The sequence below is a fragment of the Pseudoduganella buxea genome, assembly GCF_009720835.1.
Classification (GTDB): domain Bacteria; phylum Pseudomonadota; class Gammaproteobacteria; order Burkholderiales; family Burkholderiaceae_D; genus Rugamonas; species Rugamonas buxea.
Map to the genome: position 1 here is coordinate 1 of NZ_WNKZ01000038.1, position 53887 is coordinate 53887.

General features: G+C 64.6%; 52 protein-coding genes, 1 other RNA gene and 1 pseudogene. 26 read left to right on the top strand and 28 right to left on the bottom strand.

Annotation, left to right across the window (positions count from 1 at the left end; translation table 11 throughout):
- Together GM672_RS28365 and GM672_RS14270 are read left to right on the top strand one after the other, a co-directional pair.
- On the top strand, window positions 1-257 hold a 257-nt coding region (locus GM672_RS28365), incomplete at its 5' end, for a hypothetical protein (protein WP_211517369.1).
- Between the two features lie 212 nt (window positions 258-469).
- Window positions 470-1279 carry a DODA-type extradiol aromatic ring-opening family dioxygenase gene (locus GM672_RS14270; protein WP_155471202.1) on the top strand — a complete coding sequence of 270 codons (810 nt, stop codon included), beginning with the start codon at window positions 470-472 and terminating at the stop codon, window positions 1277-1279.
- A 27-nt stretch (window positions 1280-1306) separates the two neighbouring features.
- Here GM672_RS14270 and ylqF read toward each other — a convergent pair whose 3' ends face one another.
- Window positions 1307-2254, bottom strand: coding sequence for a ribosome biogenesis GTPase YlqF (ylqF, locus tag GM672_RS14275; RefSeq protein WP_155471203.1), 948 nt, complete (start codon window positions 2252-2254; stop codon window positions 1307-1309).
- 119 nt (window positions 2255-2373) lie between these two features.
- Here ylqF and GM672_RS14280 point away from each other — a divergent pair, with 119 nt between their 5' ends.
- Window positions 2374-3075: a hypothetical protein gene (locus GM672_RS14280; RefSeq protein ID WP_155471204.1), complete on the top strand. Its 702-nt coding sequence runs from the start codon at window positions 2374-2376 to the stop codon at window positions 3073-3075.
- A gap of 91 nt (window positions 3076-3166) precedes the next feature.
- Here the strand turns inward: GM672_RS14280 and GM672_RS14285 are convergent, their stop codons facing one another.
- Window positions 3167-4093, bottom strand: a complete 927-nt coding sequence (locus GM672_RS14285) for a histone deacetylase family protein (RefSeq protein WP_155471205.1) — start codon at window positions 4091-4093, stop codon at window positions 3167-3169.
- A 93-nt stretch (window positions 4094-4186) separates the two neighbouring features.
- Between GM672_RS14285 and GM672_RS14290 the strand changes: the two genes are divergently transcribed.
- The 5 genes from GM672_RS14290 to GM672_RS14310 all read left to right on the top strand — a co-directional run bounded on the left by GM672_RS14290 (window position 4187) and on the right by GM672_RS14310 (window position 10100).
- Window positions 4187-5107: an AAA family ATPase gene (locus GM672_RS14290; RefSeq protein ID WP_155471206.1), complete on the top strand. Its 921-nt coding sequence runs from the start codon at window positions 4187-4189 to the stop codon at window positions 5105-5107.
- 2 nt (window positions 5108-5109) lie between these two features.
- Window positions 5110-6105, top strand: a complete 996-nt coding sequence (locus tag GM672_RS14295) for a DUF58 domain-containing protein (RefSeq protein ID WP_155471207.1) — start codon at window positions 5110-5112, stop codon at window positions 6103-6105.
- The gene (locus GM672_RS14300; RefSeq protein ID WP_229427719.1) at window positions 6102-8129 is read left to right on the top strand and encodes a transglutaminase TgpA family protein; all 2028 of its coding nucleotides are present in this window, start codon (window positions 6102-6104) and stop codon (window positions 8127-8129) included. The genes GM672_RS14295 and GM672_RS14300 overlap by 4 nt, the downstream gene beginning before the upstream one ends.
- Window positions 8130-8161: 32 nt before the next feature.
- Window positions 8162-9283, top strand: a complete 1122-nt coding sequence (gene mltB, locus GM672_RS14305) for a lytic murein transglycosylase B (RefSeq protein WP_155471208.1) — start codon at window positions 8162-8164, stop codon at window positions 9281-9283.
- Window positions 9284-9743: 460 nt separating this feature from the next.
- Window positions 9744-10100 carry a hypothetical protein gene (locus tag GM672_RS14310; protein WP_155471209.1) on the top strand — a complete coding sequence of 119 codons (357 nt, stop codon included), beginning with the start codon at window positions 9744-9746 and terminating at the stop codon, window positions 10098-10100.
- A 109-nt stretch (window positions 10101-10209) separates the two neighbouring features.
- Here GM672_RS14310 and cysM read toward each other — a convergent pair whose 3' ends face one another.
- The 3 genes from cysM to GM672_RS14325 form a co-directional block, all read right to left on the bottom strand.
- Window positions 10210-11112: a cysteine synthase CysM gene (gene cysM, locus GM672_RS14315; RefSeq protein ID WP_155471210.1), complete on the bottom strand. Its 903-nt coding sequence runs from the start codon at window positions 11110-11112 to the stop codon at window positions 10210-10212.
- Between the two features lie 33 nt (window positions 11113-11145).
- Entirely contained in the window at window positions 11146-11718 is a 573-nt protein-coding gene (locus tag GM672_RS14320; RefSeq protein ID WP_155471211.1) for a GNAT family N-acetyltransferase, read from the bottom strand.
- A gap of 273 nt (window positions 11719-11991) precedes the next feature.
- On the bottom strand, window positions 11992-13074 hold the full coding sequence (locus GM672_RS14325) for an ABC transporter ATP-binding protein (protein WP_155471212.1): 1083 nt from the start codon (window positions 13072-13074) through the stop codon (window positions 11992-11994).
- A gap of 179 nt (window positions 13075-13253) precedes the next feature.
- Here GM672_RS14325 and GM672_RS14330 point away from each other — a divergent pair, with 179 nt between their 5' ends.
- Window positions 13254-15020, top strand: coding sequence for an FAD-dependent oxidoreductase (locus tag GM672_RS14330; RefSeq protein WP_229417738.1), 1767 nt, complete (start codon window positions 13254-13256; stop codon window positions 15018-15020).
- On the opposite strand, the gene GM672_RS14335 is transcribed toward GM672_RS14330, so the two are convergent.
- The 15 genes from GM672_RS14335 to gyrA form a co-directional block, all read right to left on the bottom strand.
- The gene (locus GM672_RS14335; protein ID WP_170300068.1) at window positions 15017-15739 is read right to left on the bottom strand and encodes a PEP-CTERM sorting domain-containing protein; all 723 of its coding nucleotides are present in this window, start codon (window positions 15737-15739) and stop codon (window positions 15017-15019) included. The genes GM672_RS14330 and GM672_RS14335 overlap by 4 nt on opposite strands.
- A gap of 180 nt (window positions 15740-15919) precedes the next feature.
- On the bottom strand, window positions 15920-16258 hold the full coding sequence (locus GM672_RS14340; protein WP_155471214.1) for a ComEA family DNA-binding protein: 339 nt from the start codon (window positions 16256-16258) through the stop codon (window positions 15920-15922).
- Between the two features lie 128 nt (window positions 16259-16386).
- Window positions 16387-17334 (bottom strand): D-glycero-beta-D-manno-heptose-7-phosphate kinase, encoded by a 948-nt coding sequence (gene rfaE1, locus GM672_RS14345; RefSeq protein ID WP_155471215.1) that lies wholly within the window; start codon window positions 17332-17334, stop codon window positions 16387-16389.
- Between the two features lie 40 nt (window positions 17335-17374).
- Window positions 17375-18550, bottom strand: a complete 1176-nt coding sequence (gene lapB, locus GM672_RS14350; protein WP_155471216.1) for a lipopolysaccharide assembly protein LapB — start codon at window positions 18548-18550, stop codon at window positions 17375-17377.
- A gap of 69 nt (window positions 18551-18619) precedes the next feature.
- Window positions 18620-18919, bottom strand: coding sequence for a LapA family protein (locus GM672_RS14355; RefSeq protein ID WP_155471217.1), 300 nt, complete (start codon window positions 18917-18919; stop codon window positions 18620-18622).
- A gap of 115 nt (window positions 18920-19034) precedes the next feature.
- A complete protein-coding gene (locus GM672_RS14360; protein WP_050408958.1) occupies window positions 19035-19340 on the bottom strand; it encodes an integration host factor subunit beta in 306 nt (101 codons plus the stop codon).
- 15 nt (window positions 19341-19355) lie between these two features.
- On the bottom strand, window positions 19356-21032 hold the full coding sequence (gene rpsA / locus GM672_RS14365; RefSeq protein ID WP_155471249.1) for a 30S ribosomal protein S1: 1677 nt from the start codon (window positions 21030-21032) through the stop codon (window positions 19356-19358).
- Window positions 21033-21177: 145 nt separating this feature from the next.
- Window positions 21178-21846, bottom strand: coding sequence for a (d)CMP kinase (gene cmk / locus GM672_RS14370; protein ID WP_155471218.1), 669 nt, complete (start codon window positions 21844-21846; stop codon window positions 21178-21180).
- A 113-nt stretch (window positions 21847-21959) separates the two neighbouring features.
- Window positions 21960-23324, bottom strand: coding sequence for a 3-phosphoshikimate 1-carboxyvinyltransferase (aroA, locus tag GM672_RS14375; RefSeq protein ID WP_155471219.1), 1365 nt, complete (start codon window positions 23322-23324; stop codon window positions 21960-21962).
- Window positions 23325-23344: 20 nt separating this feature from the next.
- Window positions 23345-24244, bottom strand: coding sequence for a prephenate dehydrogenase (locus tag GM672_RS14380; RefSeq protein WP_155471250.1), 900 nt, complete (start codon window positions 24242-24244; stop codon window positions 23345-23347).
- A 10-nt stretch (window positions 24245-24254) separates the two neighbouring features.
- Complete coding sequence (hisC, locus tag GM672_RS14385) at window positions 24255-25391, bottom strand: histidinol-phosphate transaminase (protein WP_155471220.1); 1137 nt, start codon at window positions 25389-25391, stop codon at window positions 24255-24257.
- A 22-nt stretch (window positions 25392-25413) separates the two neighbouring features.
- Window positions 25414-26487: a prephenate dehydratase gene (gene pheA, locus GM672_RS14390; RefSeq protein WP_155471221.1), complete on the bottom strand. Its 1074-nt coding sequence runs from the start codon at window positions 26485-26487 to the stop codon at window positions 25414-25416.
- A gap of 137 nt (window positions 26488-26624) precedes the next feature.
- On the bottom strand, window positions 26625-27725 hold the full coding sequence (gene serC, locus GM672_RS14395; RefSeq protein ID WP_170300069.1) for a 3-phosphoserine/phosphohydroxythreonine transaminase: 1101 nt from the start codon (window positions 27723-27725) through the stop codon (window positions 26625-26627).
- 13 nt (window positions 27726-27738) lie between these two features.
- Window positions 27739-28302, bottom strand: a complete 564-nt coding sequence (locus GM672_RS14400; protein ID WP_155471222.1) for a DUF2059 domain-containing protein — start codon at window positions 28300-28302, stop codon at window positions 27739-27741.
- Window positions 28303-28383: 81 nt separating this feature from the next.
- The gene (gene gyrA / locus GM672_RS14405; protein ID WP_155471223.1) at window positions 28384-31065 is read right to left on the bottom strand and encodes a DNA gyrase subunit A; all 2682 of its coding nucleotides are present in this window, start codon (window positions 31063-31065) and stop codon (window positions 28384-28386) included.
- Between the two features lie 508 nt (window positions 31066-31573).
- Here gyrA and ompA point away from each other — a divergent pair.
- From ompA to ssrA, 5 genes are all read left to right on the top strand, one after another.
- Window positions 31574-32284, top strand: coding sequence for an outer membrane protein OmpA (gene ompA, locus GM672_RS14410; RefSeq protein WP_155471224.1), 711 nt, complete (start codon window positions 31574-31576; stop codon window positions 32282-32284).
- Between the two features lie 124 nt (window positions 32285-32408).
- On the top strand, window positions 32409-33110 hold the full coding sequence (gene ubiG, locus GM672_RS14415; protein ID WP_371867070.1) for a bifunctional 2-polyprenyl-6-hydroxyphenol methylase/3-demethylubiquinol 3-O-methyltransferase UbiG: 702 nt from the start codon (window positions 32409-32411) through the stop codon (window positions 33108-33110).
- Window positions 33111-33169: 59 nt separating this feature from the next.
- On the top strand, window positions 33170-33859 hold the full coding sequence (locus tag GM672_RS14420) for an HAD family hydrolase (protein WP_155471225.1): 690 nt from the start codon (window positions 33170-33172) through the stop codon (window positions 33857-33859).
- A gap of 113 nt (window positions 33860-33972) precedes the next feature.
- Window positions 33973-34944, top strand: coding sequence for a hypothetical protein (locus tag GM672_RS14425; RefSeq protein ID WP_155471226.1), 972 nt, complete (start codon window positions 33973-33975; stop codon window positions 34942-34944).
- Between the two features lie 67 nt (window positions 34945-35011).
- Window positions 35012-35372: a transfer-messenger RNA gene (gene ssrA, locus GM672_RS14430) on the top strand.
- Window positions 35373-36068: 696 nt separating this feature from the next.
- Here ssrA and GM672_RS14435 read toward each other — a convergent pair.
- On the bottom strand, window positions 36069-37016 hold the full coding sequence (locus tag GM672_RS14435) for a hypothetical protein (RefSeq protein ID WP_155471227.1): 948 nt from the start codon (window positions 37014-37016) through the stop codon (window positions 36069-36071).
- 1468 nt (window positions 37017-38484) lie between these two features.
- Between GM672_RS14435 and GM672_RS28370 the strand changes: the two genes are divergently transcribed.
- On the top strand, window positions 38485-39036 hold the full coding sequence (locus tag GM672_RS28370) for a PEP-CTERM sorting domain-containing protein (RefSeq protein ID WP_170300070.1): 552 nt from the start codon (window positions 38485-38487) through the stop codon (window positions 39034-39036).
- A gap of 160 nt (window positions 39037-39196) precedes the next feature.
- On the top strand, window positions 39197-39646 hold the full coding sequence (locus GM672_RS14445; RefSeq protein ID WP_155471229.1) for a hypothetical protein: 450 nt from the start codon (window positions 39197-39199) through the stop codon (window positions 39644-39646).
- Between the two features lie 6 nt (window positions 39647-39652).
- Here the strand turns inward: GM672_RS14445 and GM672_RS14450 are convergent, their stop codons facing one another.
- Window positions 39653-40219, bottom strand: a complete 567-nt coding sequence (locus GM672_RS14450) for a GNAT family N-acetyltransferase (RefSeq protein ID WP_155471230.1) — start codon at window positions 40217-40219, stop codon at window positions 39653-39655.
- A 185-nt stretch (window positions 40220-40404) separates the two neighbouring features.
- Between GM672_RS14450 and GM672_RS14455 the strand changes: the two genes are divergently transcribed.
- Window positions 40405-40707, top strand: a complete 303-nt coding sequence (locus tag GM672_RS14455) for an antibiotic biosynthesis monooxygenase family protein (RefSeq protein ID WP_155471231.1) — start codon at window positions 40405-40407, stop codon at window positions 40705-40707.
- A 97-nt stretch (window positions 40708-40804) separates the two neighbouring features.
- The gene (locus GM672_RS14460; RefSeq protein WP_155471232.1) at window positions 40805-41107 is read left to right on the top strand and encodes a hypothetical protein; all 303 of its coding nucleotides are present in this window, start codon (window positions 40805-40807) and stop codon (window positions 41105-41107) included.
- 61 nt (window positions 41108-41168) lie between these two features.
- Here the strand turns inward: GM672_RS14460 and pncB are convergent, their stop codons facing one another.
- From pncB to GM672_RS14475, 3 genes are all read right to left on the bottom strand, one after another.
- The gene (gene pncB, locus GM672_RS14465; RefSeq protein WP_155471233.1) at window positions 41169-42392 is read right to left on the bottom strand and encodes a nicotinate phosphoribosyltransferase; all 1224 of its coding nucleotides are present in this window, start codon (window positions 42390-42392) and stop codon (window positions 41169-41171) included.
- 1 nt (window position 42393) lies between these two features.
- Window positions 42394-43269: a cysteine hydrolase family protein gene (locus GM672_RS14470; RefSeq protein ID WP_155471234.1), complete on the bottom strand. Its 876-nt coding sequence runs from the start codon at window positions 43267-43269 to the stop codon at window positions 42394-42396.
- A gap of 112 nt (window positions 43270-43381) precedes the next feature.
- A complete protein-coding gene (locus GM672_RS14475) occupies window positions 43382-43996 on the bottom strand; it encodes an FMN-dependent NADH-azoreductase (protein ID WP_155471235.1) in 615 nt (204 codons plus the stop codon).
- A 99-nt stretch (window positions 43997-44095) separates the two neighbouring features.
- On the opposite strand from GM672_RS14475, the gene GM672_RS14480 reads away from it, so the two are divergent.
- A complete protein-coding gene (locus tag GM672_RS14480; RefSeq protein WP_155471236.1) occupies window positions 44096-45013 on the top strand; it encodes a LysR family transcriptional regulator in 918 nt (305 codons plus the stop codon).
- A 113-nt stretch (window positions 45014-45126) separates the two neighbouring features.
- The gene (locus GM672_RS14485) at window positions 45127-45903 is read left to right on the top strand and encodes a hypothetical protein (protein ID WP_155471237.1); all 777 of its coding nucleotides are present in this window, start codon (window positions 45127-45129) and stop codon (window positions 45901-45903) included.
- A 57-nt stretch (window positions 45904-45960) separates the two neighbouring features.
- Here the strand turns inward: GM672_RS14485 and GM672_RS14490 are convergent, their stop codons facing one another.
- A complete protein-coding gene (locus GM672_RS14490) occupies window positions 45961-46644 on the bottom strand; it encodes a beta/gamma crystallin-related protein (RefSeq protein WP_155471238.1) in 684 nt (227 codons plus the stop codon).
- Window positions 46645-46790: 146 nt separating this feature from the next.
- Between GM672_RS14490 and GM672_RS14495 the strand changes: the two genes are divergently transcribed.
- Together GM672_RS14495 and GM672_RS14500 are read left to right on the top strand one after the other, a co-directional pair.
- Complete coding sequence (locus GM672_RS14495) at window positions 46791-48185, top strand: MATE family efflux transporter (protein WP_155471239.1); 1395 nt, start codon at window positions 46791-46793, stop codon at window positions 48183-48185.
- Between the two features lie 99 nt (window positions 48186-48284).
- A complete protein-coding gene (locus GM672_RS14500) occupies window positions 48285-50495 on the top strand; it encodes a S9 family peptidase (RefSeq protein WP_155471240.1) in 2211 nt (736 codons plus the stop codon).
- A gap of 140 nt (window positions 50496-50635) precedes the next feature.
- Here the strand turns inward: GM672_RS14500 and GM672_RS14505 are convergent, their stop codons facing one another.
- Window positions 50636-50845 carry a CsbD family protein gene (locus GM672_RS14505; RefSeq protein WP_155471241.1) on the bottom strand — a complete coding sequence of 70 codons (210 nt, stop codon included), beginning with the start codon at window positions 50843-50845 and terminating at the stop codon, window positions 50636-50638.
- Window positions 50846-51165: 320 nt separating this feature from the next.
- Here GM672_RS14505 and GM672_RS14510 point away from each other — a divergent pair, with 320 nt between their 5' ends.
- From GM672_RS14510 to GM672_RS14525, 4 genes are all read left to right on the top strand, one after another.
- A complete protein-coding gene (locus GM672_RS14510; protein ID WP_155471242.1) occupies window positions 51166-51993 on the top strand; it encodes an HDOD domain-containing protein in 828 nt (275 codons plus the stop codon).
- A gap of 71 nt (window positions 51994-52064) precedes the next feature.
- Entirely contained in the window at window positions 52065-52343 is a 279-nt protein-coding gene (locus GM672_RS14515; RefSeq protein WP_155471243.1) for a hypothetical protein, read from the top strand.
- Between the two features lie 25 nt (window positions 52344-52368).
- Window positions 52369-52689, top strand: coding sequence for a hypothetical protein (locus GM672_RS14520; RefSeq protein ID WP_155471244.1), 321 nt, complete (start codon window positions 52369-52371; stop codon window positions 52687-52689).
- A gap of 186 nt (window positions 52690-52875) precedes the next feature.
- Complete coding sequence (locus GM672_RS14525) at window positions 52876-53142, top strand: flagellar protein FliT (RefSeq protein WP_155471245.1); 267 nt, start codon at window positions 52876-52878, stop codon at window positions 53140-53142.
- Window positions 53143-53310: 168 nt separating this feature from the next.
- Here GM672_RS14525 and GM672_RS14530 read toward each other — a convergent pair.
- Window positions 53311-53887: pseudogene (locus tag GM672_RS14530) on the bottom strand (hypothetical protein); the annotation flags it as partial.

Below are 53887 nucleotides of genomic sequence, written 5' to 3' on the forward strand. Positions count from 1 at the left end.
CGTCGGCCGTCGCCGGCTGGTGGCGCGGGCTGCAACTGCTGGCGCGGCGCCCCGGCCCGGTGCTGCTGGCCTATGGCCTGTTCACGGTCACGGGCCTGTTGCTGGCCGCGCTGCTGGCGCTGGGCCGGCTGCAGGTGCCGCCGCTGGGCCCCGCCGGCTTCACGGGGGCGCTGCTGCTGACGCAGCTGATCGCCCTCGTCCTCGGCTGGATGCGGGTCGCGCGGCTGTTTGCCCTGGTGCGCATCGCCGGCGCCTGATATGCGTTCGGAAGATTCGGGGACTGTCCCGGATTTTTCCGGCACATCTCGGAAGATTCGGGGACTGTCCCGGATTCTGCTGCGGCACGTCGGAATTTTCGGTATGCCGGCTGCCGGACCGCTCGAATAATCCGAACATCAGTATCGATTTTTTGGCCGTTGCCGCCGCGCGGGGCGGGGCCATATAGTCCTGGTACCGATGGAGGACTCACATGACTGCTGCAACCCTGCTGCCCACCTATTTCCTGTCGCACGGCGGCGGCCCCTGGCCGTGGATGCGCGACGAGACCGGCACGGCGTATGACGCGCTCGACGCGTCGCTGAAGGATATCCCGGGCCAGATCGGCGGCAAGCCGAAGGCCGTGCTGGCCGTGACGGCGCACTGGGAAGGCCCGGACTTCCTGCTGTCGTCAAGCAGCAGCCCCGGCATGATTTACGACTACGGCGGCTTTCCGCCCCATACCTACCAGATCCGCTACGGCGCGCCGGGTTTGCCCGAGCTGGCGGCACGCGCCCAAGCCCTGCTGCGCGAGGCCGGGTTCGGCGCGCAGCTCGACGCGGAACGGGGCTTCGACCATGGCACGTTCTCGGCGCTGTACCCCGTCTTTCCGGAAGCGGACGTGCCGGTCGTCCAATTGTCGTTGAAGGCGGGGCTGGCCCCGCTGGAACACCTGCGGGCCGGCCGCGCGCTGGCGCCGCTGCGCACCCAGGGCGTGCTGATCGTCGGCAGCGGCCTCAGTTACCATAACCTGCGGGCCTTCAATGCCCGCGGTGCCGAGGCTTCGCACGCGTTCGACGGCTGGCTGCGCGCGGCCATGGCCCTGCCGCCGCGCGAACGCACGGCCGCGTTGATGGCGTGGGAGAGTGCGCCGGCGGCGCGCCAGGCGCACCCGCGCGAGGAGCACCTGCTGCCGCTGATGGTGGCGCTGGGGGCGGCAGAGGAGGAACCAGCGTCCGTCGTGTATCACGAGGACGACTTCTTCGGGGCGCTGGCGGTGTCGAGTTTCAGGTTCGGCGCGTAGCGACGAACCGTTTGGAAACTTGGAAAATCAGGTGCCGCGCTTGCCGCGCATCTTTTCCGCTTCCTTCTCGGCGGCCTTGGCGGCGGCCTTTTCGGCCTTGATGCGCTGCTCTTCCTGGTAGGCCGCCAGCGCGGCGGCGCGGGTCTCCGGCGTTTCCAGCGAAATGCGGCCCAGCGCGCCGCTGCGGTAGTCCTGCAGCAGCATGTGCGAGGCCTTCTCGAAATCCCAGTCGCCGCCGCGGATGCGGTAGCCACGCTTCTGCGCCAGGCCTTCGATGACGGCGATGCCGTCCATGCCTTCGAGCTTGAAGCCGTAGCGCGCCACCAGCAGTTGCGGGTAGCGGCGGATCAGTTCCTCGGCCAGCCATGTCGCCACCTCGTCCTCGATCAGCGCATTGGCGCCGATGGCGTGGCTGGCGGCCAGCGCCAGCCCGTCGCTGGGCATCTCGATCTTCGGCCACAACAGGCCGGGCGTATCGATGATGGCCGTGTTCAGGTCCAGGTAGATCTTCTGCTGGGTTTTCGTGACGGCCGGCTCGTCGCCCACCTTGGCCACGCGGCGCTTGAGCAGCGCGTTCATCAGGGTCGACTTGCCGACGTTGGGAATACCCATGATCATCAGGCGCAGCGGCTTGGTCGGCACGCCACGGTGCGGCGCCAGCGCGCGGGCCTTGTCGATCACCTTGGCCACGTCGGCCGGCTTCTTCGTCGTCATCGCGTAGGCGGTGACGGCGCTGTCCTGCTCGAAGTGGCGCACCCATGCACTGGTGGCGTCGGGATCGGCCAGGTCGATCTTGTTCAGGATTTTCAGGCAGGGCTTGGCGCGGAACTTGCGCAATTCCTCCACCAGCGGGTTGCAGCTGGCGGCCGGCAGGCGGGCATCGACCACCTCGATGACGACGTCGACGTCGGCCATCTGTTCCGCCGCCTTCTTCTTGGCGGCGTTCATATGCCCGGGGAACCATTGGATTGACATGCTCTTGCTTTCGGATCGTTACAACAATCCGCTATTTTAACGGTTGTCCCGGCCGCCGCCTATTTTCCCGGCAGCGGCGCGCTGGTACCATTGCTGTTTGCCCGCCTCGTCTTCACGTAATGAAACGCCAACTTGCAGCCGTCCTGATCGCCGTCCACGCCCTTGGCGCCGCCGCACCCGTGGTCGAAGTGAGCGGCATCCGCGATCCGGAACTGAAGTCCTACCGCACCATGGCCCGTGGCCTGGACGCCTTCGACGCCGAACGGGCCCACGCGCCCCAGGCCAGCCTGCGCTTCCTGCTGCGCCCGGCCGCGCCGGGCGAATCGCTCGACGGCCTGACCCTGACGATCAGCGGCGAGAGCGTCAAGCTGCCCGTGACCCTGGCGGCGGACGGCGGCTTCGAACTGCCGCGCAGTACGGCGGCGCTGGAGGACAAGGCCGAGCTGGTACTGAACAGGAAACGCCATTCCTTCCGCTGGCGGCCGGACGTGCGCAGCCCCGGCGTGCCGGCCAACACGCGGCGCCTGGGCGACTTGCGCCTGCAATGCGCGGTGCAGTGGGCCATCGACCGGGAAGCGCTGACGCCGCAGGCTCGCGCCGCACTGGGAGCGACGGGCGGGCCATGCCACTCGCCGCTGGCCCATACGGGCTTCGAGGCACCGCAGCCGCTGCGGGCCGCGTGGCTGCGTGACGGCACGCGGCGCGAGGCCCTGCCCGTGAACCGCCAGCGCACGCGCATGTTCACGCCGCCGCTGGCCGACCGCAGCTGGAGCGACGACGCGCTGGTGGAGTTTGATTACGCCGGCCAGCCGGCGTCCTGACCTGGGTTTCAGCTTTATCTGGTCACGCGGGCCAGCCGGCGTCCTTCCCCCAGCCACTTCCAGACTACGCCGGCCAGCCGGCGTCCTGCCTTCAGATTTCAGCCAGCGCCTTGACATGGGCCACCACGCTGCGGCCCAGCGCCGACAGGTTGTAGCCGCCTTCGAGGCAGCTGACGATGCGCCCGCGCGCGTGCTTCCTGGCCACGGCCATCAGCTGCTCCGTCATCCACGCGTAGTCCGCTTCCACCAGGCCCATGCCACCCAGGTCGTCCTCGCGGTGGGCATCGAAGCCCGCCGAGATGAAGATCATCTCGGGCTTGAAGGCGTTCAGCGCCGGCAGCCATTTGTCCAGCACCAGCTGGCGCACGACGTCGCCCTTGGTGTAGGCCGGCACCGGCACGTTGACCCGGTTCGGCGTGACGGGCAGCGGGTCCACGTAGGGGTAATAAGGATGCTGGAAGAAGCTGGCCATCAGCACGCGGCGCTCGTCGCGGAAGGCTTCCTCGGTGCCGTTGCCGTGATGGACGTCGAAGTCGACGACGGCCACCCGCTTCAGGCCGCGCGCATCGAGCGCATGGCGCGCCGCGATGGCGACGTTATTGAACAGGCAAAAACCCATCGGCGCGGACGGCCGGGCATGGTGGCCGGGCGGACGCACCGAGCAGAAGGCGTTGTCGATTTCGCCATCGATGACGGCATCGGTGGCGGCCACCGCGGCGCCGGCCGCGCGCAGGGCGGCCTGCCAGCTGTGCCGGTTCAGCGACGTATCGCCGTCGATGGGGTAGTAGTCGTCGCCTTCGTGGGGCTGGCTGCGCACGATGTCGATGGCGTTGGGCGAATGGTTGCGGGCGATGTCGGCCAGGTCGGCCAGCGGGGCTTCGCGGTGTTCCAGCAGGTCGTCGATATGGGCGTTGATCAGCTGGTCGGCGATGGCCTGCAGGCGCGCCGGGGATTCGGGATGCCATTGCCCCATTTCGTGACGCTGGCAATCGGCATGGCTGTAAATGGCTGTGGTCATGTGCTGTGGATTATCCCGCTCGTTTCTGTACCGCATGATCAATCACGCAAGGTAGAATCCCCTGCATCACGGTCATCACTATAACAGACACCCATGTATGCAAAATTGCACGCCGTCGCGCGGCAGGTAGGCGGGATCATCGTCGGCAAGGACGTGCAGATACGGCAGGCCCTGACGTGCCTGCTGGCCGGCGGCCACCTGCTGGTGGAGGATGTGCCGGGCGTGGGCAAGACCACGCTGTCGCACGCGCTGGCCATTTCGCTGGGGCTGCGCTTCAACCGCGTGCAGTTCACCAGCGACCTGCTGCCGGCCGACGTGTCGGGCATCTCCATCTACGAGCGGGAAAAGAACGGCTTCGTGTTCCACCCCGGCCCCATCTTCACCCAGGTGCTGCTGGCCGACGAGATCAACCGCGCCACGCCGAAGACCCAATCGGGCCTGCTCGAAGCGATGGAAGAGCGGCAGGTGACGGCCGACGGCGTCACGCGCGCGCTGCCCGAGCCCTTCTTCGTCATCGCCACGCAGAACCCGGGCCACCAGATCGGCACCTTCCCCCTGCCCGAATCGCAGCTGGACCGCTTCCTGATGTGCCTCTCGCTGGGCTATCCGGACCCGGCCTCGGAACGGGCCCTGCTGATGGGCGAGGACCGTCGCGCCCTGCTGAAAAGCCTTCCGGCGGCGATGACGCCGGCCGAGCTGGCGGCGGCGCAGCGGGGCCTGCGCCAGATCCACACGGCGCCGGCGCTGATCGACTACGTGCACGCATTGGTGCAGGCCTCGCGCCAGAACGGCTCCTTCGCCGAAGGCCTGAGCCCCCGCGCCGCGCTGGCGCTGGTGCAGGCTGCGCGTGCCTGGGCCGCGCTGGAAGGACGCGACCATGTGATTCCCGAGGACGTGCAGGCCGTGCTGGTGCCCGTGTGCGCGCACCGCCTGCGCCCCCTGAAGTCGGCCCATGGCGTGGCCCTGGCCAGCCGCGACCTGGTGCTGCGGCTGCAGCAGTCGGTGCCGCTGTAGCCATGCCGGCCTTGCGCGCTGCCTTGCGGGACGCCTTGCGCTGGCAGCATCACAGTCCCAGCGCCGCGACCGTGCTGACGATGCGGCGCGTGTACGTGCTGCCCACGCGGGCCGGCATCGCCTATGGCCTGCTGCTCGTGCTGATGCTGGTGGGTGCCATCAACTACACCCTGGGCCTGGGTTTCGCGCTTACGTTCTTTGCCGGTGCCTGCGCCATCGCCGACATGGTGCTGACGGTGAAGAACCTGGCCGGGCTGCGCCTGGCCGCGGGCCGCGCGGCGCCTGTGTTCGCCGGCGAGGAGGCCCAGTTCGAGCTGACGCTGCACAACGACGCCAGCACCGACCGCCCCGCCGTCCGCATCGGCTTTCACCCGCCCGGCACGCCCCGGCGCACCGAGGCGCCCAATGCGGTGGACGTGCCGGCCGGCGCCGACGCCGCCGTCGTGCTGACGGCACCGACGCAGCGGCGCGGCTGGCTGCCGGCGCCGCCTGTGCGGCTGACGACGCGTTTCCCCCTCGGCCTGTTCGGCGCCTGGAGCAACTGGCAGCCGGACCTGCGCGTGCTGGTCTACCCTTTCCCCGAACCGCAGGCGCCGCCGTTGCCGATGCGGGGCGCGGCCGATGCGGAAGGCCATGGCGCCGTCGGACTGGACAACTTCGCCGGCATCCGCAGCTACCAGCCAGGCGACCCGATGCGCCACCTGGCCTGGCGCCAGATCGCGCGGCTGCAGCCGCTCGACGGCGGCCAGCTGGTGACGAAGCATTTCGACGGTGGCGCCGTGGCCGAGCTGATGCTCGATTTCGCCGAGCTGTCCGTGTTCGTGGACGTCGAGCTGCGCCTGGCGCGCATGACGCGCTGGGTTCTGGAAGCCGAGGCGCGCGCCCTGCCCTATGCCTTCCGCCTGGGCCGCCACGACTTTCCCGCCGCGCTGGGCGACGCCCACCGGGCCGCGTGCCTGCAGGCGCTGGCGCTGCATGGCCAGGAGGGTGGGCCGTGAGCTTCGCCACGGCGCTGGCCGGCATCAGCCGCGACAAGTCCGACACCTTGCTGCTGATCGCCGCCGCGCTGATGGTGGTGGCGCCCCACTTCGCCCACCTGCCGTGGTGGATCAGCGCCACCGTCGGCGTGACCCTGGCCTGGCGTGCCGTGCTGACGTGGCAGGGCCGCCGCCTGCCGCCCGTGTGGCTGCTGCTGCCCGTCGCCATGCTGGCCATGGCCGGGGTCTGGTATTCCTACCGCACCCTGCTGGGGCGCGATCCGGGCGTGGCGATGCTGGCGCTGCTGCTGGCGTTCAAGCTGCTGGAGATGCATGCGCGGCGCGATCTGTTCGTCGTGCTGTTCCTCAGCTTCTTCCTGCTGCTGACCAATTTCTTCTATTCCCAGTCCATCCTCACCGGCCTGGCCATGGTGGCGACGATGGTGCTGCTGCTGGCGGCCCAGATCACCTTCCAGTACACGGGCGCCGTGCCGCCGCTGGGCCGGCGCCTGCGCCTGGCCGGCAAGGTGGCCCTGCTGGCCGCGCCGCTGGCATTGGCGCTGTTCCTGCTGTTCCCCCGCATCCAGGGGCCGCTGTGGGGCCTGCCGGGCGATGCCCGGGGCGGGCGCACGGGCATCTCGGACACGATGGCGCCCGGCTCGATGACGGACCTGGCCCTGTCCGGGGAGGTGGCGTTTCGCGTGCGCTTCCTCGACCCGGCACCGCCGCAGCCCAGACTGTACTGGCGCGGCGTGGTGCTGAGCCACTACGACGGCCGCACGTGGACGCGCATCGGCGGCGTCCCCTACCGCAATGCGGCCGGCACCCTGCCCGACGGCCTGGCCATGCGCGTGGGCGGGCGCGCCATCCGCCATGAAATCACGATGGAGCCGAGCGAGCGGCGCTACCTGTTCACCCTGGAGCTGACGCCGCCGGGACTGGACGTGCCGGGCCAGCGCGTGGCCGTGTCGGACGAGCTGGAAAGCCTGGCCTTGCGCCCGCTGCACCAGCGCGTGCGCTACCATGCCACTGCCTACACGGACTACACCTTGCAGGACGGCCTGGCACCGGAGTTGACCGGCAAGTGGCTGCAACTGCCGGAAGGCTTCAATCCGCTGGCCGTGGCGCTGGGCCGGCGCCTGCGAGTGCTGGGCGGCGATGGCGCCGATGCCCCCGTACGCATCGCCGATGCCGTGCTGGGCATGCTGCGCAAGGGCGGCTTCGAATACACCTTGCAGCCGCCGCTGCTGGGGACGGACTCGGTCGACGAGTTCCTGTTCCGCAGCCGGCGGGGCTTTTGCGAGCACTATGCCGGCGCCTTCGTCGTGCTGATGCGGGCGGCCGGTATTCCGGCCCGCGTCGTCACGGGCTACCAGGGTGGCGAATTCAACCCCGTGGACGGCTACGTCACCGTGCGCCAGTCCGACGCCCATGCGTGGGCCGAGGTGTGGCTGGCCGGGCGGGGCTGGCGGCGCATCGACCCGACAGCCGCCGTGTCGCCCGAGCGTATCAACCTGAACCTGTCGCGGGCCCTGCCGCAAACGGCGCCGTTCGGCCTGAACGCCTTGATCGCTTTGCAGAACGATAAGGATTCGTGGCTTTCGCGCCTGCGTTTCAGCACGAATGCGCTCAATAATGCTTGGAATCAATGGGTCCTGGATTACAATCCCGACAGGCAGCAAAATTTCCTTACAGAACTATGGAAAGCTGTCGGCACCTGGCGCACGCCCGCAGCGGCAGCGCTGCTGGTGGCACTGGCGTGGCTGTTGCGCCGGCTGCGGCTGCGCCGCCATGCCGACCCGGTCGCCGCCGCGTACGAACGGTTCCGCCGCCACCTGGCCGGCGCGGGCATCGCTGCGCAACCGGGCGAAGGCCCACACAGCCTGGCTTTGCGCTTGCGCGCACTGCCGCTGCCGGAAGAGAGCAAGGCCGCCATGGCGGAATTTCTCGCTCTCTATGGTGCGCTCCGTTATCGCGCACTCGACGACGATGAACGAAACCGGTCAGCCAGGCGGCTGGTCCAATTACTGCGCCAAATCCGATGACACTCCCGAAGCGAACACTATCCAAACCCCTGATGTCCCTGTTGCTGTCGGCCCTCGTGGCCGCGACCAGCCTGTGCCCGCCCGAAGCCTTTGCCGCCGGACAGAAGCAATCGGCCCACACGAAGAAGAAGAAGAAGGCCAAGGCGGTCAAGAAACCGGTGGCGGCCCCCGTCAGCGATTACTACACGGGCGAATTCGTCAATTTCGGCCAGTGGAAGGAAGTGCAGGGTTTCCTCGACGAGATGGTGGCCAGGCACGGCTTCGCCCGTAGCGAGCTGGACAGCTTGATGTCGAAGGTGCGCTTCCTCGACTCGGTCGTCCAGTTGGTCAAGCCGGCGCCGCCGGGCAAGCCGAAGAACTGGCAGGTCTACAGCAGCCGCTTCATCGAGCCGATCCGCATCAACGCTGGCGTGCGCTTCTGGAACGAGCATGCCGACACCTTGGCCCGGGCCGAGACCTTGTACGGCGTGCCGGCCGAGATCCTCGTCGGCATTATCGGCGTGGAAACCATTTACGGCCGCGACACGGGCCGCTTCCGCGTGCTCGACACGTTGACGACCCTGGCCTTCGCCTACCCCGTCACGCCCAACCGCGACGCGCGCATGGCCTTCTTCCGGGGCGAACTGGAGGCGACATTGCTGTACGCCCGCCAGACGGGCACCGACCCGCTGGCGCTGCAAGGCTCGTTCGCGGGCGCCGTCGGCATGCCGCAGTTCATGCCCAGCAATATCCTGAAATACGCCGTCGATTTCGACGGCGACGGCCGCATCGACCTGAAGAACTCGCCCGGCGACGCCATCGGCAGCGTGGCGGCCTTCCTCGTGGGCCACGGCTGGCAGCGCGACCAGCCCGGCCCCATCGTCTACCACGCGACGGTGTCGCCGGCGCGGGCGTGGGAACGCTATCTCGACCTGGGACTGGCGGCGACCGTGCCGCCGGAAGACTTGACGGGCGCCGGCATCGTCACCACGTCGACTCTGCCGGGCGGAATGCTGTACGGCCTGGTCGACCTGCAGAACGGCCTGGAACCGACGGAATACTGGGTAGCGAGCAATAATTTTTACGCCATCACCCAGTACAACCGCAGCTATTTCTATGCGATGTCCGTGGTGGAACTGGGCCGGGCCGTGCGGCTGACCCGGGCGGGCTCCTGAGGCAACACGTGTAAGCGGCCGTAAGGGGTGTTGCAAGACCATTCAGACGAATGTAATGTACTGTGGAAATTTTTCACTGAACTGTTGCATATAGTGCAGCAGTAGTGATAAGTTTTATATTACACTTAAAATTGTACGATTGACAAAGCCGTGACCGTTTATCTACCACAAAAAGTAAGGTAGAATTCTCACACATTGTTGCGATAGGACAACGCGAGCAGCAGGTACAAACAATTTTGTATTGCTCTTGAGTAAAAAATTGCGGAATGTTGTACAATTGTGTATATATTATGAAACCTTGTTATCCCGGAATCCGCGTATCGTTCCTCAGTGAAGGGAGAACATAGGAATCCCGGACACAGCGCCCGCCCGCCAGCGTGGCCGTTCGTGGTTCCGAAGCGCAGCTTGAGCTCCGAGTGTTTCACTTTCAGGACAACTTTACAAAAGGAACAAACGTATCATGACAAATCAAGTCGGTATTGATATGAACAACGACTCGGACGGCGACGATCTGCTGCAATACAACCCGAACCGCCTGCTGGACACGCTGATCGAAAACCTGCGCCTGAAAAACGACGCAGCCCTGTCGCGCGCGCTGGAAGTGGCGCCACCCGTGATCAGCAAGATCCGTCACCACCGCCTGCCTGTCGGCGCTTCGCTGCTGATCCGCATGCACGAAGTGAGCGACCTGTCGATCCGCGACCTGCGTTACCTGATGGGCGACCGTCGTAACAAGTTCCGCATCAGCGACAAGCAGTTCAAGCCAAAAGAAGGCGAAACGCCACAGAGCAGCACGAACAACAACAATAACGGCTGATTGCACGCGCTCAAGCACGCTGCCCCATCTCGGGGCGGCTGCGATGCGCGGCATGCTGTAAAAAATTCAGCCGGCATATGCCGGCTGTTTTATTTGGTACGTCCCGCGCTTACGCGGGAAAGACACCTGTGGACAGATACCGGTCGCCCCGGTCGCAGACGATGAAGACGATGGTCGCGTTCTCCACTGTCTGCGAGATGCGCAGTGCGATCTCGCAGGCGCCGGCGGCCGAGATGCCGCAGAAGATGCCCTCTTCCGCCGCCAGCCGGCGCGCCATGCGCTCGGCCGCCACCTGCGACACCGATTCGATCTGGTCGACCCGGGCCTTGTCGAAGATTTTCGGCAGGTAGGCTTCCGGCCACTTGCGAATGCCGGGAATCGACGAGCCTTCCTCCGGCTGCGCGCCGATGATGCGAATGGCTTCGTTCTGCTCTTTCAGGTACTGCGACACGCCCATGATGGTGCCGGTGGTGCCCATGGCGCTGACGAAATGCGTGATGCGCCCTGCCGTGTCGCGCCAGATTTCCGGCCCCGTCGACTCGTAGTGGGCGCGGGGATTGTCGCCGTTGGCGAACTGGTCCAGGATAATGCCCTGGCCGTCGCGCTGCATCTGCTCGGCCAGGTCGCGCGCATATTCCATGCCGCCCGTTTTGGGCGTCAGCACGATCTGGGCGCCATACGCGGCCATGCTCTGGCGGCGTTCCTCGGACAGGTTTTCCGGCATCAGCAGCACCATCTTGTAGCCGCGGATGGCGGCCGCCATGGCCAGCGCGATGCCCGTGTTGCCGCTGGTGGCTTCGATCAGCGTATCGCCCGGCTTGATGTCGCCCCTCTCCTCGGCGCGGCGCAGCATCGACATGGCGGCGCGGTCCTTGACGGAGCCGGCCGGATTGTCGCCTTCCAGCTTGCCCAGGATGACGTTGTTGCGCGCGGCGGCGTCGGCGCCGGGCAGGCGCACCAGTTGCACCAGTGGCGTGTTGCCGATCGTGTCGGCAATGGTCTTGTATGTCATGCGATCAGCTTCTTCTTCACCAAAACAACCATTCTAATCCGGTTGCGCGCCGGCCGCTTGGCGCCCCAACGACAGGCTCATGTAGACATAGCCGTGCCGCTCGCCGTCGATGCGCAGCAGGTCCTCGATCTCGCCTGTCTGCACGAAGCCCCGCTTGCGGTACAAGGCGCGGGCCGGCGCGTTCACGGCCAGCACCTCCAGGTCGATCCAGTCCAGCGCCGCCTGCCCTTCGGCCCAGGCGATGGCCGTATCGAGCAGCGCCATGCCCAGACCGATACGGCGCGCGCCGCGGTGCACGCCCATGCCCAGCAGGGCACGGTGGCCCGATGCGCCCTCCGCATGCGCGCGCAGGTCGATATGGCCGCGGATGGCGCCGCCGTCGAACGCCAGCCACAGGCGGCGCCAGCCCGGCTCGAACAGGGGCGTCTGCGTGCCCCGCGTGAAAGCGTCCATGCGCCCAGGCGGCATGCCGGCCTGGGTGCGCGACATCGGCTGGAACAGGGGCGTATCGCCGGCGCCGTTATCGCGCAGCTGATCGACGAGGTAGTCGAAGAAAGCCGGCAGGTCGGCGGGCGTGGCCGGGCGAATAGCAAGGGTCGTGGTCATCTTGCCATTATAGCCACACCGGCGATGCCGCTAAAGCCGCGCTCGTGTCCGATCTGGGGTCAGACCCCGACAAGGACACGAGCGGGGCCGCAGCGTGCGGATGAGGCCGTGTCCGATCTGGGGTCAGACCCCGACAAGGACACGAGCCGGGCCGCAGCGTGCGGATGAGGCCGTGTCTATGTCGGGGTCTGACCCCAAGGTGGACACGAGCCCAGCGGTGGCGCGGTCGGGCTTGTGTCGAGAAACGTGCCTGACCCCGATGTCGACACAGGCTCAGCGGCTGGGACGGTGGGCCAGGCCTGCGGCGTCGAACAGGTGCCAGCGGGCGGGGTCGGCCGTGATGCGGGCGGGGTCGCCTGGCTGCCACTGGGCGTCGGCGTCGGCGCGGGCGACGATCTGGGCGCCGCCGCTTTCCGGCTGCAGGTAGACGTAGCTGAAGTCGCCCAGCAGTTCCGTGGCCTGGACCTTCGCCGCGATGCCGTCCGCGGCGCCGCTGTCCTGGCGCGCCAGCTGCACGTGTTCGGCGCGCAGGCCCAGGGTCACCTTGCCGCCTTCAGGCAGGCCGTGGGCGTCGGTGGCGGCAAGCAGGGTGCCGGCGGCCTCGATCCGGCCGGCGCGCACGGTGCCGTCGATGAAGTTCATGGCGGGAGAACCCATGAAGCCGGCCACGAACAGGTTGCCGGGCAGGTTGTACAGCTCCAGCGGCGCGCCCACCTGCTCCACCTTCCCGCCGCGCAGCACGACGATGCGGTCCGCCAGGGTCATCGCCTCGACCTGGTCGTGCGTCACGTAGATCATCGTGCTCTTGAGCGTACGGTGCAGGTTCTTCAGCTCGATGCGCATCTGCACGCGCAGGGCCGCGTCCAGGTTCGACAGGGGCTCGTCGAACAGGAACACTTCCGGATGGCGCACGATGGCGCGGCCGATCGCCACGCGCTGGCGCTGGCCACCGGACAGTTCCTTTGGTTTGCGTTGCAGCAGCGGCTCGATGCGCAGGCTGGCCGCTGCCGCCATCACCTTCTCGCGGATCTGCGCGGCGGGCGTGCCGGCCAGCTTCAGGCCGAAGGCCATGTTCTCGTACACCGTCATGTGCGGGTACAGCGCATAGCTCTGGAACACCATGGCGATGCCGCGCTGGGCCGGCGCCACGTTCGTCATGTCGCGCCCGCCGATGGCGATGGTGCCGGCATCCGGTTCTTCCAGGCCGCAGATGGTGCGCAGCAGGGTCGATTTGCCGCAGCCGGACGGCCCGACGAAGACGACGAATTCGCCGTCGGCGATATCGAGATCGATGCCGTGCAGGATAGGCTGTTCGCCGAATGCCTTGCGTACGCCCCTGATGACCAGTGCCGCCATTGCGCCCCCTGTGTTGGTATGGTGCCGATCCGCCATCATACCGCCGCGTTCGCCCCGGCGGCGCGTGGGCCGCGCGCCGCCATCTGCCGAAGGGGGTAAGGGTGCGCCGATTTCGCCTGCCGCGCGCATGCTTCGGTTAGACTCTCCGTGTCCAACAAATACGCATACGCAGAACTGCCATGGCCGACATGAAGCTGACCCCCACCCAATTCGTTCCCGAATCCAGCAAGGAGGACGAGGTGCCCGCCATCGGCGCCACCATCGAGCTGCGCCGCCACCAGATCTTCCCCACCCTGACCGAGCAGGAGATCAAGCGGCTGCACCGCTTCGGCACCGTGCGCACCTTCCACAAGGGCGTGCGCATCCTGGAGGCGGGCCACACCACCTTCGGCATGGTAGTGGTGCTGTCGGGCCGCATCGTCATCGCCCGCTACGATGGCCTGGGCAATTCGGCCCCCATCACGGAACACGGACCCGGCGAATTCACGGCCGAAGTGTCGCAGCTGGCCGGCCGGCCGTCGCTGGTCAATGCCACGGCGATGAACGAGGTCGAGGCGCTGGTGATTCCCCCGGAAAGCCTGCGCGCGCTCGTCATCGCCGAGGCCGAGCTGGGCGAGCGCATCGTGCGCGCGCTGATCCTGCGCCGCGTGAATTTGCTGGAAGTGGGCTCCGGCGGCCCCGTGCTGGTCGGCCCGCCGGGCCACCCGCGCCTGTTCCACCTGCAGAGCTTCTTGACCAGCAACGCCCACCCGCACACCATCGTCGATCCAAAGGAGGATGCCCAGGCGCGCACGCTGTGCGAGTACTACCAGCCCACGCCGGACGACTGGCCGCTGGTGGTATGCCCGGACGGCAGCGTCAGGAAGAACCCCAGCGATGCCGAGATCGGCCGCTGCCTGGGCATGCTGCCGGACCTGGACCCGGACAAGATCTGGGACGTCATCGTCGTCGGCGCCGGCCCCTCGGGCCTTGCCACGGCCGTGTATGCAGGCTCCGAGGGCCTGTCCGTGCTGGCGCTGGAGCAGCGCGCCTATGGCGGCCAGGCCGCCGCCAGCGCCCGCATCGAGAACTACCTGGGCTTCCCTACCGGGATCTCGGGCGGGGCCCTGGCCGGTCGCGCCTACGTGCAGGCGCAGAAGTTCGGCGTCGAGGTGGCCATTCCCGCCGTCGCCGCGCGCCTGATCTGCGACACCTATCCGCTGCAGGTGCAGCTGACGGACGGCACCCGCGTGCAGGCGCGCTCGGTGGTGCTGTCATGCGGGGCGCGCTATCGCCGCCCGTCGCTGGCGAACATCAAGCAGTTCGAAGGCCGGGGCATCTACTACTGGGCCTCGCGCATCGAGGCCAATCTGTGCAAGAGCGAGGAAGTGGTGCTGGTCGGCGGCGGCAATTCAGCGGGCCAGGCCGCCGTGTTCCTGTCGGGGCACGCGTCGAAGGTGCACATGGTGATTCGGGGCGAAGGCCTGAAGGCGACCATGTCGAGCTACCTGATCGAACGCATTCGCGCCACGCCCAATATCGAGCTGCACACGCACACGGAGATCGTCGCGCTGGAAGGCGACGAGGAAGGCTTGAAGCAGGTGCGGCTGCATGACAATCGCACCGGCGCGGAGGAAGACTGCGATGTGTGCCGCGTGTTCCTGTTCATCGGCGCCGACCCGAACACGGACTGGCTGGGCGACTGCGGCGTCGACGTCGATGCCCAGGGCTTCATCCGCACGGGGCATGACGTGACGAAGGCGCAGTGCCGCGCCAACTTCGAACAGGGCATCTACCCGCCGGACCAGCCGATCCGCGCAGCGCTGGAGACCAGCGTGCCGGGCGTTTTCGCCATCGGCGACGTGCGGGCCGGATCGACCAAGCGGGTCGCGGCCGGTGTCGGCGAAGGGGCGCAGGTGGTATCGCAGATCCACGCCTTCCTGGCCAACCTGCCGGCCGCCGTTTAAGCGAACTTCTTCGATCCGCCGCGGCGGGCACACAGCAGCAGGATGCCGGTGCCCAGCACCAGCATGGCCCACGTGGCCGGCTCGGGCACGGCGTTGATGGCGTTGGCGACGATGCGGTTGCTCCAGGCGGCATCGAGCGGGCCGACGTCGGCGCTGGTCAGGTTCACGTTCAGGCCGACCACGAGGCCGGCGCCGTAGCGGCGGTAGCCCAGCAGCGCGGTGCCGTCTTCCCACGCCAGCACCTGCGTGTTCATGTCCGAAAAGGTGTTGCCCACTTCGCGGCTGACGTCGTGCGACTCCGCTGCCGGCAAGGTCACGCCCTGCAGCAACCAGTCCGTGGCCGCCAGCGTCGTGATGCCCGGGACGGCCTCGTAGACGGCGACGCCGGCGCGGCTGCCGAAGACGCTGGTGTTGGCGCTGTAGGCCCGCTGCGTGAAGCTCCACGGCAGCGCGATCAGCGTACCGCCACCGAAGACGAAGCGATCCAGCGCGTCGGCGTCGAAGTAGCCGTTGCCGTCCTGGATGAAGACGTCGTAGCCGGCCAGTACGTTGTCGTTGTACCAGTTCACCGCGGACACCGTATTGCCTTGCGCCGTCAGGGTATTGGCCAGCACGGGGGAGTACCAGGCACTCTGCCCGATGCCGACGGTACTGGCCTGCGTGGCGGCCGAGGCGACAAGGACGGCGACAGCGGCCAGCTTGCGGATGAGGTGGGTCATGAACGGTCTCCTGGTTGACGATTCCCACAGGATATCATTATTCATTGCAGGAAATAAAGATTTACTGACAACAATTTCTTGATATTGCTCAGCCGGGCCGGTGTTGTATGGTGGGCGCCACAGGCATGCGCCAACAAAAAAGCCCGGCATGGCCGGGCTCGGATGACGCTGCAGTGATGCTTACTTCTTGACGGGGTCCTTCTTCGCCTCGGCCACCTTGGCCGTGTCGGCCGGCTTGGCGGCGGCACCATCGAGGGACTTGCCGTTCACCTGCAGGCCGGCCTGGGACAGCTTTGCCGCGTTCTTGTCGCCGATGCCCTTGACGCGCTTCTGGAAGTCGGCCCAGTCCTTGAACTCACCCTTGGCGCGCTCTTCCAGGATAACCTTCGACTTGGCCGGGCCGATGCCCTTGACGGAATCGAGGGCTGCCTGGTCGGCCTTGTTCACGTCGACCTGGGCAAATGCCATGCCCATCGTGGCCACCATTGCGGCAATCGCCAGCAACATTTTCTTCAACATGTCGTCCTCCGGAAGTGAGTTGGTACGGGAATCGAGCAAGGCCCGGCCTGCGCCCTGACTTCCAGTAACGCGGCGTTACAGCCGAGGTTGACACGAAGTCACCGCCGGCTGCAAGACCTTGCGCCCCGTCAGGCGCCGAACAGTTCCTCGCGCGTGACGGTGGCCGTGCCCAGCTTGCCGACGACGATGCCGCCCGCGCGGTTGGCCATGCCCACGGCGTCGGGCCAGCTGGCGCCGGCGCCCAGCATGGCCGCCATCGTGGCAATGACCGTGTCGCCGGCACCGGAAACGTCGAACACTTCGCGCGCGGCGGCCGGGAAGTGGAAGCGCTCGTTCGCCGTGTACAGGGTCATGCCTTCTTCGGAGCGGGTCAGCAGCAGGGCCGACAGCAGCAGCGACTCGCGCAGGTTCTGCGCCTTCGTCGTCAGCTGTTCTTCGCTGTTCCAGCTGCCGACGATGCGTTTCAGCTCGCCCTTGTTGGGTGTCAGCACCGTGGCGCCCGTGTAGCGGGTGAAGTCGTCGCCCTTCGGGTCGACCATGACGATCTTGTTCTCCGCGCGGGCGGCCATGATCATCTCGCTGACGCTGACCAGGCTGCCCTTGGCGTAGTCCGACAGCACGATGACGTCGTAGTCCGGCAGCAGGGCGCGGTATTGCAGCAGCTTGTTACGCAGCACCACGTCGCTGGGCGGTTCCTCGAAGTCGATGCGCAGCATCTGCTGCTGGCGGCCGATGACGCGCAGCTTGATGATGGTGGAAATGGCTTCGTCGCGTTTCAGGAAGCTGTGGATGCCGCCGGCGTGCAGCAGCTGTTCCACTTCGGTGCCCGCTTCGTCGGCACCGACCACGCCCAGGAGGCCCGCGTGGGCGCCCAGCGCGGCGGCATTGCGGGCCACGTTGGCGGCGCCACCCAGGCGCGCCTCACGCCGTTCGACGCGCACGATCGGCACGGGCGCTTCCGGCGAAATGCGGCTGACGTCGCCGAACCAGTAGCGGTCCAGCATGACGTCGCCGACGACGAGGATGCGGACCTTGTCCAGGGCGGGAATGGTTTGCGTTGTAGTGGCGAGGCTCAAGATCGGGTCTTTCGGTAATCGATGCCGGGTGGGCGCCGGCTCAGTTCATCACATTCAGTTCTTCGGTGCGGCGTGGCGGGTAGGTCTCCCAGCGGCTGCAGCCGGGGCAATGCCAGTAGAACTGGCGCGCCTTGAAGCCGCAGTGGCTGCACTGGTAGCGCGCCAGCTTCTGGGTGTAGCCGTGCACCAGGTTCTTCACCAGGGACAGCTCGCCCAGCACGGCTGGCGGGGCATCGAGCATGCGCGCCTCGAGGAATTTGTCGAGGCCCAGCAGGGTCGGCGTGCGGCGCAATTCGTCGCCCACCAGCTGCTTGGCCGCCTCCACGCCTTCCATCTCCAGCACGGCCTTGAACACCACTTCCAGCAGGTCGATCGACGACGCCTGCTGAAGGTAGGATTTCAGCAGGCTGGCGCCCTCCTCCGGCCGGCCCACCTTGCGGTAGCCGTCCATCAGGCGCTGCGCCACCAGGGCCACGTGCGGCACGCTTTGCTGCTCGACCCTGCGCCACATGGCCAGCGCGCCTTCGACGTCGCCCTTGGCCAGGTGCATGTCGCCGCACAGGATGGTGGCGCGCACGCTGGTGCGGTCGGCCTTCAGGGCCTGGTCCAGCAGCGGCGAGGCGTCGTCCGGGTGCATGTGCACCAGCGCGTCCTGCGCCAGTTCGCAGTAGAACTGGGCAATCTCCTTCTGGCGCGAACCGGCACCGGCTTCCTGCAGGGCCAGCGCCGCCTCGATGGCGCGCTGCCATTCCTTCTCGCGCTGGAAGATCTCCAGCAGCGCGCGGCGGGCCGGCACGGCATACGACGTGTCCAGCAGCCGCTTGTAGGTCTCCTCGGCGCGGTCCAGCAGGCCCGCCTTCAGGTAATCCTGGCCCAGTTCATATTCGGCGTGGGCCCGCTCGTCGGACGGCAGGTCGGGCCGCGACAGCAGATTCTGGTGCACGCGGATGGCCCGTTCCGTCTCGCCGCGGCGGCGGAACAGGTTGCCCAGGGCGAAGTGCATCTCGGCCGCTTCAGGATCTTTCTTGACGATGTCGATAAACGAATCGATGGCCTTGTCCGGCTGGTCGTTCAGCAGGTGATTCAGGCCCTTGAAGTAACCGCGCGGCAGGGTGCGCGATTCCGACAGCAGCTGGCGAATATCGACCCGCGCGGCAATCCATCCCAGGCCGAAAAACGCCGGGATTCCCAGTAACCACCAGAGTTCAAATTCCATGTGTGCTTTTGTTGTTATGTGATGAGGCGCGACGGGGGCAGCGGCGGTGCCGCGAATGAGGCATCGCCGTCACTGCTGCGCGTTGACGCTGTCGGGCGCGCGGTTGACCTGCAGCGCGGACGTCTGCAAAGTCTGGATCGTCGTCTTTTGCCGGTTGGTTTCACGCCGGTGGCGGAACACGGTGGGCGTCAGGGCGAGCACGCCGAGGGCGGCGCCGGCCACGAAGAAGGCCAGCAGCATCAGCACCAGGGGGCCGCGCAATTCGTAATTGAGGAACAGGTGCAGGTCGACTTCCTGCGTGTTTTTCAGGGCAAAGCCAAAGAACAGGATAAACAGTATTACGCCAACTACGGTGGAGATTATTTTCATCGTCTAGCTTCCCGTGCTTCTCAAAAGCCGATCATACCGTGCCTGAAACAGAAAAAACAAAGAAAAAAGGGGCAGGCTCGCGCCCGCCCCTTCCGACTTCCATTGTCGCAGACGTTCAGTCCTCGATGATCGGTTGCCCGACCATCGCATCGACCCGTTCGCGCAGCTGCTTGCCCGGCTTGAAGTGGGGCACCCGCTTTTCGGGCACCATCACCTTGTCGCCGGACTTCGGATTGCGTCCGATGCGTGGCGGCCTGCTGTTCAGCGCGAAGCTGCCGAAGCCCCGGATCTCGATGCGCTGGCCGCTCGCCAGGGCGCCGGTCATTGCATCGAGAATGGTCTTCACGGCATATTCCGCATCCTTGGCCACCAGCTGAGAATAACGCTCAGCCAGCCGGTTGATCAGTTCGGACTTGGTCATCTGCTGTATGAAGTATTAGTTCTTGTTATCGAACTTGGCCTTCAGCAGTGCGCCCAGGCTGGTGGTGCCCGAAGCGGCGCTGCTGTCCGATGCCATCTTCTGCATCTGCTCGGCGGTCTCGGCGTTGTCCTTGGCCTTGATCGACAGCTGGATGCTGCGAGCCTTGCGGTCGATGTTGATGACCAGGGCTTCGACGGAATCGCCGACCTTCAGGTGCGTACCGGCATCTTCCACGCGGTCGCGGGAGATTTCGGAAGCGCGCAGGTAGCCTTCGACTTCTTCGGACAGGGCGATGACGGCGCCTTTCGGCTCAACCGACTTGACGGTACCGGTCACCAGCGAGCCCTTGTCGTTCATGGCTGCGAAGTTGTTGAACGGGTCGCCTTCCAGCTGCTTCACGCCCAGGGAGACGCGCTCGCGCTCGACGTCGATGGCCAGAACGATGGCTTCCAGCTCGTCGCCCTTCTTGAACTTGCGCACGGCTTCTTCGCCAGCTTCGGTCCAGGACAGGTCGGACAGGTGCACCAGGCCGTCGATGTTGCCGGCCAGGCCGATGAACACGCCGAAATCGGTGATCGACTTGATCGCGCCACGGACTTTGTCGCCCTTCTTATGGGTGACACCGAAGTCGTCCCAAGGGTTGGCCTTGCACTGCTTCATGCCCAGCGAGATACGACGACGCTCTTCGTCGATTTCCAGGACCATGACTTCGACTTCGTCGCCCAGCTGGACAACTTTGTTCGGTGCCACGTTCTTGTTGGTCCAGTCCATTTCCGACACGTGGACCAGGCCTTCGATACCTTGCTCGACTTCAACGAACGCGCCGTAGTCGGTCAGGTTCGTCACTTTACCGAACAGGCGGGTGCCTTGTGGGTAACGACGGGACAGACCGGTCCATGGATCGTCGCCCAGCTGCTTCACGCCCAGCGAAACGCGGTTCTTTTCCTGATCGTACTTCAGGACCTTGGCGGTGATTTCCTGGCCAACCGTCAGCACTTCCGACGGGTGACGCACGCGACGCCATGCCAGGTCGGTGATGTGCAGCAGGCCGTCGATACCGCCCAGATCCACGAACGCGCCGTAGTCGGTGATGTTCTTGACGACGCCGGTCACGACCGTGCCTTCTTTCAGCGTTTCCATCAGTTTCTGACGCTCTTCGCCCATCGATGCTTCGATGACGGCGCGGCGGGACAGAACGACGTTGTTACGCTTGCGGTCCAGCTTGATAACCTTGAATTCGAGGGTCTTGCCTTCGAATGGGGTGGTGTCCTTGACTGGACGGGTGTCGACCAGCGAGCCCGGCAGGAACGCGCGGATGCCGTTGGTCAGAACGGTCAGGCCGCCCTTGACTTTGCCATTGACGGTACCGGTGACGATCTCGCCCGATTCCATTGCTTTTTCCAGTGCCAGCCACGAAGCCAGACGCTTGGCTTTGTCGCGCGACAGGATGGTATCGCCGAAACCATTTTCCAGCGATTCGATGGCCACGGAAACGAAGTCACCAACTTTGACTTCCAGTTCGCCCTGGTCATTCTTGAATTCTTCAACAGGGATGAAAGCTTCCGATTTCAGGCCGGCGTTGACGATCACGAAATTGTGATCCAGACGCACGACTTCAGCGGAGATCACTTCGCCGGAGCGCATGTCCTGACGGGACAGGGACTCTTCGAAGAGGGCTGCGAAACTTTCCATATTAGACATATTACTTCCAGGTTATCCAGCAAGGCTCGCAATAGGCGACTTCAGCTGGGTTAGAGGTTAAAGGAGGCCCAAACGACGCCAGCCAGACCTCCCCATACAACGCCGCGGCGGACAGAGCACGCGCACGGCACCACACTTACTTCCCGACGGCCGCATACCAGTGCAGGACCTGCTCGACGGCCGCATCGACCGTCATGGCCGAGGTATCGAGCACATGCGCCCCCTCTGCAGGGACGAGAGGCGCTATGGCCCGCTGAGTATCACGGTCGTCGCGCGCTTTCAAATCCATCAGGAGGTCGTCCATGTTAGCAGAAATTCCCTTGCCGATCAATTGCTTGTAGCGGCGATCCGCGCGCGCCTCGACACTTGCAGTCAGGAACACCTTTAATTGGGCGTTGGGAAAGATCACCGTGCCCATGTCGCGGCCGTCCGCCACCAGGCCGGGCGCCTTGCGAAAGCCCAGTTGCAGGGCGAACAGGGCCTGGCGCACGGCCGGCAGGGCGGCAATCTTCGACGCCGTATTGCCCACTTCTTCGGCGCGGATGGCGTCCGTGACGTTCTCGTTGGCCAGGAAGATGGCTTCGCCCGTGAAGCCGATGTGCAGGTGTTCGGCCAGTTTGGCCAGCGCATGCTCGTCGTTCAACGGCGTTTCGCGGCGCAGCGCCTGCAAGGCGGTGAGCCGATACAGGGCACCGGAATCGAGCAGGTGAAAACCGAGCTTGTCGGCCACTTTATGGGCAACAGTCCCCTTGCCCGAGGCAGTGGGACCGTCGATCGTGATGACGGGAATATTCGATGTAGGCATTGGCGGATTTTACTCCGCCGGGCTATCGAATAGTTGCTTCAAAAATGGGGACAGACCCCATTTTCTGAGCAATGTTTCCCGAAAAATGGGGTCTGTCCCCATTTTTTAGGCAATTAATATTTGGCGTCGTGGGCGATGCCGGCGAAGGCGGTGAAGTAGTCGGGGAAGGTCTTGGCGACGCACTTCGGGTCGTTGATGCGCACCTGCGCGCCGCTGCGGGCGGCGCCATCGAGCGACGCGAGCGAGAAGCACATGGCCATGCGGTGGTCGTCGTAGGTGTCGATGGTGGCGGCCGACAGCACCTTCGGCGGCGTCACCTTCAGGTAGTCGGCGCCCTCCTCCACCGTGGCGCCCAGCTTGCGCAGCTCGGTGGCCATGGCGGCGATGCGGTCGGTTTCCTTGACGCGCCAGCTGGCGATATTGCGCAGGGTGCTTGTGCCGTCCGCGTACAGGGCGGCAATGGCGATCGTCATGGCCGCGTCGGGGATGTGGTTAAAGTCCGCATCGATGGCCTTCAGCGGGCCTTTCGACTTGGCCTCGATCCAGTTGTCGCCCATCGTGATGTGTGCGCCCATCAGTTCCAGCGCGTGTACGAAGCGCACGTCGCCCTGGATCGAATCGCGGCCCACGCCTTCGACCCGCACCGGGCCGCCGGCAATCGCGCCGGCCGCCATGAAGTAGGAGGCCGACGAGGCATCGCCTTCGACGTGGATATTGCCCGGGCTCTGGTAGCGCTGGCCGGAGGCGATGGTGAACGAGGCCCACTCGTCCTGCTCCACGGTGACGCCGAAGCGGCGCATCAGGTTCAGGGTGATCTGGATGTATGGCTTCGAAATGAGCTCGCCCTCGACTTCGATGGTGACGGCATGGCTGTGGGCCATCAGCGGTGCCACCATCAGCAAGGCGGTGAGGAACTGGCTCGACACGTTGCCGCGCACGGACAGCTTGCGGGTGTCGAAGGCACCGGTGCGGATGTGCAGCGGCGGGAAGCCGGGATTACCCGTGTACTCGATGGCCGCGCCGACGGCGTTCAATGCGTCGACCAGGTCGCCGATGGGGCGCTCGTGCATGCGTGGCACGCCGTGCACCGTGTAGTCGCCGCCGATGACGGCCAGCGCCGCCGTCAGCGGGCGGATCGCCGTGCCGGCATTGCCCATGAAGAGGTCGGCCTGGCGGTTCGGGAAGCTGCCGTTGGCGCCCTGCACGCGGTGGATCGTGCGCGCCGTGCCGTTGACGGCTTCCTGCGGTTCTTCCGTCCACTCCACGCCCAGCGAGCGCAGCGCGGCCAGCATCACTTGCGTGTCGTCCGAGTCGAGCAGGTCGACGATCTTGGTTTCGCCCTCGGCCAGCGCAGCCAGCAGCAGGATCCTGTTGGAGATGCTTTTCGAGCCGGGCAGGCGCACGACGCCTTCCACGTGCATCACGGGCTGCAGGTCGATGAAGGGCGGATGCTCGGCGGGGGTGATCGGTTCGGCCATGGTGTTCTCTCTTCTATCTTCTATTCTGCGTTGTCAATCGGTTGCGGCGCTTCGGCCGCCTCGATGGCCTCGATCCACTGCCGGCGCGCGCGCTGCGCATTGCCGTACACGGCTTCGAGGGTGGCGCCGTCGCCCGCGGCCAGGCGCGCGCGCAGGTGGGCCAGTTGGGTCATGTAGGCGTCCAGTTCGGCCAGCAGCGCGCCCTGGTTGGCCAGGCTGATGTCGCGCCACATCTCGGGCGAGCTGCCGGCGATGCGGGTGAAGTCCCGGAAGCCGCTGGCGGCATACTGGAACAGCAGGTCGGCATGGGCCTTGTTGGCGATATCGTCCACCAGCGCGTAGGCCAGCAGGTGCGGCAGGTGGCTGACGGCGGCGAAGACCTTGTCGTGTTCTTCGGGGGTCAGGCGGTGGATCACGGCGCCGCAGGCGCGCCACGCGCCGGCGACCCGCTCCACTTGCGCCGCGCCGTTTTCCGGCAGGGGTGTCAGCACGAACTTCTTGCCGATGTACAAGTCGTCGATGGCGGCATCGGGCCCGTTGGTCTCTCGCCCGGCGATGGGGTGGCCTGGCACGAACTGCGCCACCTTGCCGCCAAGGGCGGCGCGCGCGGCGGCGACGACATCGGCCTTGGTGCTGCCGGCATCGGTGACGACGGTGCCCGGCCCCAGGTGCGGCGCCAGCGCGGCCAGGATGCGCCGCGTCTGCGCCACGGGGGCGGCCAGCAGCACCAGGTCGGCGCCGGCCACCGCGTCAAAGCTCGTGGCCACTTCGTCGACAATGCCCAGCGCCAGCGCCCGTTCGCCGTAGGCTGGCGAGCGCTCGATGCCGACGATACGGCGCACGGCGCCGGCCTTCTTCAGCGCGCGCGCGAACGAGCCGCCGATCAGGCCGACGCCGACGACGACCAAGTTATCGACCATGATGATGGGGTCAGTCCGCACGATTCTCCGCCAGCGCCTTTTGCAAGGCAGCGATCAATACCGCGTTCTCCTGCGGCAGGCCGATGGAAATGCGCAGCCACTCGGGCAGGCCGTAGTTGCCGACCGGGCGCACGATGACGCCCTGCTTCAAGAGCGCCAGGTTGACGCGGGCGCCCGCCGCCAGGTCCTTGCCCATCTTGACGAGCACGAAATTGCCGTGCGACGGCACGTACTCCAGGCCCATCTGCTCGAAGGCCTCGACGAACTGGCGATAGCCTGCCGTGTTGTTGCGCGCACTCTTCTCCAGGAACTCGCTGTCGTTCAGGGCCGCGATTGCCGCCGCCTGCGCCAGGGAATTGACGTTGAAGGGCTGGCGGATGCGGTTCATCAGGTCCGTCAGCGCCGGCTGGGCCAGGCCGAAGCCCACGCGCAGGCCCGCCAGGCCATAGGCCTTCGAGAAGGTGCGCGACACCAGCAGGTTCGGATACTCGCGCACCCAGGCGGCCGACTCGTACTGGTCTTCCTCGTTGAGGAATTCGTTGTAGGCCTCGTCCAGCACGACGACGACGTTGGCCGGCACCTTCTTCAGGAAGGCTTCGATCTGCTCGCCGGGCACGAAGGTGCCGGTCGGGTTGTTCGGGTTGGCGATGAAGACCAGGCGCGTGTCCTCGTCGATGGCGTCCAGCATGGCATCCAGGTCATGGCCGTAGTTCGACGCCGGCACGACGATATGGCGCGCGCCGATGCCCTGGGTGGCCAGCGCGTAGACGGCGAACGAATACTGCGAGTACACCACGGCCTGGCCCTTCTCGACGAAGGCGTGGGCGGCGATTTCCAGGATGTCGTTCGAGCCGTTGCCCAGGGTGATCCATTCCATCGGCACGTCGTAGCGTTTCGCCAGCGCCTGTTTCAATTCGAAGCCGTTGGCGTCCGGGTAGCGTCCCAGCTCGGCTGCGGCCTTGGCCATGGCCGCCTTGGCCGATTCGGGCACGCCGAACGGATTTTCGTTCGAGGCCAGCTTGACGATGGCGTCTTCCTCGAGGCCGAACTCGCGCGCCACTTCGGAAATGGGTTTGCCGGCCTGGTAGGGAGCGATGGCGCGGACGTAGGTTGGGCCGAAATGCAGAGGACCGGATTGATTGGACATGGATTCTCTCTTTATATTAAGTTCAGGTCAGGCTGGTCGGGTAGGAGCCCAGCACTTTGAAGAAGGCGGCGTTGCCCTTGAGTTCGTCCAACGCCTGCGACACGGACGGGTTCTGTACGTGGCCTTCGATATCGACATAAAAATAGTACTCCCACGTGCCGACCCGTGCCGGGCGCGACTCGAAGCGCGTCATCGACACGCCATGCTTGGCCAGGGGCGCCAGCAGCTGGTAGACGGCGCCGGCCTTGTTCGGCACGGCCAGCACCAGCGACGTGTGGTCGCTGCCGGAAGGCCCCGGCTGCAGCTTGCCGACGATGGCGAAGCGGGTGCGGTTGTGCGGGTCGTCCTGGATATGGCCCTTGACGACGCCCAGGCTGTACTGCATGCCGGCGATCTCGCTGGCGATGGCGGCAATCGTCGGGTCCAGGCTGGCCATGCGGGCCGCCTCGGCGTTCGACGCGACGGCGCGCCGCTCGATGTGCGGGTAGTGCTGGTTCAGCCATACCTGGCACTGGGCCAGCGCCTGCGAGTGGGCGCAGATGGCTGTAACGCCATCCATCGCACCCGTCTTGCTCATCAGGCTGTGGTGCACGGCAATGGCCACCTCGCCGCTGATGATCAGGGGCGTCTGCAGCATCAGGTCGAGCGTGCGGTTGATCGCCCCTTCGGACGAGTTCTCGACCGGCACCACGCCGAAATCGGCGGTGCCGGCCTCGGTGGCGCGGAACACTTCGTCAATGGAAGCGCAAGGCAGGCCTTCGACGGCGCGGCCGAACTGCTGGTACACGGCCTGCTCGCTGAAGGTGCCGACCGGGCCAAGATAGGCCACGGTGACGCGCTTTTCCAGCGCGCGGCAGGCCGACATCACCTCGCGGAAAATGGTCTGCACTTCGGCATTGCCGAGCGGGCCGGGGTTGCGTTCGGCCACGCCGCGCAGCACCTGGGCCTCGCGCTCGGGACGGAACACGGGCGCGTTGGTCTCGGCCTTTACGTGGCCCACTTCCTGGGCCACCTGGGCGCGCTGGTTCAATAGCGCGAGGATCTGCGCGTCGATCGAATCGATCTTTTCGCGCAGGGGTTTCAGTTTGTCTGTCATGGTTGGCTTTGATCTGGTGCTGAAGTGTGGCCGTAGTCGCCGGCAGGGCTCGAAAAAAGCGCGAGCTGGCTATGATCAGCCTCTCCCAGGTGATGGCTTGCAAGCCATCACCGCTCGGCCGGCTAGGAGCGGTGCTCCTAGAAACCCCGGCCTCGCCCAGCGAATTCGTTCAGGTAATCGACCAGCGCCTGTACGCCTTCGATCGGCATCGCATTGTAGATGGATGCGCGCATGCCGCCGACGGACTTGTGGCCCTTCAGCTGCAGCAGGCCGCGCGCTTTGGCGCCGGCCAGGAATGCTTCGTTCTTGCTTTCGTCGCGCAGGTAGAACGGTACGTTCATGCGCGAACGATAGGCTGGCGCGACGCGGTTCTGGTAGAAGTCGTCGGCGTCCAGGGCCGCGTACAGCAGCCGGGCTTTTTCGATATTCTTGCGTTCCATCGCCGCGATGCCGCCCTGCTGCTTGAGCCAGCGGAACACCAGCCCGGCGATATAGATGCCGTAGGTGGGCGGCGTGTTGTACATCGATTCGTTGTCGGCGACGTTCCTGAAGTCGAAGGCGGACGGGCAGAACGGCAGTGCATGGCCGATCAGGTCCTCGCGCACGATGACGACGGTGACGCCGGCCGGGCCGATATTCTTCTGCGCGCCGCCGAAGATCAGGCCGTATTTCGACACGTCGACCTGGCGCGACAGGATGTGCGAGGACATGTCCGCCACGATGGGCACGCCGGCCGGCGCGTCCGGCACGAAGTCGATCTCGACGCCGTCGATGGTCTCGTTGGTGCACAGGTGCAGGTAGGCCGCGTCTGGTGTCAGGCGCCATTCGGACTGGGGCGGCACCGTCGTGAAGCCGGAGTCCTCGGCCGATGCGGCCACGTTGACGTTGGCGTAGCGGGCCGCTTCCTTGATCGACTTGCCGGACCAGGAGCCGGTGCGAACGAAGTCGATGGTGGCCGGTTGCGCCTTGCGTCCCACTAGGTTCATCGGAATCACGGCGTTCTGCGACAGGCCGCCGCCCTGCATGAACAGGATGCGGTAGTTGTCCGGCACGTTCATCAGCTCGCGCAGGTCGCGTTCGGCCTCGCGGTAGATCGAGATGAACTCGGGACCGCGGTGACTCATCTCCATCACGGACATGCCGCTGCCGTGCCAGTCCAGCATTTCGGCGGCGGCCTGGCGCAGCACTTCCTTCGGCAGCACGGCCGGTCCGGCGGAGAAGTTGTAGATCGTTGTCACGACAGTCCTTTTCTCATTTGGCCTGCAGGTCCAGCATCAGTTGAGCCACGCGGGGCTCGACCACTTTCTGTCCGATCTTCATGCCCTCGCCCATCAGTTGGGGCATCTTTTCCAGCGCCTTGGCGCCCACCGGCGTGCGGTAGAAGGCGGCCAGCTGGCGCATTTCGTCAGCCGTGAAGTGGCGCGCGTACAGGGGCACGATCTCGGCGACCATGTCCTCGACCAGGGTCGGGTCGTTGAACAGCTGCGTCATCACGGGGCCGACACTGGCCAGGCGCTTGTCGATGTCGGCCATGCGCTTGGCCCGTTCGGCTTCGCTCAGGTTGGGCGTTTTGCGCACGGTGGCCTCGGCGCTGGAACGCATCATCTGCGGCATCTGCTCCGCCATCCTGCTGAACGCGTCGCCCACCAGCTTGCGGTAGTTCATCGAGTCGAGCAGGTCGCGCACGGCCTGGGCGGCGGCCGGGTCCGGGGCCGCTTGCGACGCGGCAGTTGCAGGCGCCGCGGCGGTTTGGGCCAGCGCGGGCGCGCCGGCAACACTGAAAGCGAAGCACAGGACAGCTGCGATTTTCTTCATATGGTTATCTGTTTTCCGTTGGATTGGAACCGCAAAAACACCGCGGGCCCGGTCCGATGCATCGAACAGGGCCCGCCAGGATTACTCGGCTGCGTCGTCGCCGTTCTCGTCGGCTGGCGTATCCGGTTCGGCCGCCGGCGTCGCCGCCGCTGCCGCGCCACCTTCCGTCTCGAATTCGACTTCGTCCACGTCCGCCTCGACGATGCGCTGCAGGCCGGACAGCTTGGTGCCGTCTTCCACCGCGATCAGGGTCACGCCCTGGGTCGCGCGGCCCATCTCGCGGATCTCGGCGACGCGGGTGCGGATCAAGACACCGCCCGTCGTGATCAGCATGATCTCGTCGCTGGCGTCGACCAGGGTCGCCGCCACCACCCGGCCGTTACGCTCGGAGGTCTGGATGGCGATCATGCCCTTGGTGCCGCGGCCGTGGCGGGTGTACTCCGTGATCGGAGTACGCTTGCCGTAGCCGTTCTCGGTCGCCGTCAGCACGGACTGCTGCTCGTTCTCGGCCACCAGCAGGGCGATGACGTTCTGGCCCTCTTCCAGGTTCATGCCGCGCACGCCGCGTGCCGTGCGGCCCATCGGGCGCACGTCGTTCTCGTCGAAGCGCACCGCCTTGCCGGAGTCGGAGAACAGCATCACATCGTGCTTGCCGTCGGTCAGCGCCGCGCCGATCAGGAAGTCGCCGTCGTCCAGGTCGACCGCGATGATGCCGGCCTTGCGGGGGTTGGAGAAGTCCTTCAGCGGCGTCTTCTTCACGGTGCCCAGGCTGGTCGACATGAAGACGTAGTGGTCTTCCGGGAAGGTGCGGTTTTCGCCCGACAGCGGCAGCACCACGGTGATCTTCTCGTTGTCCTGCAGGGGGAACATGTTGACGATCGGGCGGCCGCGCGAGTTGCGCGAGCCCTGCGGCACTTCCCACACCTTGAGCCAGTACATGCGGCCCCGGTTCGAGAAGCACAGGATGTAGTCGTGCGTATTGGCGATGAAGAGCTGGTCGATCCAGTCCTCGTCCTTCGTCGCCATGGCCTGCTTGCCGCGCCCGCCGCGCTTCTGCGCGCGGTATTCGGAAATCGGCTGCGCCTTCATGTAGCCCAGGTGCGACAGGGTCACGACCATGTCCTGCGGCGTGATCAGGTCTTCCGTTTCCAGGTCGGTGGCATTGTGCTCGATGCTGGAGCGGCGCTCGTCCTTGCTGCCGTATTCCAGCTTGGCGGCGTTCATCTCGTCGGTGATGATGGTCGTCACGCGCGACGGCTTGGACAGGATGTCCAGCAGGTCGGCGATCTGCGCCATCACGTCCTTGTACTCGTTGACGATCTTGTCCTGTTCCAGGCCGGTCAGGCGCTGCAGGCGCATCTGCAGGATTTCCTGGGCCTGGTCGTCGGACAGGCGGTACAGGCCGTCGGGCTGCATGCCGTAGTGCTTCGGCAGGTGCTCGGGGCGGAAGGCGTCGATGCCGGCCTGCCCTTCGTCGCCCGTGCGGGCCAGCATTTCACGCACCAGCGACGAATCCCAGGCGCGCGCCATCAGCTCGGACTTGGCCAGCGGCGGCGTCGGCGCCGCCTTGATGATGGCGATGAAGTCGTCGATATTGGCCAGCGCGACAGCCAGGCCTTCCAGCACGTGGCCCCGTTCGCGCGCCTTGCGCAGCTCGAACACGGTGCGGCGCGTGACCACTTCGCGGCGGTGCGACAGGAACGTCGCCAGCAGCGCCTTCAGGTTCATCAGCTTGGGCTGGCCGTCGACCAGCGCGACCATGTTCATGCCGAAGGTGTCCTGCAACTGGGTCTGCTTGTACAGGTTGTTCAGCACCACTTCCGGCACTTCACCGCGTTTCAGTTCGATGACGACGCGCATGCCCGATTTATCGGACTCGTCGCGGATGTCGGAAATGCCTTCCAGCTTCTTGTCGCGCACGTTCTCGGCGATGCGTTCCAGCAGCGACTTCTTGTTGACCTGGTAAGGCAGCTCGTCGACGATGATGGCCGTGCGCCCGGCTTCCTTGCCGAATTCCTCGAAGTGGGTCTTGGCGCGCATGATGACGCGGCCGCGGCCCGTGCGGTAACCGTCGCGTACGCCCGAGACGCCGTAGATGATGCCGCCCGTGGGGAAGTCCGGTGCGGGAATCAGTTCGATCAGCTCGTCGATCGTGCAGTCCGGGTTGTTCAGCACGTGCAGCGCGCCGTTGATCACTTCCGACAGGTTGTGCGGCGGGATATTCGTCGCCATGCCGACGGCGATACCGGACGAGCCGTTGATCAACAGGTTCGGCAGCTTGGTCGGCAGGACGGTGGGTTCCTTTTCCTTGCCGTCGTAGTTCGGCGCGAAGTCGACGGTTTCCTTGTCGATATCGGCCAGCAGCTCGCCGGCGATCTTGTCCAGGCGGCACTCCGTGTAACGCATCGCGGCGGCGTTGTCGCCGTCGATCGAGCCGAAGTTGCCCTGGCCGTCCACCAGCATGTAGCGCAGCGAGAAGTCCTGCGCCATGCGCACCAGCGTGTCGTAGATCGACGCGTCGCCGTGCGGGTGGTATTTACCCATCACCTCGCCGACGACGCGGGCGCATTTCACGTAGGGGCGGTTCCAGACGTTGTTCAGTTCGTGCATCCCGTACAGGACGCGGCGGTGCACCGGCTTCAGGCCGTCGCGGGCGTCCGGCAAGGCGCGGCCCACGATCACGCTCATCGCGTAATCGAGGTAGCTCTTGCGCATCTCTTCTTCGAGGGAAATTGGGATTGTTTCTTTTGCGAATTGATCCATTGGCGGGTCGATGTTCTCTGGCATTGGTTCGAGGGCAGGAGGCCGCTCAGGCTGCTGCAGGTGCAGGCAGACAATCGCACGATTTTAACATGCTGCCATGCATGTCGGCTCATTTGACCGATGCGACAACATTCGCCCGCACCAAGTGGCGCCGCTGCGTGCGACTATGGTGCAGACTGGCGCACCGGCCGGGACATTTCGGCATGCAATGGACATGTAATGGCAGCGACATAATTGCTGTTTAATATCGCCGGGCACCATCAAAACTGGTTGCATGGAAACAACATTTTGGTCGAATACGGGGCGGCGTCCTGTTGGATCGCGCCCGACGGTTTTGCGCGACTATGGCAAAATGAGCGGAAATACAAACTTGGCTGAATCGCAATCGGCAGGCCGCACGCCGGCTGCACCATGGTAGGGCGAGTGAGCCGCGTGGTAGTATTCGCACCACGCAACACACGCACTGCTGTGTGTTCTGCTGATATCACACCCGAAAGGATAGAAAAACATGAAAAAAATTATTGCATCCCTCTTTGCAGCGTCGGCGGTACTGGCTGGCTCCGTGGCGGCCCAGGACAAGCCGACCGCGCCGCCTTTCGCTCCCGTGACCCAGGACATCGCTGCGCCGAAACCAAAGAGCGCGTATGTACAGGACCAGCGCGGCGTCATCGCCCGTAACCCGTTCGGCCTGTGCTGGCGCACCGGTTTCTGGACGCCTGCCGATGCCGTGCCAGGTTGCGACCTGCCGATCTGCGTCGAGCCTGAGCGCCTGGAAAACGGCAAGTGCGTGGCTCCGCCCGCACCGGTAACGCCGGCCCCGACGCCAAGCCCAACGCCAGTACCGGCCGCACCGGTGCCGACGTCGGAAAAGGTCAGCTACAACGCCGATGCATTCTTCGACTTCGACAAGGCCGTGCTGAAGCCTGAAGGCAAGCAGGCCCTGGACGAGCTGCATGGCAAGCTGGGCGGCATGAACGTGGAAGTCGTCATCGCTGTCGGCCATACCGACTCCGTCGGCTCCGATGCCTACAACGACAAGCTGGCCATCCGCCGCGCTGAATCGGTCAAGGCATACCTGCTGAGCAAAGGCCTCGAATCGAACCGCGTGTACACCGAAGGCAAGGGCGAGAAGCAGCCTGTGGCCGACAACAAGACCGCCGAAGGCCGCGCCAAGAACCGTCGCGTGGAAATCGAAGTCGTCGGTACCCGCAGCAAGTAATTGACGTCCGCCCCCACGGGGGTACGACACGACCCCGCCCCCGTGGCGGGGTTTTTCATTTCAACCACCTCAATTTGTGCAAGCGTGCTTTGGAACGCGACAAATTACCGCTATGATGCCGATCATGAACGCCAATGCCGACCCCCTCGAACTGCAAAAATTCAGCGAGCTGGCCCACCGCTGGTGGGACCCGACGTCCGAGTTCCGTCCCCTGCACGATATCAATCCGCTGCGCCTGGAATGGATCAATGCGCGCGTGCCCCTGGCGGGCAAGAACGTCATCGATATCGGTTGCGGCGGCGGCATCCTGTCCGAATCGATGGCGCGCAAGGGGGCCACGGTCACGGGCATCGACCTGTCGAAGAAGGCCCTGCGCGTGGCCGACCTGCACAGCCTGGAGTCCGGCGTGCCGGTGCGCTACAAGCTGATCGCCGCCGAAGACATGGCGGCCGAGGAAGCGGGCCAGTTCGACGTGGTGACGTGCATGGAAATGCTCGAGCACGTACCGGACCCGGGCGCCATCGTCCGTGCCGCCGCCACCCTCGTCAAGCCGGGCGGCCACGTGTTCTTCTCGACCTTGAACCGCAATCCGAAGTCCTACCTGTTCGCCGTCATCGGCGCCGAATACGTGCTGCGGATGCTGCCGCGCGGCACCCACGACTACGACAAGTTCATCACGCCGGCCGAACTGTCGCAATATGTGCGCAGCGCCGGCCTGCAACTGGACAGCCTGAAAGGGCTCGGTTATAACCCCCTGACCAAGTTCTATTCCCTGAACAACGACACCAGCGTGAATTACCTGGTGGCGTGCACGCGCCCGGAATAAGCGGGACCCTTGCAGCCCAACAGGCGGCCTCGGCCGCCTCTTCTCTTTCTGTGATCACAATGAGCTTTGCCACTGCCCCGCGCGCCATCCTGTTCGACCTCGACGGCACCCTGGCCGACACGGCCCCCGACCTGGCTGCGGCCGTCAACCTGCTGCGCACCGAGCGGGGGCTGGCGCCGACCCCGTACGAACTGCTGCGCCCCACCGCCTCGGCCGGCGCACGCGGCATGATCGGCGCCGCCTTCGGCCTGCGTCCCCAGGACGAAGGCTTCGAGGAACTGCGGCTGGGCTTTTTCGACAATTACCAGGCTGCCATCATGGTGCACAGCACCCTGTTCGACGGCGTACCGGAACTGCTGGAAGGCATTACCGCCGCCGGCCTGGCCTGGGGCATCGTCACGAACAAGCCGGCCCGCTTCACGCACCCGCTGATGCCGTTGATCGGCCTGGACCATGCCGCCTGCATCATTTCCGGCGACACCACGCCCCACCCGAAACCGCACCCGGCCCCGATGCTGGAAGCGGCGCGCCGGCTGGGCCTGGCACCGGAGGAATGCTGGTATGCCGGCGACGACCTGCGCGACATCGAGGCGGGCCGCGCCGTGGGCATGCGCACGATCGCCTGCGGCTGGGGCTATTGCGGCGATATCGAACCGGCCACCTGGGGCGCCGACCACCTGCTGGCTTCGCCACAGGCCCTGCTGGACCTGATCCGCGACAGCCTGCGGGGCGCGGCACTGGCCGCCTAAACCGTTGCATCGGGGCACTGCCGGGGATTTGCGATTGCACACTCTAAACAAAAACGTTTAACATAGATGGCAATTAAAATAACTAACTAGCAACTTTTCCGAGGGAGACAGGAATGCCTGGTGAAGAAACGACCGAGCTGTCCCTCACACCGCACGCCACCGCGCCACAGGTCTGGACGGCCACCGTTGCCGAGAGCAAGTTCTACTGGTACGACCTGCTGGTGGACGGCAACCCCCTGCCGGACTTCCGCGACCCCGTCGGGCGCTACCTGCGCCGCATGCAGTTCGCGCTGGACGGCACGATGGAAAAGCGCCTGCTGTACTACCTGGTCGCGCGCCCGCGCGTGCGCATCGACCCGAGCCGCAACATCAGCTGGAGCTTTTTCTCCCTGAAGCTGACCATTCCCATCCTCATCGGCCTGGATGCCCGCAAGAGCACCATCGCCATCGAGCTGGAAGTGCCGTTCGAGGCCACCTTCAAGAAGCCCACCGTGCAGCTGCAGGACAGGTACCTGCTGCTGAACTGGGGCGCGCTGATGGAAACCTTCAGCATCCACGACCTGCTGCAACGCTACGACACGGGCCTGGCCTTCCCCGGCAAGGTGCTGTACGTGGGCCAGACCCGCGACCCGTCGGGCAAGCTGGCCAAGGGCCTGTCCACCCCCGTGAACCGCATCTGCGAACAGCACGAAGCGGAAAACGACATGTTCCTGCTGGTGCAGCGCCTGGACGTGAAGGTGGAAACGACGGCCACGGACCTGTCGGAAGAAGCGTCCGTGCGCACCCAGGCGGACCTGCTGGAAGGCGCGCTGATCCGCTACTTCGAAGGGCCGGCACCGCAGGGCCGCAGCAATGCCGAACAAAGCACGCGCCGCGAACACCTGCACGAACTGCAGCGCACCTACCTGGTCGAGAAGATGACGATCGACCTGGGCTTCAAGGGCGCCGACCACTTCTACGACCTGGGCTCGGACCACGCAAGCACATCGCGCCGCCACCTGTTCGAGTGCACCTTCGACGTCAATGGCATGCAGCTGCAGCCGGTGGACCCGAAAAACCGGCCCTTGGCCGAGCTCAAGGATTGACGAAATACTTAACCCGTGCTTAAACCCTGTGCGCGCGCGCGGCTTTGGAGTACAATACAGATTCTGTGGGGACGACCTGGTTTCGACGTGGGTTGCAAAGCAGCGCAGGGCATACCGAGGGCTGGTTACCTCGTAAATACACCCAGAAAAAACTTAACTGCAAACGATAACTCGTACGCACTGGCAGCTTAATTGCTGTTAGCTCCACAACACCTCGTCCCTGGGGTGGGCCGTTAAAAGCTGTGGAGTCATTTACAGGGACTCGCGCCTGGAGGGGTCACTTCAATAGGCGCTAAATCTAAGGTGAATCGCCTGTACACAGCGTGCACGTCCGCGTTGTACAGGTTAAATTAAATGGCAGTGCTAAGTATGTAGAACTGTCTGCGGAGTGCTTGCGGACGCGGGTTCGATTCCCGCCGTCTCCACCACCGAACAAAAGCAAAAGGCCCCGAGCTCGCTCGGGGCCTTTTGCTTTTGTTCTTTGGTTCCGACTACGGAATCGATTCCGCGTCCGGCACGGGCGCGGGGCTTTGGCGGGGTTTCACGCCGCATGCGGCGCGCCGCCAAAGCGGCTCGCGCCTGCCAGCGCGAGACTCTCCGATTCGCCCATTCACGAAATCGCCCCGCGATTTCGCGCCAGCGGTAGCAGGCTAGGTCGCCTGCTACTCAGCATCCTCACCACCGGGCAAATAAAGGGCTCCAAGCTTCGCTTGGGGCCATTTTTATTGGTCGGCACCAGCATGGCCAGCACGGACAGCCTGCGAATCGCAGTACCGGGGCCAGCGCTAACTGCCTCCGACTCCCTGGGATTACGCGGCCATCTAAGCGCCTAATCATGACATCGGGGAAATAATCACAGGAATCGAAACTTTCCATAAGGATTCACAGATATAAGGCTTCGCGCGATGGGCTACCGTTCATCATTCGGACCTCTCGCTGGCCAAACCTTATAGAAGAGTATTTTTTCCACCCCGGAACAGTCTGGACATCAGTAGGTGCGTGCAATAGAACGGCGATAGCTTCCCCTTCACGCAAGGCCGCCAAATTTTGCTACTTTCCCTTGGTACTGTTAAATTAAAACCCGTGGATAAACTATATTTAAGCCATTCAAGCTGGCTTGCCGATTAACCTATTGACCCAGATAACGTAAACGCTTTGTCGGTCGCTGCTGTTGTAACAAATCGCCGCCTGAGGTTTGTGTACCCTCTATTTTTCCTCAAAAGGCGTGCCCAATATTTAAAAGGATCTAACAATACACCGTGCGATTCTACTTGCACCGCACCTTCAGTTCTTGCTACGATAACTGCTATATCTGAATATTTCCCTGGACACTCTTCTATGTACCTTTTTAAGAGCGCTTCAATGACAATCTGTGCATTTCCCACCTCTTCTTTCACAAGGTAGCGAATTTTCTCGTTGGCAACTGCAAGACCCTCTACATAGTCGCGAATGAGGTATTTAAGATCAATACGGTTACCTACTATCTTTAATTCGGCGAGTACTTTTGCTTTGAAACCAGTGCCGCAAAGCTCATCCGGCTTCAGCCATATGTCAAGTGTATATTGCTGCTGAGTTGAACCGAGCACTCCTGACCGACCTCGCCCATGCGTTGCGCCATGTACGGGTAAGCCTTGATGCTGGACGTAATTCCGTAGCGCCTCCATCGCGCGATAACCTAACCTAGAGTCATATTGCTCGCTAAGAATTTTCCTGGCGTCTAGCGTTTTCTGGTGATCTCTCGAAAAAATTCCATTAATATGGTGTGGTAAAGCATCGATATATGAACGCCCCGCACTTAGCAAGTTCATGATCTTCCGATTAAGCAAGTCTCGGCTCTCATCGAACCAGTTGCGTTCATCGTAATCGTACAGCATTTGCTCCGTAGTGATTTGGACCATGGCCATTTCAAGCTCAAGCATGTTACTCAACACGAAATCAAGTTTTTGCTCAATTGAAACTGTATCGGAGATCACTCTTCTAGCATGAATAACGGAATCAAAAGTTTCCTTATCAATTTCTATTACCCCTGGAGACGCAAGCACTGCCGAGTTAGCACATAATTCATAGGTCATTCTTAATAAACATTTCAACGATATTACCTACGGCTACTCCGCGTATGGGGTCTCACATAGGTTCCATCTTTACGATAGTATCCTTTGACATTGACCGGTCCGCATGTACCTGTTACACAGGCAGAACCAGGGGACGCTCTACTAGAGGCTGATTTTCCCTCCGGCGCGGCACTTAAATTTTTATTATTATCAACCTCGTGGAAGGCAGATAAATAGCACCTCTGGTGCGGCCGGACATAAATACCATCGCGTCGATAATATGAATTAATACTTGTGCACATTTCGCTTGCCACACCAGGGATAGGGTCTGAACCTATGCATTGGTATGAGGCTGGCACATATTCGTTATCTTTAGTATAGTGCTCTTCCACTTTTCCGCAGTTTGACGGTAGCGAGATTGGCGCTACATAAGGAGAGACACTCCATCTTGAAGCCGCCTCCATATTTTTAGGCCCAGAACAGCCCGAGATATAAAAAAACGCAAAAACTACGGCAATAAATCGAAACATGTATTCCCTTACTCTATTTATCTGACTCGACATCAATAAGAAAAGCTGAAAAATCGTAGTGAATCGAGATTTAGTCACCATTTTTATTTCTTACATATAAGATGCCAATGGACCGAATTGGCACCTTTCTGCGAACATTAAAATTTCTTGCAATGGTTAGATTGTATCTCTTGTGAAACAGCGAAACAAACAAAGCTTGCAGTTGTTGCTTTTCGGTCACTTGTCCATTGTTAGACAACGATAAATAGGGGAATCCCGACCGCACTGCGCGTTCGCTATAGGCGTACAGTACCCCCTCTGCTCACGCATGTTAAGTTCGCGGCTGTTGCTGGCCAGTGATATGATCCCAGACTAGCACCCCAAGGGGGATGCACCGTCGAACCTGACCGCTGTAGCAGCGTTTGATAAATCAATGCCTTACGGATGTAGAGAGTGGAGATTGCAGATTCCCGCCGTCTCCACCACCAAACAAATAAAAGGGCTCCAAGCTTCGCTTGGGGCCCTTTTTATTTGTTCTACGGTTCCGACTACGGAATCGATTCCGCGTCCATCTTCGACGGATGGCGGAGCGCGGAATTCGAACCGCATGCAGTCCGCGCGCGAAGCGGGCGCCGCCTGCCAGCGCCCCCCCCAGGGCTATCGCGGGTTTCACGCTGCATGGGGCGCGCCGCAAAAGCGACCCGCGCCTGCCAGCGCGGGGCTCTAAGATTCGCCCATTCACAAAATCGCCCCGCGATTTCGCGCCAGCGGTAGCAGGCTCGGACGCCCGCAAGCTACCATTCCCACCACCGGTCGCTGACCTTTGCATACGGACCTATCCACACACACCTTTACGCGAATACAACAGTTGGCGAAAAATCCATGTTAGGCCGGAAAAATTACTATTATTTCATGCAATACTGACGGTTACTGTCGGGTTTTCCCGACAGTCGCCCCTCCACTTCCCTAAGAGAGCAACCATGAAACTTGCTAATTTCTTCCGCGCGGCACTCGTCATCGGCACCCTGTTTGCTGGCCTCACGCAGTCCGCCCAGGCAAGCATCTACACGTACACCGGCGACACCACGGGCGGCCCGACGTATAACCGTCCCCTCGAAGATTTGAGCGACGTGTCAGGCATCGGCACGGACGTCAACTACAGCACCTTCACCTTCACCGTCGATACGAGCGGCGAGTACAGCTTCCTGCAAACGACCGACCAGTACGACGGCGTGCTCTATATCTATGAGAATTCCTTTAACCCGGCCGACCCGCTGACCAACGCCCTGGGCGGCAGCGACGACCTGGTCGCGCCGTGGACCTCCGGCTTTGCTGGCCCACTGGACGCCGGCATTTCCTACGTCCTGGTTACGACCTCCTTCTACAACGGCGACGCCGGCGCGTTCAGTGTGACGATCAGCGGTCCGGGCCTGGTTACCGTCAGCGCCGTCCCTGAACCGTCCACCTACCTGATGCTGGCCCTCGGCCTGGCGGCAATCGGCTACACGCAGCGCCGCAAACTGCAGCGCTGATTTACGTACGGCATTCCATAACAGCGGGCTTCGGCCCGCTGTTTTGTTTTCCAGCATCATCGATCGGGCATCGTCCTACAACACGTCTTCCCGCACACCTATTCCGTGACCGGGGCCCGAGGCCTACGATGGCTCCTACATCAACGAAAGGGAGACCATCATGCAAACGGACAACAAGCCAAAAGGCCGCGACTGGAGCCAACAAACCAAGGACGGCAGCACCAGCGCCGGCAGCATGGGCACGGGCGCCACCGGTAGTACGGGTACCAACGAGAGCTACGATTCGCCAAACCAGGCCACCGGCTCCGTAGGCGGCATGCAGTCGGGCGGCCGAACCGACGACCTGCTGGCCGGCGGTTCGGAAGCGGAGCAGAATGACCTGGGCTTCGCCAGCGGCGAACGCACGGGCGAGCTGCAGACGGGAATGAGCGACCTGGGCAACGCTGCCCGTGGCGGCGCGAACCGCCAGAGCGGGGACAGCGGGAATCAGTCCAGTCAGTCCAATCAGGCCAAACAGGAAAACCAGCGTGGCAGCGCGACGGGCGCCGGCAGCACGGCCGCCGACCAGCGCGACACCTACCGCAACAAGCAGGACGATCAGTCCCGCTGACCGCAGCTACCCCGCCGCTGGCGGCAAGGCGGCCGGAATCACGGCATCCTTGCCGATCCGGTACAACACATGCCGCGCCAGCCGATGCTCACGCGGCAGTGCCGGGTGATCGAAGTCGCCATTCACGTCGTGCACCATGCCCAGGCGCGTCATCAGCCGGCGCGACCGCACATTGGCCGGCACCGTGATGGCGACGATTTCATCCAGCCCCAAGGTGTCGAAGCCGTGCCGCAAGGCCGCCACCGCCCCCTCCAGCGCCAGCCCCCTGCCCCAATGCGGCAAGGCCAGCCGCCAGCCGATTTCATGGCAGGGCGCGAACGGCGTGTCGAAATCCTGGTAACGTACACCGACAAAGCCGATCAGCTCGTCCGTCGCCTTCAAGCTCATTGCTAGGAAGGCCGTGCCGGTCCGGTCCACCAGCGCGTTCTGTGCATCGAAAAACGCCCGCGCCTGTGCGGCAGTCACGGGTCCCGGCAAGTGCTCGATCACGGCCGGCACCTCGTTCATCGCCACGAATGGCGCCACGTCCTCATCGCGCCAGGGGCGCAGCAGCAGGCGTTCTGTTTCGATCATCGGTTGTCCTGTCTAGAGTTGCTGAAGTCCATCTATCGAATTCGGTGTCCGACACGCGAATCGGAGTACCTGTCCGCTGCGACGGACCGACCCGTTTGAAGCTGGGTGGCCGGCAAAAATCGGTGAGCCCAACAGCAATTCTACCGTTGCGGCACAATAGCCGATTCATTCAAGGGAGACTGCCAATGATTTACGAGATTGCCGAAATCACGATCCAACCGACCACCAACAAGGCTTTCGAGGCTGCCGTGGCGCAGGCCGTGCCGCTGTTCCAGCGGGCGCGGGGCTGCGTGTCGATGCGCATCGACCGCACCATCGAGCGGCCCGACGTGTACCGCCTCGTCATCGGCTGGCAGACCCTGGAAGACCACACGGTGCACTTTCGCGGCAGCGACGACTTCCAGGCCTGGCGCGCCCTCGTCGGCGGCTTCTTTGCCGCGCCGCCCGTGGTGGAACATACGGAAACGGTGGTGATGGGCTTCGTCTGACGGTGTGTCAAAGCGTGGGCAGTGCCGCCCATGCGCGCGCCGCCGTTGTCAATTTTGCAGCACAATGGCGGCGAAGTCACCATAAAAGGGAGCTGCCATGCCAGACACGATCCACCGTAATTTCAAGCAGGTCGCCGATGCCGAAAGCGCCCGCGCGGCGCTGCTGGACGCCGGCTTTAGCGGCGGCGCCGTGCAGCTGAACCTGCACGACGCCCGCGCCAAGGACACCACCACCAGCGCCGTCGACAACATCATGGATTCGCTCACGCCCGACGACGCCGACCAGACCGACCACCCCGTGGCCCACCCGGCCGCGCTGCTCAGCGTTGACGTCGACACGGACGAACAGCGCGAGCAGGCCAATGCCATCATGCTGCGCTACGGCGGCACCGAAGCCTGAAGAGCACCACCGCGAAAAAAGACGGCCCGTTCACCGGGCCGTTTTTGCGCCTGCCCCTGCCTTATTCCGGCGAGGGCTCCGCGATCTCGAACACCTGCCGCAGGTAAGCCAGGAAGGTTTCATCCTTCGACATCGTCTTGCCTGGCGAATCGGACAGCTTGGCCACCGACTGGCCATTGCAGCGCACCAGCTTCATGACGATGTTCAGCGGCTGCAGGCCCAGGTCGTTGGTCAGCCACGTGCCGATGCCAAAGCCCGTCGTGATGCGGTCGGCGAAGTGGCGGTACAGCGAGATCGCCAGGTCCAGGTCCAGGCCGTCGGAGAACACGAGGCGCTTCGTGTTCGGATCGATCCGCAGCTTGTTGTAGTGGGCAATCGCCTTCTCGCCCCACACCACCGGGTCGCCCGAGTCATGCCGCAGACCGTCGAACAGCTTGGCGAAATACAGGTCGAAGTCGCGCAGGAAGGCATCCATGCCGACGACGTCCGTCAGCGCCACGCCAAGGTCGCCGCGGAATTCCTGCACCCAGTCCTCCAGCGCGGCCTTCTGGAAGTCGCGCAGGCGCACGCCGAAGGCCTGGAACGACTGCATGTACTCGTGTGCCATCGTGCCGATGGGGTGGATCTTGTAGCGCATGGCCAGGTAGACGTTCGACGTGCCCTTGAAGAATTCCGGCACCTCGGCGGCCAGGCGCCGCACCACTTCGTCATGCCAGGCGCCCGAGAAACGGCGCCGTACGCCGAAGTCGGAGAACTCGAAGGGATTGCGCTGCATCGGCTGGCGGCCGAACTCCTTCAGCGCGGCGATCTTCGCGTCGAGGCGCCGGCGCCCCTCGGCCAGCGCGGCTTCCTGGTCGAAGCGGCGGAAATACAGCTCGTTGACGATGTACAGCACGAAGATCTCGAAGCCCATCACGTGCACCTGCGGCCCGACGGCGCGAATGGCCAGGTGCTCGCCGTCCGTCTCGACGGTGATGAACTTGCGCTGGAAGCGGAACACGGTGAGGAAGTCGACGAAGTCGCTCTTGATGTAACGCAGCGTGCGCAGGTAGTCCAGCTCCTCCTCGGCGAACGACATCGTGCACAGGTGATCGAGCTGGCGCTCCACCTCGTCCTTCAGTTCGGCCAGCGGGTAGGCAGTCTTGTTCCGGCAGCGGAATTCATATTCAGTCTGCGTACCGGGGTGCCAGTGCAGCAAGGCCTGCCACATGGAGAATTTGTACAGGTCCGTTTCCAGCAGGCTGCGCACGACGGGCACGAAAGGGGTATCGGATGGGCGGTTCATGTCAGCGCCCCGCATTGATCAGGAACTCCTGCAGCACGTCGGTCGACTGCTGCAGCTGGACGCCGCGTGCGCGCATGCGTTCGAGGAAGTCCTGCTGCTGCGCCTCGAAACCGGGCACGGGGCTGAGGCAATCGGTAACGAGCACCAGCTTGTCCAGCGCCACGCCGCGTGCGTCGAACTGCTCGACGATATGCTCGGTCGTGGCCTTGACGCAGTGGCTGCCCGCCTCGCCGGCGATATACACGCGGTGCGACGCGGCCAGGCTGTCGATCAGCTTGCGGTTCAGTTGCGAATCCGGGTCGGCGTCGTCCGGCACTTCGGCCATCACGGCCGAGTAGTGCTCGGTCCAGGGATTGGCCCCCTTTGCGATTTTCGTGACGACACCCAGGGATGCGTCTTCCCAACCGTTGTAGGCGGCGCGCACGTCCTCGTGCACATTGTGGCCCCACGAGCCGATCTCGCAGTGCACCGGCCACACCAGCAGCTGGTAGCGGCCATTGGCCTCGAGCGCGTCGAGATAGGCTTGCGCGCGCACCCGGGCTTTCGGGTCGCGCGGCAGGTAGCGCGCGGCGCGCAGGTCCTCGCTGGCGATCTGCGTGAACGGTTCCACCGGGCCGCCGTCGGCGCCAACCCAGAAGGTCGGGTGGGCGATATCGTAGCGGTGATGCGAGTCCAGCGTGACACTGATGGCGCCGATGCCGTGGCGGCCCCGCTCGATCAACGTGGCCAGGCGCTGCATGTCGGCGTGGGCGCCCGTGACGGGCAGGGCCGGCTTGCGGGCCAGGCCCGTGAGCGGATCGAGCGGCGTGTACTCGGGCGGCAGGTCGCAGAAGTCGTTCTGCGGATCGATGATCAGGAGATGCAGGTGTTGTTTCATTCAGGGCTCCGTTGCAGGCATGACCACATCATACCGGCTGCAACGCAATCCTTCACTGCCCTGGCGCAGGCGGCTTGGCCCGCGGGGCCACGCCGCCGTGGTGAAGCGCTCTTTATGCTGCGGCCAGCTCGTCGATGCTGCTGCGGCTTTTCGCCAGGGTGTCGGCCAGGGCCTGCTCGCCCAGCGCGACGCCTTCGGCGCGGATGAAGCTGATGTCCGTGATGCCCAGGAAGCCCAGCACGGCGCGCAGGTAGGTCGCCAGGAAGTCGTAGCCGGCGGCCGGGCCTTCGCTGTACACGCCGCCGCTGGCCGTGACGATATACACCTTCTTGTTCGTCAGCAGGCCGACCGGGCCCGTTTCCGTGTATTTGAAGGTGCGGCCGGCGCGGGCGATCTGGTCGATGTACGCCTTCAGGCCGGACGGCACGGAGAAGTTGTACATCGGTGCGCCGATGACGATGACGTCGGCGGCGATCACTTCATCGACCAGCTGGTCCGACAGCCGGACGGCAAAGGCCTGCTCGGCATTGCGTGCCTCGGCCGGCGTGAAGAAGGCGCCCAGGGTTTGCTCGTTCAGGTGCGGCACGGGATTGATGGCCAGGTCGCGCGTGACGACGGTGTCGCCCGGATGGCCTTCCTGCCACTTGGCGATGAACTCGGCGGACAGCTGGCGCGACAGCGAGCCGGCGGTACGAACACTGCTGTTGATGTACAGAACGTTTGCCATGGTGATCTCCTGAAAGGTGGGTAATTGCAGCCATCATAGATCGGGTTTAATATCGAGAAAATCCCCTAAATTTTGATTGTTAGAATCGGTTTTTTCGATATGCGCGACCCCGGCCTCCCCTCCCTCGACCAACTGCGCGTGTTCATCGCCGTCATCGACCACGGCGGCTTCGCCCACGCGGCGCGGGCACTGCACCGCACCCAGTCCGTCATCAGCTATACCATCGCCAACCTGGAAGACCAGCTCAATATCGCCCTGCTCGACCGCAGCAAGCGCAAGCCCACGTTGACGGAAGCGGGCAAGGCCCTGCTGGCCGATGCCCGCGCCGTGTCGGCCAAGGTGGACGATATGCGGGCCCGGGCGCGGGCCCTGGGCGCCGGCCTGGAAGCGGAGGTCTCGCTGGTGGTGGACGTGATGTTCCCCATGTGCGCGCTGGTCAAGCTGCTGGAAGCCTTCCAGCGCGAATACCCCACCGTGTCGCTGCGGCTGAACACGGAGGCGCTGGGCGCCGTCACGCAGATGGTGCTGGACGGACGCTGCCAGCTGGGCATCAGCGGCATGCCGGTGGCGATGCCCGACACTATCGAGCGCCAGCTGGCGGGCCACGTGACGATGATGCCCGTGTGCTCGCCCAACCACCCGCTGGCCGCGCTGGACGGCGTGGTGCCGACGGCGGCCCTGCGCGAGCACCTGCAACTGGTGCTGACGGACCGCAGCGCGCTGACGCGGGGCCAGGACTTCGGCGTGCTGGCGCGGCGCGACTGGCGCCTGGGCGACCTGCATTCGAAATACGCGCTGCTGCGGGGCGGGCTTGGCTGGGGCAGCATGCCCGAGGCGATGGTGGCGGAGGACCTGGCCAAGGGCCGGCTGGTACGCCTGCATCCGCAGGACGGCCCGTCGCTGCAGTATCCCCTGTTCGTCATCCACCGCGCCGACGACCAGCTGGGGCCCGCCGGCCGCTGGCTCAAGCAGCAGTTCCTCGACCTCGACTATACGCTGCCTGCCGATCCGTTCTGATCGCGCTCCTACATGCCCGCGCGGCGTGCGCCTACTCACTGCGCGGCGACGCCGTCCTAGCATGGAAGCTCTGCCGGGTGCATGCACCCAGGGCTTTCCGTACAGGAGATGACATGACGAACAATACCGACAAGATCGGCAACTACCACTCGGGCAAGGCGGAAGACGCAGGCTACAAGACCGAAAGCGGCAACCATGCCGCCGGCATCGAGGCCAACGACACACCGGCGGTCAACCGCGAACCGAATATCGACAACCAGTCCGGCGGCAACCTGCAACGCAGCGCCGACGGCATCACGGGAGCAAACATCATGACAGCAGACCAATCGATCGGTGGACAAGGCGCCCAGGACGGCATTCGCGGCACGCCATCGGGCACGCAAGGGGCCCAGAGCGGCCAGGGCATCGACCAGGGCCGCCAGGGCAGCCAGGGTCAATCGCGCCAGTCGGGCAGCGAGGGCCAGGACCGGGGTGGCGTCGGCAGCCAGCCGTCGGGCAACCAGATGTCGACCAACCAGTCGGGCAGCCAGTCCGGCAGCCTGCCGGCCGGTTCGCAACAGAGCGATCCGGTGCATCGTGACGACGACGCCTCGGCACCCGGTGCCGGCGTGAGCCAGCGCGGTACGGGCGGCAACCAGCAGTCGAGCGACGGTTCCGTCACGAGCACGCACGGCGGCTCGGGCGGCATGGCCGACAAGCTGCAGGGCGGTCCGGAAAACCAGCAGGGCTCGGGCCAGGGCCTGCCCACCGGTCCCGGCAACCTGCAATCGGATCGCCACCAAGGCATGCAGGGCCAGGGCGACGAGCCCGGTCACGATATCGACGACATCGGCAACAAGCAGTCGGGTGGCGCCGGTTCGCGCGGCGGAGATGTCGACGACCAGCGTTAAGGCCGGCCCTCGATCAGGATAAGCATCCGGGCCCACCGGGCCCGATCCGGTGCCGGGTCAGCGTACCCGGCGCAGCGACGAGAAGCGGTCGTTCATGCGTTCGACAGAAGGGTAACGTCCCGGTCCGAACGTCATGCAGCGGCCGCCGTAGTCGATGTGCTCGCACAGTTCCCACGTGCCTTCGCGGATCACCATCGAGCTGACCCGGTCATTGAAGCGGGCCGGCACCAGGGTGCGCACGTCGCCGTCGATATCGAGGCGCTGGCCTTCGAAGCCCACGTGTTCGAACAGCTGCACCGCTTCACCGTGGCGGCCGCCACGGCGCCCGTCGTCCCGGCCTTCGCGCCAGTCGCGCCGCTCTTCCCAGCTGCCGTCCCTGCGCCCGTCCCTGCCCCCTTCGTTCTCATTGCGCCAGTCGCCACGACCGCCGCCCTCCATGCGCACTTCGCGCGCCGACGAGATATTGTTGTTGAACTGTGCCAGGTCCGGGTATTCGCCGCGCCGGTAGACGGCGCAATGGCCGCCGAAGTTCTTGTGCTCGCACAGCTCCCACGCGCCCGAACGCACGATGACGCTCGAGGCCCGGTCGTTGAAGCCGAAGTCGGTGAAGTTGGACGCATCCTGGCGCAACGTGATCTGGTTGCCGCGCATGCCGTGGCGTTCGAACACGGTCAGCTCGCCCGCGAAGGCGGCGTGGGACAGGATGGTGGTGACCACCAGGGTGGCAAACAGGCGTTTCATTGGGACTCCCTCGGTATTGTTAAACGCTAAACGCGCCAGGACGGCGCGCAGCATACGCGTGTCTGTAACAAATTCCTACCGTGCCTTCGGTAGCGCGGCCGCAAAGTGGTTAGAATCACAAGCCCTGCCTTTCACCTGATCCGCCGATGCCTTATTCGTTCACGCTCCCCAACGTCCGCCGCGAAGCGGCCAGCCTGTGGCAACTGGCCTGGCCCGTGCTGGTGGGCCAGCTGGCCACGGTGGGCATGGCGGTGGCGGACGTGGCGATGACGGGCCATACCAGCGCGGCCGAACTGGCCGCCGTGTCGCTGGGGGCGTCCGTCTGGTCGATCATCCTGCTGACGATGAACGGCACCATGATGGCGATTAACACGGTGGTGGCGCACGAAGTGGGCGCCGGCGCTTTCGAGCGGATTCCCCATTCGGTGCGGCAGGCCCTGTGGAAGTCCGTCGGCGTGGGACTGGTGGCGGCGCTGGCGGCCAACCTGGCCACGCTGCTGTTCGACCACCTGTATCTTTCACCCGAAGTCAACGCGCGCGCGTCGCTGTTCGTCCATATCATCAGCATCGGCCTGATTCCGTTCGCGGCCTATCGGGCGCTGTACGGCTACAGCGCCAGCATCAACCAGACCAAGCCCGTCATGGTGATCGCGCTGCTGGGCCTTGCCGTCAATGTGGCGATGAACTGGGTGCTGATCTTCGGCCAGTTCGGCATGCCCAGGCTGGGCGGCATCGGCTGCGCCATCTCGACGGCCATCGTCATGTGGCTCGACCTCGCGGCGATGATCCTGTGGGTGCGCATCGCGCCCGTGTACCGGCAGACGTATCCGTTCTCGCGCTGGGAGTGGCCGCACTGGCCGGAGATCTGGAGCATGGTCAAGCTGGGCGTGCCGATCGGCGTGACCTACTTTGCCGAGGTCTCCGTGTTCGGCGCCGTCAGCCTGCTGATCGCGCGCTTTGGCGTCGTCACCGTGTCGGCACACCAGATCGCGCTGAACTTCGCGTCGCTCGTGTTCATGGTGCCGCTCTCGTTCGGCATCGGCATGATCACGCGCGTGGGCCAGGCCCTCGGCGAAGGCAATCCGGACCGGGCCCGCTTCGCCTCGCTGGTGGGCGTGGGCATGTCGCTGGCGTTCGCCATCGCGTCGGCGGCCTTCATGGCCGTGTTCCGGCAGGAGATCGCCGCCGCCTACACGTCCGACCTCGCCGTGCGCGAGATGTGCGAACACCTGCTGCTGTTCGGCGCCCTGTTCCAGTTGTCCGACGCGACCCAGGTGGCGGCATCCTGCGCGATCCGGGGCTACAAGGTCACGCGCGGGCCGATGGTGATCCAGCTGCTGGCGTTCTGGGGCATCGCGCTGCCGCTGGGCTGCGTGCTGGGCCTGGCGCCGCAATGGCTGCCGTTCGCGCCGGCCGCGCCGATGTCGGCGTCCGGTTTCTGGATCGGCCTCGTGCTGGGGCTGACGGTGGCGGCCGTGCTGCTGCTGGCCTACCTGCTGCGGCTGTCGCGGCAGCGGGTGCTGGCCCACGCCAAACAATAGTCGGCGCGGGACGCTGTTTTTCGAACGTTCCCGCGTGGTCAGGGGAAGCCGAGTCTGGTATTGTCCATCGCTTCCAACTCTTCCATATTTCCTTCACCCATGCGCTTCATTCTCAGCTTCCTGGCCCTGCTGGCCGTCGGCTCGGCATCGGCCGAACGCCTTACCCTCGACCGCCTGTACGACGATCCGGCCTTGGCCGGTCCTGGCGTGCGCGCCCTGAAAGTGGCGCCGAACGGCGAGCGCGTGACCTTCCTGCGCGGGCGTGACGACAACCAGTTCCAGCTCGACCTGTGGGAGTTCAACCTGAAGGACAAGTCGACCCGCCGCCTGGTCGATTCGAGCCGGCTGGTGCCGGACGAGAAGCTGTCGGACGCGGAGAAGGCGCGGCGCGAACGCGAACGCACGGCCAGCCTGAAAGGCATCATCAGCTACAGCTGGTCGCCCGACGGCAGGCAGCTGCTGGTGCCGATCGCGGGCAACCTGTACCTGATCGACGCGGGCAAGCCGGAAGCGGCACGGCTGGTCGCGTCGGGCAACGTAACGGACCCGAAGATTTCGCCGAAGGGCAAATACGTGTCGTTCGTGCGCGACCAGAACCTGTACGTGATCGACCTGGCCACCGGCAAGGAACGGGCACTGACGACGGACGGCAAGGGCACCGTGCATAACGGCGAGGCCGAATTCGTGGCGCAGGAAGAGATGCACCAGTTCACCGGCTACTACTGGGCGCCGGACGATTCGGCCATCGCCTACCGCCGCTACGACGAAGCGCAGGTGCCGGTGGCGCGCCGCTTCGAGATCTATGCCGACCGCACCGACGTCGTCGAGCAGCGCTACCCTGCCGCGGGCGACCCGAATGCCGTCGTCGAACTGCGCATCGTCTCCCCCGCCACCGGCGTCACGCGCGACGTCGACCTGGGCGCGAACAAGGACATCTACCTGGTGCGGGCCGACTGGAGCAGCGACAGCCGCCAGCTGGTGTTCCAGCGCCAGACGCGCGACCAGAAGAAGCTCGAACTGATCGCCGTCGACGCGGCCACCCTGGCACAGCGCGTGCTGGTGACGGAGACGGCCACCACGTGGACCAAGATCAACGACGACCTGCGCTTCCTGGCCAACGGCCGTGGCTTCATCTGGGCTTCCGAGCGCACCGGCCAGAATCACCTGTACCTGTTCGACATGAACGGCAAGGTCAGGCACGCGCTGACGGCGGGCGACTGGCGAGTCGACAACCTGCTGGCCGTGGACGAAAAGGCGGGCAAGGTGTACTTCGCGTCGAACAAGGATGCGGTGCAGGACAAGCAGGCGTATGTCGTCGCGCTGGACGGCAGCACGGCCGCCAGGCCGAAGCGCCTGACGCAGGCCGACGGCTGGCACGACACGACGTTTGCCCGCAATGGCGAAGTGTTCGTGGACGCCTGGTCCGACCCGGCCAATCCGCCGCAGGTGTCGATCCGCAAGCCCGACGGGACCATGGTGACCTGGCTGGAGCGCAACGAGGTCAATGCGGCGCACCCCTATTTCAAGTACAAGAGCGACCACCTGCCGACCGAGTACGGCACGATGAAGGCCAGGGACGGCCAGACCCTGTACTGGTCGATGATCAAGCCTTACCGCTTCGACGCAGGCAAGAAGTATCCCGTCTACCTGTCCACCTACGGCGGCCCGGGCGCCCAGCACGTGACGCGCCGCTGGGGCGACACCTTCGACCAGTACATGGCGCAGCAGGGCTACGTCGTGTTCCGCCTCGATAACCGCGGGTCATCGCGGCGCGAGCGCGCCTTCACGGACGCGATCTACCGCAACCTGGGCAAGGTGGAAGTGGAAGACCAGCTGGCCGGCATCGACTGGCTGGGCAAGCAGGGCTTCGTCGACGCCAAGCGGATCGGCGTGTACGGCTGGAGCTACGGCGGCTTCATGACCTTGCGCCTGCTGTCGCAGGCCTCGGACCGGATCGCCGCCGGCGTGTCGGGCGCGCCCGTGACGGACTGGCAGCTGTACGACACCCATTACACGGAGCGCTTCATGGACCGCCCCGTCGACAACCCCGAAGGCTACAAGGACAGCACGGTGTTCGCCCACGTCGACGGTCTGAAGTCGAAGCTGCTGCTGATCCACGGCATGGCCGACGACAATGTGCTGTTCACCAACAGCACGAAGATGATCGACGCCCTCGTCAACCGCGGCGTGCAGTTCGAGCTGATGACCTACCCGGGCGCCAAGCACGGCGTGTCGAACCGCGTGCAGCGCCGCCACGTGCAGACGTATATCGACGCCTTCTTCCGCAAGAACCTGAAGCCGGGCGAGTGATTCCGGCCCGGCTGGAGATTTCAGGCACCGGTCTTTCGGCGGACCGACCGGTTTTCGGGCAACGATCAAGCTAAGTTAGTGGCCGCCACAGAAACAAAAACAGCCGCATCAGCGGCTGTTTTTTTCGGCACTGGGCCGGCTTAGCGGTTGCCGCGGTCAATCGTGGTCTTGTCGTCCAGCGCATCGTCCAGCGCTTCGCGGGTATCGCCCACTTTCTTCTGCACTTTACCTTCAACCTGGTTGGCCACGCCCTTTGCTTGCTGCTTGGAGCTACCTACCAGTTCGCCGGCTTCTTCCTGAATCTTGCCGCCGATTTCCTTCGCCTTGCCTTTGATCTGATCGCTGTTCATGGTCAAATTCCTCCAATAGTGCGGCTTGCGGACCAGGAGGGTCCGCGCCTTGCTGCGGCACACGTTGCGCGTGTCGTTGGATAAATCATATGTCCTCGGATCGATGTCTTCCGTTCGCTCCCTAACATTGCCACGCAAATACTTTGTGGGGCCGCGTTCATGGCTGGCGCGGCGGTGAGTACAGCCATGCTATGTTGCACCAACACGGGGGCCTGGTGTCACGCAGTCCGTCGCCCCACGAGAATTTGCTTCGCCAACGATGGGAAAACCGATATAGTGGATTCGTATTCACTTAGGGCAACATTTTCAGGAGACGCACAATGACCTTGCAGGACCTGTTCGATAATTCCACCGCGTTGCCGACGGCGCCGAAGGTCGTGCAAGACCTGATCCAGAGTTTCGACAAGGCTTCCGTGTCGACCGAGGACGTGGCCAAGAAGGTGTCGCTCGACCCGGTCCTCAGCGCGAAGCTGCTGCGCCTGGCCAATTCCGCTTACTACAACGTGTCGCGCAGCATTGGTACCGTCGAGGATGCCGTGCTGATGCTGGGCTTCGTTGCCGTGCGCACCCTCGTCATCAGCTCCGGCCTGGTCAACAGCTTCAAGGCGGTGACGGGACTGGAGCTGCAGCAGTTCTGGCGCTACAGCATGCACACTGCCGTGGCAGCCAAGTGGATCGCCAAGAAGACACGCGATAACCAGGAACTGGCCTTTACCATCGGCATGATGCACGCCATCGGCCAGTTGCTGATCCATTCGGCCATGCCCGAACAGGCCCAGGCATTGGACCAGGAAACCCCGCCGCTGGACGCGCGCCGGCTGGCCGTCGAAAAGGCCGCGTTCGGCTTCGGCTATGCGGACGTGGGGGCCGAACTGGCCCGCCGCTGGCAATTCCCGTCGACGTTCTCGGACGCCATCGAAGCTTTCCCCGCGCCGCTTGCCCAGGAGCCGGTCAACCGCCTTGCAGCCGTCGTCCACCTGGCCGCATGGCGCGCCCGGGCCCAGCTGGAGCAGCTCGATGCGGAAGCCACGGCGGCGGCCCTGCCCCGCGACGTGGCCGAAGCCATCGGCCTCGACCCCGACACGCTGGTCGACGACATGCCACCGCTCGACGAGCTCAGCGCCGGGCTGGAGGAGATGTTCCGCTGAGCGGGCCGGCCGACATCGCGCAGGCCGATCACTGGCCGACCAATACCCGCAACGGCGTGTGCGCGGCCGTGATGGCACTGGGCCTGGGTCCGACGGCCTTCGTTGCCAGGCACTGGACCGCGTGGACAAGCGTATCGTCCAATGCGGCGGGCTACGGCGTCATCTGGTGGCTGATCATCTGCTACGTCGCCGTGCTGGCCACGCATATCCCCTGCGGCGTCTACCTGTTCGAGAGCCTGGGCGCCCGCAAGGTCAAGACGCGGGGGTTTTCCTACCTCCTGATCGGCATAGCGGCGGTCGCGACGATCGCGCCGATGGCCTACCTGGCCGTCCGGCTGTTGGCGCCGTGAACGTTGTCCAAACTATAATGTCGGGATGATTCCCCCCACACCGCGATTGTCCGACCGGCGCACTGCCTGGTGCGCCGCCCTGATCCTTCTTTGCCTGCTTCCCCTGGCCTGGGCCGCCATCGGCATTGCGAACACGTCGCCCGGCCCCGGCGGCGAGCGCTGGGGCCCCGTCCTCGGCTTCGTGGCATCCTATGCCGTGCTGGCCGTGCTCGATGTCGTTACCATCGCCCTGCTTGCCTATTCACTGAGGAAAAATCGCATCCTCACGCCCGCGCGGGCGCGGTGGACGATTTGGCTGGCAGTGCTGACCTTGCTGGGACCCGCAGTATTCCTCGGCAGCGCGTGATGCGCGATCCCACGGCTACGGCCACGCGCCGGGCAGCTGCGAAAAATTAGTCTTCCGGCAAGCCCAAAAAGAATTTCAAAATATTTTTCAAAAACCCTAAAGTTCCCCCCTGCCCTGACGTTAATCCAGACATGCGGTACTCCGCGACGATCTCCATTGACGTTTTTTTGATGCACAGGGCGCACCATGACCTCGACTGAAGTCCTCTCCATGTACGAAAACATCGCCGGCCTGACGGGCCAGATGGCGGCAGCGGCGCAATTGAGCGACTGGAACACCCTGGACCAGCTGGAAAACCGCTGCGCGGCCGAGGCCGTGGTCGCCATCGGTGGCGTGCCCCGCCTGGAAGGCGCCGCCCGCCTGCGCAAGATCGACCTGCTCAAGCAGATCATGGCCAACGACCGCGCCGTGCGCGACGTGACCGAGCCGTGGATGGGACGCCTGAACGGCTGATCCACCGTCCTACCTCGACGAAAGCGCCTTCATGGCGCTTTTTCTTTTGGCGGGCCTCGTTTGCATCGACAGGCAGCGACAAGGCTGGTGCTGTGACGATGTTGCCCGAAAAATGGGGTCTGTCCCCATTTTTACAGCAACGAAGCCGGCCGCGCCGGGCTGAATCGATCAGGCTGCCTTTTCTTCGGCGGCGGAGTCGGTCGAGGGTTCTTCCGGTTGCGCGGCGGCCTCGGCGATGGCTTTCTTGCGCCAGCTCTGCCAGACCTTGATCTGGGCACTGGCCTGCCTGGCCTTGCGTCGGCGCAGCCAATGCACGACAACGCCGGCCACGACGAGCAGCGCGACGATGGCGCCGGCGGCCATGGTCAGCATCTTCGGCCGCGACATCTTCTTCTCCTTCGGCGGTTCAGGCGGCGGCGCGGCTTTCGCCTTGGCCGGCTTGGCTTCGGGTTTAGCGTCTGGCTTGGCTTCCGCCTTGGCTTCGGGCTTGGCGTCTGGCTTGGCTTCCGCCTTCACTTCCGCCTCGACCTCCGGCTTCGCATCCGTTTTCGGCTCGGCCTTCGGTACCACCCCGTTCTCGGCTTTTGCTTCCGCCTGGGTCGCCACGTTGGCCTCGTGCTTCGTTTCCACTACTGACGTCGCCCGGATGTCGGTGATCTTGCCCGTGGCGGTGCGGCCGGGCGCCGCGGGCACGCTCGCGGCCGACATCGGCCTGGCCACGGCCGCCGGCTGCGCGCCTGGTGCC

Excerpts from the sequence above, each read along its gene's own strand:
- GM672_RS14475 (WP_155471235.1), bottom strand. The coding sequence starts at position 43,996 with ATGGCAAACGTTCTGTACATCAACAGCAGTGTTCGTACCGCCGGCTCG.
- GM672_RS14400 (WP_155471222.1), bottom strand. The coding sequence starts at position 28,302 with ATGAAGAAAATCGCAGCTGTCCTGTGCTTCGCTTTCAGTGTTGCCGGC.
- GM672_RS14425 (WP_155471226.1), top strand. The coding sequence starts at position 33,973 with ATGCCTGGTGAAGAAACGACCGAGCTGTCCCTCACACCGCACGCCACC.
- GM672_RS14320 (WP_155471211.1), bottom strand. The coding sequence starts at position 11,718 with ATGACCACGACCCTTGCTATTCGCCCGGCCACGCCCGCCGACCTGCCG.
- GM672_RS14325 (WP_155471212.1), bottom strand. The coding sequence starts at position 13,074 with ATGGCGGCACTGGTCATCAGGGGCGTACGCAAGGCATTCGGCGAACAG.
- GM672_RS14520 (WP_155471244.1), top strand. The coding sequence starts at position 52,369 with ATGATTCCCCCCACACCGCGATTGTCCGACCGGCGCACTGCCTGGTGC.
- pncB (WP_155471233.1), bottom strand. The coding sequence starts at position 42,392 with ATGAACCGCCCATCCGATACCCCTTTCGTGCCCGTCGTGCGCAGCCTG.
- aroA (WP_155471219.1), bottom strand. The coding sequence starts at position 23,324 with ATGGCCGAACCGATCACCCCCGCCGAGCATCCGCCCTTCATCGACCTG.
- GM672_RS14505 (WP_155471241.1), bottom strand. The coding sequence starts at position 50,845 with ATGAACAGCGATCAGATCAAAGGCAAGGCGAAGGAAATCGGCGGCAAG.
- GM672_RS14435 (WP_155471227.1), bottom strand. The coding sequence starts at position 37,016 with ATGACCTATGAATTATGTGCTAACTCGGCAGTGCTTGCGTCTCCAGGG.
- GM672_RS14295 (WP_155471207.1), top strand. The coding sequence starts at position 5,110 with ATGCCGGCCTTGCGCGCTGCCTTGCGGGACGCCTTGCGCTGGCAGCAT.
- GM672_RS14270 (WP_155471202.1), top strand. The coding sequence starts at position 470 with ATGACTGCTGCAACCCTGCTGCCCACCTATTTCCTGTCGCACGGCGGC.
- lapB (WP_155471216.1), bottom strand. The coding sequence starts at position 18,550 with ATGGAATTTGAACTCTGGTGGTTACTGGGAATCCCGGCGTTTTTCGGC.
- GM672_RS14495 (WP_155471239.1), top strand. The coding sequence starts at position 46,791 with ATGCCTTATTCGTTCACGCTCCCCAACGTCCGCCGCGAAGCGGCCAGC.
- GM672_RS14310 (WP_155471209.1), top strand. The coding sequence starts at position 9,744 with ATGACAAATCAAGTCGGTATTGATATGAACAACGACTCGGACGGCGAC.
- GM672_RS14470 (WP_155471234.1), bottom strand. The coding sequence starts at position 43,269 with ATGAAACAACACCTGCATCTCCTGATCATCGATCCGCAGAACGACTTC.
- GM672_RS14290 (WP_155471206.1), top strand. The coding sequence starts at position 4,187 with ATGTATGCAAAATTGCACGCCGTCGCGCGGCAGGTAGGCGGGATCATC.
- ubiG (WP_371867070.1), top strand. The coding sequence starts at position 32,409 with ATGAACGCCAATGCCGACCCCCTCGAACTGCAAAAATTCAGCGAGCTG.
- GM672_RS14510 (WP_155471242.1), top strand. The coding sequence starts at position 51,166 with ATGACCTTGCAGGACCTGTTCGATAATTCCACCGCGTTGCCGACGGCG.
- GM672_RS14360 (WP_050408958.1), bottom strand. The coding sequence starts at position 19,340 with ATGACCAAGTCCGAACTGATCAACCGGCTGGCTGAGCGTTATTCTCAG.
- GM672_RS14500 (WP_155471240.1), top strand. The coding sequence starts at position 48,285 with ATGCGCTTCATTCTCAGCTTCCTGGCCCTGCTGGCCGTCGGCTCGGCA.
- GM672_RS14380 (WP_155471250.1), bottom strand. The coding sequence starts at position 24,244 with ATGGTCGATAACTTGGTCGTCGTCGGCGTCGGCCTGATCGGCGGCTCG.
- rpsA (WP_155471249.1), bottom strand. The coding sequence starts at position 21,032 with ATGGAAAGTTTCGCAGCCCTCTTCGAAGAGTCCCTGTCCCGTCAGGAC.
- GM672_RS14445 (WP_155471229.1), top strand. The coding sequence starts at position 39,197 with ATGCAAACGGACAACAAGCCAAAAGGCCGCGACTGGAGCCAACAAACC.
- GM672_RS14340 (WP_155471214.1), bottom strand. The coding sequence starts at position 16,258 with ATGTTGAAGAAAATGTTGCTGGCGATTGCCGCAATGGTGGCCACGATG.
- GM672_RS14355 (WP_155471217.1), bottom strand. The coding sequence starts at position 18,919 with ATGAAAATAATCTCCACCGTAGTTGGCGTAATACTGTTTATCCTGTTC.
- GM672_RS14330 (WP_229417738.1), top strand. The coding sequence starts at position 13,254 with ATGGCCGACATGAAGCTGACCCCCACCCAATTCGTTCCCGAATCCAGC.
- hisC (WP_155471220.1), bottom strand. The coding sequence starts at position 25,391 with ATGTCCAATCAATCCGGTCCTCTGCATTTCGGCCCAACCTACGTCCGC.
- GM672_RS14420 (WP_155471225.1), top strand. The coding sequence starts at position 33,170 with ATGAGCTTTGCCACTGCCCCGCGCGCCATCCTGTTCGACCTCGACGGC.
- pheA (WP_155471221.1), bottom strand. The coding sequence starts at position 26,487 with ATGACAGACAAACTGAAACCCCTGCGCGAAAAGATCGATTCGATCGAC.
- gyrA (WP_155471223.1), bottom strand. The coding sequence starts at position 31,065 with ATGGATCAATTCGCAAAAGAAACAATCCCAATTTCCCTCGAAGAAGAG.
- GM672_RS14285 (WP_155471205.1), bottom strand. The coding sequence starts at position 4,093 with ATGACCACAGCCATTTACAGCCATGCCGATTGCCAGCGTCACGAAATG.
- ylqF (WP_155471203.1), bottom strand. The coding sequence starts at position 2,254 with ATGTCAATCCAATGGTTCCCCGGGCATATGAACGCCGCCAAGAAGAAG.
- GM672_RS14280 (WP_155471204.1), top strand. The coding sequence starts at position 2,374 with ATGAAACGCCAACTTGCAGCCGTCCTGATCGCCGTCCACGCCCTTGGC.
- cysM (WP_155471210.1), bottom strand. The coding sequence starts at position 11,112 with ATGACATACAAGACCATTGCCGACACGATCGGCAACACGCCACTGGTG.
- GM672_RS14455 (WP_155471231.1), top strand. The coding sequence starts at position 40,405 with ATGATTTACGAGATTGCCGAAATCACGATCCAACCGACCACCAACAAG.
- ompA (WP_155471224.1), top strand. The coding sequence starts at position 31,574 with ATGAAAAAAATTATTGCATCCCTCTTTGCAGCGTCGGCGGTACTGGCT.
- GM672_RS14450 (WP_155471230.1), bottom strand. The coding sequence starts at position 40,219 with ATGATCGAAACAGAACGCCTGCTGCTGCGCCCCTGGCGCGATGAGGAC.
- GM672_RS14480 (WP_155471236.1), top strand. The coding sequence starts at position 44,096 with ATGCGCGACCCCGGCCTCCCCTCCCTCGACCAACTGCGCGTGTTCATC.
- GM672_RS14485 (WP_155471237.1), top strand. The coding sequence starts at position 45,127 with ATGACGAACAATACCGACAAGATCGGCAACTACCACTCGGGCAAGGCG.
- cmk (WP_155471218.1), bottom strand. The coding sequence starts at position 21,846 with ATGCCTACATCGAATATTCCCGTCATCACGATCGACGGTCCCACTGCC.
- GM672_RS28370 (WP_170300070.1), top strand. The coding sequence starts at position 38,485 with ATGAAACTTGCTAATTTCTTCCGCGCGGCACTCGTCATCGGCACCCTG.
- GM672_RS14515 (WP_155471243.1), top strand. The coding sequence starts at position 52,065 with ATGGCACTGGGCCTGGGTCCGACGGCCTTCGTTGCCAGGCACTGGACC.
- GM672_RS14460 (WP_155471232.1), top strand. The coding sequence starts at position 40,805 with ATGCCAGACACGATCCACCGTAATTTCAAGCAGGTCGCCGATGCCGAA.
- GM672_RS14525 (WP_155471245.1), top strand. The coding sequence starts at position 52,876 with ATGACCTCGACTGAAGTCCTCTCCATGTACGAAAACATCGCCGGCCTG.
- mltB (WP_155471208.1), top strand. The coding sequence starts at position 8,162 with ATGTCCCTGTTGCTGTCGGCCCTCGTGGCCGCGACCAGCCTGTGCCCG.
- GM672_RS14490 (WP_155471238.1), bottom strand. The coding sequence starts at position 46,644 with ATGAAACGCCTGTTTGCCACCCTGGTGGTCACCACCATCCTGTCCCAC.
- GM672_RS14335 (WP_170300068.1), bottom strand. The coding sequence starts at position 15,739 with ATGACCCACCTCATCCGCAAGCTGGCCGCTGTCGCCGTCCTTGTCGCC.